Below are 56,686 nucleotides of genomic sequence, written 5' to 3' on the forward strand. Positions count from 1 at the left end.
AGGCCACCTGGCCGCGCTGCAGGGTGCTCGAGGCGAAGCCGATGCCAGGCCGGTCGAACGCCGGGGCGTCATCGGCGCAGGCCACGCCGGCGCTGCCGGCGGTGGCGGCCAGCAGCAGGGCTCCGCGCAACAGCACATCGCCGCGGCGGCGCAACGGCGGCCGGCGGCCATGGCGGGCGGCGACGGACGCCGACACCGCCAGCGACGGCGGCGCGAGAAAACGTGGAACAGGCATGCGCGAACTCCTTGCGATGCGGGGGCGAAGGGGCTGCGCCTCAAGGCGCCGGCGGCGAGTGTGCCTGGATCGCCGCGATGTGCGACGTGAAGTCCGGCAACAGCACGCGGTTGCCGTAGCCGCTGAGGTGATCGGCGTCGAAGAACAGCGGGCGCCCGTCGCGGCTGCCGGTGCATTGCCGCGCGTCGCACAGCAGCGGCAAGGGATCCCACACCGAGGCATGCGGCAGCTGCGCGGCAATGCGCTGCAGGCTCTGCAACACCGGCGCGCGGTAACGCTCCATGGTCGCGCGCGGGATCGGGATGCCGTGCGCGCAGATCGGATTGCCGCGGTTGAACCAGTCCGAACAGCGATACGGCGGCGCGCGCAGCACCGGCTTGGGCGCCTCGAAGACGATGCGCACGCCGCGCTGCGCCAGGGGCTGCAGCAGCGCCAGCGCGGCCGCTTCGCCAGCGCCGCGCGCGGCCTGCGCTTCGGCACCCTCCTGCTCGGCCATCACCGCCGTCTCGTCGAAGAGGCGGTCCTGGTCGGCCAGGCGCAGCACCCGCAACGCGGGCAGGAACAGCACATCGCCATCGCGCGCGTGCGCGGCGACATCGGCCAGGGTGCTGCGTTCGTAGGCCTGGCAGCCCGGATTGCTGGCCTGCCAGGCCTGCAGGCCGACGATCGGGCAACCGCCGACGCCGTACAGCCGCACTGGCATCCCGCTCTGCAGGGCGAAACGCCGCAGCAGTTCGTTGTAGGCCAGCGCATGCGAGTCGCCGGCGACGAACAACTGGCCGCCCGCGTGGTTGTGCAGCGTGCAGGCGCCGCGTTCGAACAGCTTGGCGCTACCCACCTGTACCGGTACCTGGCGGGTCTGCAGCGTGCAGTGCGGGAACTCGCGGCGCAGGCCCTTGGCATAGGCGTACCAGTCCAGCGGATGTCGGCTGACCGTGCTCAGCCCGTAGTAGCGCTGGGTGTCCTGCAGCAGCGCATGGGTGCCGGCGGCGAGCAGGATCAGCCCCAGCCCGGCGGCGATGGTCCGCGCCGGGGTGCGCGCGCGGCCAATGCGGCCATGCCGCCACGGCAACTCCACCCAGCGGTACGAGGCCAGCGCCAGCACCGCCACCAGCAGCAGCGCCACGGCCCTGGCCGGCGCCGATTCCAGGCCGACGGTCCAACGGAACAGCACGAACACCGGCCAGTGCCACAGGTACAGCGAATACGACACGCGGCCGATCGCCACCGGTACGCGGTGGGCCAGCGCGCGACGGGTCCAGCCGGCTGGGGCGCCATGCAGCAGCGCCAGCAGGCCGAGCGTACCCAGCGCCGGCCACAGCCCGTCCGGCCACGGCGAGTGGCCCGGGCGCGCACGCCACAGGCCGACCGCGACCACCCCCAGCACCGCCGCCAACAGCGGCGAACGCCAGCTCCACGCGCCCGGTGGCGGCGCCTGCGTGCCGGCGTCGTACCGTCCGCGCAATGCCAGCACCTGGTACAGCAGCACGCCGCTGCCGAGTTGCCAGAAGCGTGCGGTGGTCAGATAGAACGCGGCCGCGGCATCGCCGGCGTCGCGGCTATGCCGCCAGGCGAACGCCAGCGAGGCGGCCGAGGCCAGCGCCACCAGCAGCGTCGACCACAGCCGGCCGCGGCCACCGCGGTTCCAGGCCAGGAACAACAGCGGGAACAGCAGGTAGAACTGCTCCTCCACGCCCAGCGACCAGGTGTGGGTGTAGGGATTGAATTCGGCCTTGGGCGAGAAGTAATCGTTGCCGGTCGCGGCCAGCACCCAGTTGCTGAGGCCGACGAAGGCCATGCGCCCGGTCTTGGCGCTGGTCTCGCTGAGCCAGGACTCGGGAATGAACAGGCCGCTGGCTAGCCCCGTGACCAGCAGACACACCACCAGGGCCGGCGCGATGCGGCGCATGCGCCGCGCGTAGAACTGCGCGAACACGCCCAGCTGTCCGGCCGCCGGCAAGCGCTGCAGCGAGGCGCTGACCACGAAGCCGGAGATCACGAAGAACATGTCCACGCCGGTGAACCCGCCCGGCAGCCACGCCGGATCGAGGTGGTAGGCGATCACCGCCAGCACCGCGATCGCGCGCAGCCCGTCCACGTACGGCAGATAGCCGCCACCGGGCTGCGCGTGCGGCAACGTGTGGCCGCGCCCTGCGTCCAGCGTGCCCGTCCCTGGGAGCGTCACGCCTACCAGACCAGATCGTCGGGGATCTGGTACTTGGGATCGGCGTAGGGATCTTCCTCGGCCGGCGCGTTCGGATCCACCCGCAGCGCCACCGCCGCCGGGAAGATCGCTTCGGCCTGGTCCAGCAGCGCCGCGGTCACCAGCAGGTAGCGGCCGTTCTGCTGCAGCACGCCCAGCTCGCCGGCGTTGAGCGCCTTGAGCTGGTCGGCGGTGACGTAGATGCGCTTGATCTTGCCGCCATAGGGAAAGTGGCGGGCGATGTCGGCCTCGGCCTGGTTCAGCGCCTGGCCCTTGAGCAGTTCGTCGAGCTTGGCCCGCGCCTCGCGGCGCAGGCGCGCTTCTTCCTGCTTCTGCCGCTCCGCCTCGATCCGCTCGTCCTTCTCGCGCTGCGCGCGGATCGCATAGGCCTTGGCCAGGTCGATGTCCTCACGGCTGCGCGGCGGCCGTGCCGGCGGGCCGCCCGCGCCCTGCGGCTTGCCCTGCCCCTGGCCGTGCGGACGGCCGCGCCCACCACCGGGCTTGCCGGTGTTGGGCGCGCCGCCGGGAGCGCGCTCGCCGCGCGCCCCGGCCGGTGCCGGGCGCTGGCCCGGCCGTCCCTGCGGCCGCGGCGCGGCGGGCGGGGCTTTGCGTTCGGGTTTCGGCGCGGGCTTGAAGCCCAGGCCCAGCAACTGCTCGCGGAGGGTATCGCTCATCGGGACGGAATCGATCGGTTCGGGGGATCAGTAATGCGGCGGCGGCGGTTCGTCGGCCGGGTCGGCGTAGAGCGTGCTGCGCACCTTGCCCAGATCCTCGAGCAGGTGACGCAGCAACTCGGCGTTGCGCTGGCTTTCGATCCGCGCTTCGGCCAGGGCATCGCTCATTTCCGCCAGCGCCTGCTCCTGGAAGGAGAGGCGCGTTTCCAGCTCGATCAGGCGGTTCTCCAGCAACCGATCCTGGGTGGAAAAATCATGCTGCATGGATCGAACGTCCGCGGCCGATGCCGTAGTACGCCAGGCCGAAGCTCTCGATTTCCTGCGGATCGTAGAGATTGCGGCCGTCGAACACCACCGCATCGCCGATCAGCTCCTTCATGCGGGTGAAGTCCGGGCTGCGGAACTGCTTCCACTCCGTGACCACCACCAGCGCGTCGGCGCCTTCCAGCGCATCGAAGGCATCGCTGCAGAAGTGCAGGTCGGCGCGCTCGCCGAAGATGCGCTTGGCCTCGTCGGTCGCTTCAGGATCGTAGGCACGGACCGTGGCGCCCGCTTCCCACAGTTGCGCCAACAGGCGGCGGCTGGAGGCGGCGCGCATGTCGTCGGTGTTGGGCTTGAACGCCAGGCCCCACACCGCGAAGGTCTTGCCCTTCAGCGGCTGCGCCGCGCCGTAGTGGCGCTGGATCAGCTCGTACAGGTGGCCCTTCTGCGCCTCGTTGACCGCTTCCACCGCATCCAGCAGCCGGGGCGCATGGCCGTACTGCTGCGCGGTGCGCGCCAGCGCCTGCACGTCCTTGGGGAAGCACGAGCCGCCGTAGCCGGCACCCGGGTAGATGAAGTGCCAGCCGATGCGCGGATCCGAGCCGATGCCCTGGCGCACCTTCTCCACGTCGGCGCCGACGCGCTCGGCGATGTTGGCGATCTCGTTCATGAAACTGATCTTGGTCGCCAGCATCGCGTTGGCCGCGTACTTGGTCAGTTCGGCCGACCGCACGTCCATCTCCACGATGCGGTCGTGGTTGCGGTTGAACGGCGCATACAGGCGGCGCAGGCGCGCGGCCGAGCCGGGCTTGCTGCTGCCGATGACGATGCGGTCCGGCCGCATGCAGTCGGCGACCGCATCGCCTTCCTTCAGGAACTCCGGGTTGGAGACCACATCGAAGTCGATCGCTTCGCCGCGCGCTTCCAGCTCGGCGGCGATCGCCGCGCGCACCTTGTCGGCGGTGCCCACCGGGACCGTCGACTTGTTGACCACGATGGTCGGCCCCTGGATGTGCTGGCCGATGGTGCGGGCCACCGCCAGGACGTACTGCAGATCTGCGCTACCGTCCTCGTCCGGCGGCGTGCCGACGGCGATGAACACGATATCCCCATGCGCGATGGCGCTGGCCGCATCGGTGGTAAAGAACAGCCTCCGTGCGGCGTGATTGGCCTTGACCATCGGCGAGAGGCCAGGCTCGTAGATCGGGACCACGCCCTTGTTGAGCCCATCCACCTTGGCCTGGTCGATGTCTACGCACACCACATGGTGGCCGACTTCGGCCAGACAGGTTCCGGTGACGAGCCCGACATAGCCGGTGCCGAATATCGCTACGCGCATGTAATCTCCTTTCGGTTATTGAAGGATGTTCAAAAGTTCCACGTCGAAGGTCAGCATCGCATCCGGGCCGATCGGGCCGCCCGGCGTTCCCTGCGGGCCGTAGCCCAAATTGGACGGAATCCAGAAGCGGTACTTGGACCCGACCGGCATCAGCGCCACGCCCTCGCTCCAGCCCGGCACGACCTGGTTCAGCGAGAACTCGGCCGGCTGACCGTTCTTGTAGGAGCTGTCGAAGACGGTGCCGTCGAGCAGCTTGCCTTCGTAGTTCACCCGCACCTTGCTGGTGGGCGTTGGCCGCGGGCCGCTGCCTTCGCGCAGCACCATGTACTGCAGGCCCGACGGCGTGGTGATCACGCCCTTCTGGTTCTTGTTCTGGGCCAGGAAGGCGTTGCCCTCCTGCTTGTTCTTGGTCGCCACGGCGGCCTGCTTGGAGGCGCCGAACGCCTGCAGCGTGGCCATCGCCTGCTCCTGGGTCATCGCGGTCTGGCCCTTGGCAAACACGGTGCGCACCGCGCCCAGCAGCGTCGGCAGGTCGATGTCGTTCTGGATGCGCGCCAGCGACGGGCCGACCGCACGGTCGCCCAGCATCAGGCCGACATTCTCCTTGGACACCGGCGGCGGCTGCGCGCCCGGCGCCATGCCCGGCACCGGCTGGCCGTTACGCGCGGCCAACTGCGTGCGCAGCGCGGTATCGGTGGCCTGGGTCTGCTCGTCGGACAGCAGCGGCTTGCCGCCCTTGAAGGCGTTCTCGATCGCGCGCTGCAGCGCATTGACGTCGATGTCCTGGGCGATGGGCTCGAACGAACGCGCCACATCCATGCCGATCGCGTAGCTGACCTTCTGCTTCTCGCTGCTCAGCGTCGTCGCCGCGCTGTCGGCAGCCGGCGCCTGCGCGGACGCTTGGCCGGCGGCCAGCATCATCCCCACCACCAGCGACGCCACGGCGCCGCGCATTCCCATCTTCATTCGCTACTTTCCCTGGAAGTGAACCGTGAACTGGACGCGCCGCGATGGCGCAGACAGAGGCAGGCATTGTCGCATGCGCGGCCGAGATGTTGACCCGCTTTCAGTGCGACGCCGGCCGCGCTTTCAGTTCGCGTTCGATGGCACTGCGCAAGGCCGGATCGTCCGGCGTGACCTTGCTCGGGAATTGCGCGACCACGCGACCGTCCCGCGCGATCAGATACTTGTGGAAATTCCAGCCCGGCGCCACGCCGGTGGCCTGGGTCAGTTGCTTGTACAGCGGCGTCGCATCGTCGCCGATCACGTGCACCTTCTCGAACATCGGGAACTTCACCCCGTAGGTGAGCGTGCAGAATTCCTGGATCTGCTTCTCCGATCCCGGCTCCTGGCCCTTGAAGTCGTTGGACGGGAAGCCGAGCACGCTGAAGCCCTGCGCCGCGTACTGCTGCTGCAGCTTCTCCAGGCCGTCGTACTGCGGGGTGTAGCCGCACTTGCTGGCGGTGTTGACCACCAGCAGCACCTTGCCGCCGTAGGTCTTGTTCAGGTTCACCTTGTCCTTGCCGGCCAGCGGACGGTAGTCCTGGTCCAGCAAGGAGCCCGCCCAGGCACTGCCGACGGTGCCGGCAGCGGCCAGGATCGCGAGAAAAAACAGACGCTTGGGAGATTTCATGGGGCACCGTCGGAGAGAAAGGGAAGTTGCGCACGACCAGGTCGGAAGTTGGGTCTGCAGCGTGTTGACATGCCGTGTAACGGTGTTATAGTTAAATACAACACCACTCACCCAGAGCAGGTCCCACGATGAATCTCAAACGCCTCCAGCGCAGTCTTCCGGCCCTGGTCATCGTCGGCACCCTGCTCTGCGCGAGCTGGATCGGCGCCCAACGCCACCAGGGACGGCCGCTGGATTATGGCGCCAGCACGCCGCACGACGACAGCGCCACCGGCGCCGCACCCGCCACCGTCCCGGCGGTACGGCGTCTGCGGGCCTCGCTGTCCGTGCCTTATTTCTCCTTCGCGCGCACCCTGCGCCCACGGAGCTGACCATGAGCGATATCCAATGGAGCGATGGCGCTCCGATCTACCGCCAGCTGAAGGAGCGTGTCATCGCGATGATGCTCGACGGCATCCTCAAGCCCGGCGACGCCCTGCCCTCGGTGCGCCAGGTGGCCGCCGAATACCAGCTCAACCCGATCACCGTTTCGCGCGCCTACCAGGAACTGGCCGACGAGGCCCTGGTCGAGAAGCGCCGCGGGCTGGGCATGTTCATGACCGAGGAAGCGGCGCAGAAGCTGCGCGGCAGCGAGCGCGAGCGCTTCCTTAACGAAGAGTGGCCCCTGGTGCTGGAACGCATCCAGCGCCTGGGCCTGACACTGCAAGACTTGTTGCCACCGGGGAAAACGCCATGACTGCCGCTGTCGCATCCGAATCCGTCGTCTACGCGCAGGGGTTGCGCAAGACCTACAACCACAAGCCGGCACTGGCCGATGCGTCGTTCACGATCGCGCCCGGCCGCATCGTCGGCCTGATCGGCCCCAACGGCGCCGGCAAGACCACCGCATTGAAGGCGGTGCTGGGCCTGACCGCGGTGGAAGGCGAGCTGCGCGTGCTGGGCATGGATCCGCGCAAGCAGCGCGACGCGCTGATGAACGAGGTGTGCTTCATCGCCGACGTGGCGGTGCTGCCGCGCTGGATGCGGGTGCGCGAGGCGATCGACTTCGTCGCCGGCGTGCATCCGCGCTTCGACCGCGCCAAGTGCGAGCGCTTCCTGGCCAACACCAAGCTCTCGCCCAAGCTGCGGGTGCGCGAGATGTCCAAGGGCATGATCGTGCAGCTGCACCTGGCGCTGGTGATGGCGATCGACGCGCGCCTGCTGGTGCTGGACGAGCCGACCCTGGGCCTGGACATCCTGTACCGCAAGGAGTTCTACCAGCGCCTGCTGGAAGACTATTTCGACGAGCAGAAGACCATCGTCATCACCACCCACCAGGTGGAGGAGATCGAGCACATCCTCACCGACGTGCTGTTCATCCGCGACGGCCGCATCGTGCTCAGCGCCGACATGGAGCACATGGCCACCCGCTACACCGAACTGCTGGTGCCGGCCGAGCGCATCGAGGCGGCGCGCGCGCTGCAGCCGATCGACGAACGCGGCCTGCCGTTCGGCAAGTCGGTGTTCCTGTACGACGGCGTGCCGCAGGCGCAGCTGGCCGCCCTCGGCGAAACCCGCACTCCCGGCCTGGCCGACCTGTTCGTCGCCATCATGAAGGGCACCTACGCATGAACGCTCCCGCCAAATCGATCTCTCCCGTGTCCACCTTCACCTGGCTACTCAAGCGCGAGTTCTGGGAACACCGCGGCGGTTTCCTGTGGGCGCCGGTCATCACCGGCGGCATCGTCGCCGCGCTGTACACGGTGCTGTCGATCATCGGCAGCATCGCCGGCCGCAACAATGGCGGCGGCTCGCGGCTGAACGACGTGCAGTGGGACGGCCACGCCCAGAACGCCCACCAGATCATCGGCGCGGTCGGCGACGGCACCATGTTCGCCGGCGTCCTGCTGGCCAGCATCGTGGTCGGCTTCGTGGTGTTCTTCTACGCGCTAGGCGCGCTGTACGACGACCGCCGCGACCGCAGCGTGCTGTTCTGGAAGTCGCTGCCGCTGTCGGATACCAGCACCGTGCTGTCCAAGGCCGCATGGGCACTGCTGCTGGCGCCGCTGCTGGCGATCGGCGTCGGCCTGCTGATCGGCCTGGCGCTGTGGGTGGTCACCGCCCTGACCCTGTCGGTCAACGGCATCCCGCAGAGCACCGCGGTCTTCACCGAATCGCACCCGCTGCGCATCATCGGCATGGTCCTGGCCGCACTGCCGGTGCAGGTGATGTGGTCGCTGCCGGCGATCGGCTGGCTGATGCTGTGCTCGGCCTGGGCGCGCAGCAAGCCGTTCCTGTGGGCGGTGCTGATCCCGATCCTGGGCTGCGTGACCGCCAGCATGATGGGCATCCTGCCGATGCTCAATGTCAACCACAACCTGATCTGGTACACCGTGGTCTACCGTGGCCTGCTCAGCGTGCTGCCCGGCAGCTGGGGTCCGGTGCTGAACGAGCAGGTGGCCGAGACCCACATCAGCGGTCCGCAGGACCTGGTCAATGCGATCCACCTGGGCGACAGCTGGGTGCTGTTCCGCGACCCCGACATGTGGATCGGCGCCGCCGTCGGCGTGGCCTTCATCGTCGCCGCGATCTACGTGCGCCGCTGGCGCGACGAAGCCTGATCGCACCGTAGTCCCCTTTCCCTTTCCTGCAAGGAGTATCCCGATGCGCAAGACCCTCGCCCTGTGTGCGCTGCTGTCGCTGCCGGCCATCGCCATGGCCGACGACTGCAAGTATTCCGAACCGCGCGAACTCAAGCTGGACCTGGCCGGCGTCAAGTCGGTGCTGTTTGACGTGCAGCAGAACGACCTCAAGCTCAGCGGCGCCAGCGGCGGCGACTCCACCCTGCGCGGCCGCGCCTGCGCCTCCGACGAGGACATGCTCAAGGAACTGACCCTGCGCCAGCGCCACGACGGCGACACCCTGGTGGTGACGCTCAAGCACGAGGGCAAGATCCACGGCATCAGCGTCGGCAACCGCTACGCCTACCTCAACGTGGCCGGCAGCATTCCCGCCAACCTGCCGGTGCAACTGCAACTGGGCTCGGGCGATGCCGAGATCAGCGGCGTGGCCTCGCTCGACGCCAAGATCGGCTCCGGCGATCTGCACGCGCAGAACATCCGCGGCGCGGTCAGCGCCACGGTCGGCTCCGGCGATATCGAACTGCGCAATGTCGGCAGCGTTGCCCTGCCGACGCTGGGCTCGGGCGACGTCAAGGCCGACCAGGTCGGCGGCGACGTCAAGGTCGGCACCGTCGGCTCCGGCGACCTGACCGTGCACGGCGTGCGCGGCGGCGTGCAGGTCGACAGCGTCGGCTCGGGCGATGTGCAACTGCGCGACGTCAGCGGCAGCGTCGCGGTGCAGACCGTCGGCTCCGGCGACCTGGACGTGGGCAACGTCGGCGGCAACCTGAGCGTGCAGAAGGTCGGCAGCGGCGATGTCACCCACCGTGGCGTGCGCGGCAGCGTCAACCTGCCCAAGCCGCGCTGATCCCGCGCTTCGCCTTCTCCCTTCCGCACGAGGACATGCCCATGCAGTACCGTTCCCTGCCCCTGGCCGGCCTCGCCCTGGCCGCCCTGCTCGCGCTCAGCGCCTGCCAGCGCTCGTCAAACGACCGCGTCGTGGTCGATCACGGCGGCGCGCAAAGCCTGACCTTCCTCAACGGCGACCTCACCCTGAAGGCGGACGGACAGCCACCGGCCACCATCACCCGCGACGGCAAGCTGCTGATCGACGGCAAGCCAGTCGCGCTGGACGCCGAGCAGCAGCGCCTGCTGCTGGCCTACCGCAGCCAGATCGAGGCGGTGGGCAAGCAGGGCGTGGAGGTCGGCAAGGCCGGCGCGGCGCTCGGCGTGAAGGCGGCCGGCGACGCCATCAGCGGCGTGCTCAGCGGCGACACCGAGCACATCGGCGCGCAGGTCGAGGCCCAGGCCGACAAGATCAAGCAGGCGGCGCTGAAGATCTGCGACCAAGTCGCCGCGCTGCGTGCCGCGCAGGATGCGCTGATGCAGAAGGTGCCGGCGTTCCGTCCCTACTCCACCCTCGACGACAGCGACGTGCGCGACTGCAAGCATTCGGCGGCGTAACCGGCGGCAGCCGCACTGCCGCAACGCTCGTCCACAACCGCCCGCTGTCCGCGCTCCACCCGGCAATCGTGCACGTCTGCCGGGCGGGTCGTGGTCTCAGCGGGCGTATTGTTTCGCTCCGGCCACGCAGACCACCGCGACCAGGGTCACCGCCAGCATCGTCCAGCTCACCGTTTCGTGCAGCAACAGCGCGGCCAGACCCAAGCCGATGAAGGGCTGGAACAACTGCAGTTGCCCGACCGCCGCGATCCCGCCTTGCGCCAGGCCGCGGTACCAGAACACGAAGCCGATTAACATGCTGAACAGCGAGACATAGCCCAGGCCGAGCCATGCCGGCATCCGCACAGCGCCGAATGACGCGGGCTGCGTCAGCAAGGCCAGGGACACCATCAGCGGCAGCGACAGCACCAGCGCCCAACAGATGACCTGCCATCCGCCCAGCGTGCGCGACAGGCGCGCGCCCTCCGCATAGCCCAGCCCGCACAGCACCACCGCGGCCAGCATCAGCAGATCGCCCTGCAGCGAGGCGTCGATACCGCCGATCGCCGCGTAGCCGACGACGCTGCAGGCACCGGCCAGCGAGAACACCCAGAACGTCGGACGCGGGCGTTCGCCGGCGCGCAACACGGCAAAGACGGCGGTACACAACGGCAGCAGGCCCACGAACACGATGGAATGCGCCGAGGTGACGTGCTGCAGCGCCAGCGCGGTCAGTAGCGGAAACCCGGCCACGACCCCCAGCGCCGTCATCGCCAAGGCGGGTAGCTCGGCGGGGCGCGGACGCGGCTGCCGAAACGCGAGCAGGAGCGCCAGCCCCAGTGCGGCGGCAATGCTGGCGCGGGCGCAGGTCAGGAACACGGGAGAGAAATCGGCAACAGCGACGCGGGTCGCCGGCAACGACCCCGCAAAAATCATCATGCCGATACATCCATTGATCCAGCCACTGCTGGTCTTTTCCATGCGCGTCTCCGGTTGCGTCGTCGCTGCAGTAGACGCCGCGCAAAGCCGCTGCGGCCAGATACGGTCCAATACGGTTTCGCAGTACTGTTATGCCTCAAGATCCAGTACAGCTGACGACAGTGGACAGACCTGAAGCACCCGGCACGCGCATCGATGCGGTGATGACCGATATCCGCGCCCGCATCGCCAACCGCACCAGCCTGCCCGGAGCGCGCCTGCCTTCGGTACGCACGCAGGCGCGCGCGCTGCACGTGTCGGTGTCCACGGTGGTGGAAGCCTACGAGCGGCTGGCGGCCGAAGGCGCGATCGTGGCGCGGCCGGGGTCGGGCTTCTATGTGGCCGGGTCCGTGGCCCCGCTGGCGCTGGCGCACCTCGGCCCGAAGCTCGACAGGCAGATCGATCCGCTGTGGGTGTCGCGGCAGTCGCTGGAAGCGGATGAGCGCGTGCTCAAGCCAGGCTGCGGCTGGCTGCCCCCGGAGTGGCTGTACGGCGCGGGCATGCGCCGCGCACTGCGCACGCTGGCGCGCGCCGACACGCTGGAACTGACCGAGTACGCTACGCCCCTGGGCCATCCTGGCTTGCGCCAGTTCCTTTCGCGACGGTTGGCGGGCAATGGCGTGCAGGCGCCGCCCGAACAGATCCTGCTCGCCGAATCGGGAACGCATGCGATCGACCTGATCGGCCGTTTCCTGCTCTCGCCCGGCGACACGGTGCTGGTCGACGACCCGTGCTACTTCAATTTCCATGCCTTGCTCAAGGCGCATCGCGTGCAGGTTGTGGGCGTGCCCTATACGCCGAGTGGACCGGATGTGGCGCACTTCGAAGCGGCGCTGCAGGCGCACGCACCGCGGCTGTACATTACCAATTCGGGGATCCACAACCCCACCGGCGCGACCCTGTCCGCGACGACGGCGCACCGGCTGCTGCTCTTGGCCGAGGGCTCGGACCTGGTGATCGTCGAGGATGACATCTTCGCGGATTTCGAGACCAGCCCCGCCCCGCGGTTGGCGGCCTTCGACGGCCTGGCGCGGGTCATCCAGGTCGGCAGCTTCTCCAAGACGGTGTCGGCATCGCTGCGTTGCGGCTACATCGCCGCGCGTGGCGACTGGATCGATAACCTCGCCGACCTGAAGATCGCCACCAGCTTCGGCGGCGGCCGGCTGGCGGCCGAGGCCGTGCTGATCGCCCTGACCGACAGCGGCTACCGCCGGCACATGGAGACCTTGCGGCGACGGCTGGCAGAGCAGATGACCAGGACCGTGACGCGGCTCCAGGGCCTCGGCATCCGGCCCTGGCTGATCCCGCAGGCCGGCCTGTTCCTTTGGTGCAGGCTGCCCGTGGGCATGGAGGCCGCCGCAATCGCGCGCGCCTGCCTGCAGGAGGGCGTGGTGCTGGCGCCGGGCAATGCCTTCAGCCAGTCGCTGAGCGCGGGCGATTTCCTGCGTTTCAACGTCGCGCAATCCACCGACGAGCGGATGTTCAGCGTGCTCGCGCGCGCCATGCAGTCCACCCCGAACCCGCGCCGCTAGCGCGCGGCCAGCGCGCCTCGCCACGACCGCAGCCGCCGCACGTTCTAGAATGCCCTTACTCCCCCACTGCACCGCCCCCATGAAGAAGACGCTGTTCGCCTGGTTCTCGCTGCTGTCGTTGTGCCTGCTGCTCGCCGCCTGCGGCGGACGCGGTGGCGAGACCGCCTCCTCGCGCGCCGAGCGCAGCAAGCCGCGGGTGGCGGTGGACAGCATGAACGTGATGCTGCGCCGCGCCCCGGCCGCCAATGCCACCATCGGCCCTGACGGCAGCCTGCGCATCGACGACATCGAGTTGCCACTGCCGCCCGCGCAGCGCACCGAACTGCAGCAGTTGTTCATGCACCTGCAGATGCAGCGCCAGCGCACTCTGGAGACCGCGGCGCCGGATCCGAACATGCGCTCGGTCGGCTTCGCGCCGACTCCGGAAATCACCGCCGCGCAGGAAGCGGTCTTGCGCGACATTCCGTCGCTGCAACCGTACCGCGACAGCTTCGGCAATCTGCAGGCCGAGCGCCGCTGAGACCTGCTGGCGCTCGCAGGCGGCGGCCCAAGAGCGCCTCCGGTCGGGATTGGAAGCATTTCGGTAGGAGCGGCTTCAGCCGCGAAGGGCTTTCCCGGGAAGCCCGGTCGCGGCTGAAGCCGCTCCTACAGGGGCTTGCGCTGCGGTATCTAAGCGCGATGTGGGAGCGCCGCTTCCATAAGAGCTCGCGCCAAGGCGTCCGGGGCAATGTGGGAGGGACTTCAGTCCCGACTGCTGCCAGTGTCCGATCGCCGACCTGCCCCGCCCGTCGCGGCTGAAGCCGCTCCTACGAGGGTTGTGGCGACGTACCGCGCTGCGCCGGGAACAGAAACGCGCTGCTCGAGATGCCCGCACTGCGATGCGCCTGGCACGACCACACCGCCGTGCCAGGCCTCTGCAGCACCGGTCAGGCTCAGCCGCCGCCGCCCGCGCCGGCGTGGATGCCGCCTTCGGTCAGCGCGGCGGGGTCCAGCAGCCGGCGCAGTTCGTCCTCGCCGAGGCCGCTGTCCTCCTTGGCCACCTCCAGCACCGGCCGGTTCTCCTTGTAGGCGCGCTTGGCGATCGCCGCGGCCTTTTCGTAGCCGATGATCGGATTCAGCGCGGTGACCAGGATCGGGTTGCGGTCCAGCGCCTCGCGTACCCGCTCCTCGCGCACCTTGAGCCCGGCGATCGCCGAGTCGGCCAGCAACACCGACACGTTGCCCAGCAACTGGATCGACTCCAGCAGGTTGGCCGCGATCAGCGGCAGGGTCACGTTCAACTGGAAGTTGCCGGTCTGCCCGGCCACGGTGATCGCGGTGTGGTGGCCGATCACCTGCGCGCAGGCCATCACCGTGGCCTCGGGAATCACCGGGTTGACCTTGCCCGGCATGATCGAACTGCCCGGCTGCAGCGCCGGCAACTCGATCTCGCCGAGGCCGGCCAGCGGCCCGGCGTTCATCCAGCGCAGGTCGTTGGCGATCTTGATCAGCGCCACCGCCAGCGCGTTGAGCTGCCCGGACAGTTCCACCGCATCGTCCTGCGCGGCGAGGCCCTCGAACTTGTTCTCGGCGCTCTCGAAGGTGCAGTCGGTCAGCGTCGACAGCGCCTTGGCGACCTTGCCGCCGAAACGCGGATCGGCGTTGATGCCGGTGCCGATGGCGGTGCCGCCCAGCGGCAGCCGGCGCAGGCGCTTGAGGCTGTCGTCGATGCGCGCCTGCGCCGATACCAGTTGCGCCGACCAGGCGCCGAACTCCTGGCCGAAGGTCAGCGGCATCGCATCCATCAGGTGGGTGCGCCCGGTCTTGACCACGCCCTGCAGTTGCTTGGCGCGCTTGTCGATCACCTTGCGCAAGTGCTTGAGCGAGGGCAACAGATGCTCGCGCGTTGCCAGCAACGCCGCGACCCGGATCGCCGTCGGCACCACGTCGTTGGAGCTCTGGCCGAGGTTGACGTGGTCGTTGGGATGCACCGTCGGCAGCGTCTTGCTGCCGTTCTTGCCCTCGCCCTTGGCGGTGCGGTTGGCCAGCGTGGCGATGACCTCGTTGGCGTTCATGTTCGACGAGGTGCCCGACCCGGTCTGGTAGATGTCGATCGGGAAGTGCGCGTCGTGGCGGCCGTCGGCCACCTCCAGCGCCGCGGCCTGGATCGCCTTGGCGACGGCCTTGGGCAACAGCTCCAGGTCGGCATTGACGCCCGCCGCGGCGGCCTTGATCAGGCCCAGCGCGCGGATGAAGCCGCGCGGCATCGGCTGCCCGGACACCGGGAAGTTCTGTACCGCACGCTGGGTCTGCGCTCCCCACAAGGCATCGGCGGGCACCTGCAGTTCGCCCATGCTGTCGTGTTCGACCCTGAATTTGTCACTCATTGCGCAATCTCCGCATCTGCAAAAAGGAATCCATCGGCGCCGTCGTCGGACGTCCGGGGAGGCAGGCTGGCGGGATTGCGGCTGGCGCGCGCATTATCCGCGGCGCAGCGCCCGGCGTCAGCAGTGTGCGCCCGCGGATGTTAGGAATGTCTGGAGGCTGCCGCGATCGGCAGGCGCATCCGAGCGAGGATCGGATCCGCGGAGCCAGGCAGCGGGCACGGCGCATGCTGGCCGGCACCGCGCGCGCGCCAGCAGCGCGGTGCGAACGGCGTGGGCCATGCGCCGTTGTCGGCAAACGACGGGACGACGGCACGGGTGGGGGCCAGCGGCATGCGCCGCCGGCCCCGACGCTCATTGCTGCCGGTTGCTCTGGAACACCAGGTCGTTGTAGCTCTTGAGCAGGCGTGCCGGCGAGCCTTCCGGTGCGACGATCGGATTGTCCAGCGAGCGCTGCTCGAATGCGCTGTACGGAATCTTGTCCGCCACGCGCTTGATCCGCGCCTTGGATTCCTTGCGGAAAGTCTCTGCCGCGCTTTCGAAGCCGGCCCAGTCGGACTTGCCCGGCTCCTGGTTGGCGACCTTGGCGTGCGCCTCGTCGGACAGGCTGTTGAAGCCGGCCACCAGCTCCGTGGCCTTGGCGGTGTCGAAGTCGTCGTCCTGCATCAGGCCGGCGATCTCCTTGGCCTCGAGCATCATCGACAGCCGATAGAACTCGCGGGTGCGGCCTTCGGCCTTCTCCATTGCCTTCAACTGCTCGCGCTGCGCGGCATCGTTCTGCGCCTCCAGCTCGTGGCTGAAGGCCTCGCTGGCCGCGTGGAATTCGGACAGCGCGGCCATCAGCGGCGCATGCAGTTGCTTGCCCTTGGCGAACTGGTCGTCCTGGTAGTCCTCGCGGTCGTAGTAGTCGCGCGCCTGGTTGGCCAGCGGTTGCAGCGTCTTCAACGCGGCCAGATAGCGCTTTGCCGCCGCATCCAGCGCCGGCAGCGCCGGCTTGGCCGCGATCGCCTGGGTCATCGGCGCATCGCACAGCTTCATCGCGTACTCGTCGATCGGGGCCGGCCCGTACACGCTGGTTTCCTTGCCGGTCGGGCCGGCGTTGGGATCGGCCATCCAGCGGATGTACTGCTGCGCGCCTTCGTGGATGCGCCCATCGACCTTGTTGAAGCATTCGATGTAGGCGTTGAGCTTGCTGGTCAGGGCCTGATCCGCTTCGCTGGCGGCAGTATCGGCGGAGGCATGGCGGGCATCGGCACTGGCATCGGAGTCGGTCGGCGTGGCCGAGGGCTTGCCACCGCAGGCGGTCAGGAAAACGGACACAGCGACGGTCAGCGCCGCCAGACGCAAAGAAGATTTCATTGGGGGAACGTAGATGTTGAAAACGGTTACAGAAAGTCTAGCAAACGAAAAGATTGTCGCGGCGTGATGGCTGGAGGGCCGGAATTGGGAGTCGGGATTGGGGAGTCGCAACAGCGGTGGCGCGCTTGTGCGGTATTCGCTGGCGACGCTTTGCCTGTGACCGAATGCGCGAGACGGTGCCCGCGGCCGCCGCCGCCATGGCGCATCGGCTAGACTGCGGCGACGTATCACCGATGGAACTTCCACGCCGCCATGGGCGACGATTCAGACTGTAGATGCCGGCGCACGCTGCGCCGGACCACGCACTCCGCCGTTTCCACCTCTCCCGCCCGGCGCGATGACGCGCCAGCGGCGCGTGCCGGGGACCGCAGATGATCGGCAACCTCCTGCTGTTGGCACTGGCGATGCTGCTGGTGCTGCTCAACGGCTTCTTCGTCGCCGCCGAGTTCGCCCTGGTCAAGCTGCGCCACACCCAGGCCGTGGGCCTGGCCGAGCATCACGGCTGGCGCGGCCGCCTGCTGCTCAACGTGCATGGCCACCTCGACGCCTATCTGTCGGCCTGTCAGCTCGGCATCACCCTGTCCTCGCTGGGCCTGGGCTGGGTCGGCGAACCGGCCTTCGCGCACCTGCTGCAGCCGGTGTTCGACCTGCTGGGGCTGAGCGAGGAAGCGGCGCGCCTGAGCGCCTTCGTCATCGCGTTCAGCGTCATCTCGTTCCTGCACATCGTGCTCGGCGAACTCGCCCCCAAGTCGATGGCGATCCGCCGCCCGGAGCGCATGTCGCTGTGGACCGCGGCGCCGCTGTACCTGTTCTACTGGGCGATGTATCCGGCCATCTGGCTGCTCAACACCAGCGCCAACGGCTTGCTGAAGGCCGTGGGCTGGGGCGAGATCGAGCATGCCTCGCACCGCTACTCGCGCGAGGAACTGAAGCTGATCGTGGGCCGCCAGCACCCCGCCGGCGGCGCGCCCGACCACGAACTGACCCTGATGAGCCATGCGCTGGAGCTGCCGGAACTGGTCGCCGGCGACCTGATGCGCGCGCGCGACCATCTGCGCGCGTTCCGCGAGGGCATGGCGCTGGAGGCGGTGATGGCCGAGTTCGCCGAGAGCCGCTACAGCCGCTACCCGTGGTTCGACCGCGACGGCGAGCAGGTGCTCGGCATCCTGCACATGAAGGACCTGCTGGTGGAGATCGCCCGCGGCCGCCGCAGCGACGACCTGCGCGCGCTGCTGCGCCCGGCCAACCTGATCGCGCTGGAGACGCCGGTGCCGCTGGTGCTGGAGCGCTTCCGCACCGGCGCCACGCACATGGCGCTGTGCGTGGACGAGCACGGCCGCATCCTCGGCTACTTCACCCTGGAAGACCTGCTGGAAGTGGTGGTCGGCGACATCGAGGACGAGCACCCGCACGTGGTCAAGGATGCGCCGACCCGCGGCGCCGACGGCAGCGTGCTGGTGGCCGGCTCGACCTCGATCTTCCGCCTCGAACGCCTGCTCGGCCGCGACCTGCGCGCCCCGGAGCACCTCAACTCGGTCGGTGGGTTGATCGTGCACCAGTTGCAGCGCCTGCCCGAGGAAGGCGAGCAGTTGCAGATCGACGGCCACCTGTTCACGGTCAAGCGCATGGCCGGCCACCGCATCCAGGCAGTGACCGTGCGGCTAGGGTCCGTCATCCCGTCCTGAGGGTGCCGCGCGGCGCCGCCAGCGGGCCTGCCAGGACCAACCGAAGGGCGGTGGCGCGGCAGGCTCAGGGAGAGATGGCACACCCTGGCAGGCCGGCCGAGGCCGCGCCGACGTAGAATGGCGCCCCCGCCGACACCACCCCACGCCCCGCCATGTCCGATTCCGCCCTGCTCGCCCTGTCCCCGCTCGATGGCCGCTATGCCGGCAAGGTCGACGCCCTGCGGCCGATCTTCTCCGAATACGGCTTGATCAAGGCGCGGGTGAAGGTGGAGATCGAATGGCTGCTGGCGCTGGGCGCCGAGCCGGGCATCGGCGAGCTGGCCGCGTTCTCGCCGGCGGCGGCGCAGCGCCTGCGCGGGCTGGCCGACGGCTTCGGCGTGGAGCACGCGGCGCGGGTCAAGCAGATCGAGCGCACCACCAACCACGACGTCAAGGCGGTGGAGTACTTCATCAAGGAGCAGCTCAAGGACGACGCCGAACTCGGCCCGGCCCTGGAGTTCGTGCATTTCGCCTGCACCAGCGAGGACATCAACAACCTCAGCTACGGGCTGATGCTGGAGCAGGCCCGGCGCGAGGTGCTGCTGCCGACCCTGGACGCGGTGATCGCCACGCTGCGCGCCCTGGCCCACGCACAGGCCGCGCAGCCGATGCTCTCGCGCACCCACGGCCAGACCGCCTCGCCGACCACCTTGGGCAAGGAGGTGGCCAATGTGGTCGCGCGCCTGCAGCGGCAACGCCAGCAGATCGCCGCGGTCGAGCTGACCGGCAAGATCAACGGCGCGGTCGGCAACTACAACGCCCACGTCGCCAGCTACCCCGACGTCGACTGGCCGGGCTTCGCGCAGCGCTTCGTGGAAAGCCTGGGCCTGGTGTTCAACCCGTACACCACCCAGATCGAGCCGCACGACAACGTCGCCGAACTGGGCGACGCCACCCGCCGCGCCAACACCGTGCTGATCGACCTGGCCCGCGACATCTGGGGCTACATCTCGCTGGGCTATTTCAAGCAGAAGCTCAAGGAAGGCGAAGTCGGCTCCTCGACCATGCCGCACAAGGTCAATCCGATCGATTTCGAGAACGCCGAAGGCAACTTCGGCATCGCCAACGCCCTGTTCGAGCACTTCTCGGCCAAGCTGCCGATCAGCCGCTGGCAGCGCGACCTCACCGACTCCACGGTGCTGCGCGCGCTCGGCACCGCCTTCGGCCACACCCAGGTGGCGCTGGACTCGCTGGCCAAGGGCCTGGGCAAGCTGACCGTGAACCCCGAGCGCCTGGATGCCGACCTGGATGCCGCCTGGGAAGTGCTGGCCGAAGCCGTGCAGACGGTGATGCGCCGCCACGGCCTGCCCAACCCCTACGAGCAGCTCAAGTCGCTGACCCGCGGCCAGGGCATCACCGCCGATTCGATGCGCGCCTTCGTCGAGACCCTGGAGCTGCCCGAGGACGCCAAGCAGCGCCTGCGTGACCTGACCCCGGGCGGCTACGTCGGCCTGGCCGAGCGACTGGCGCGCGGCGTCTGAGCCACGGTCCGTCCATCCTGGGTTAATCGGCCAGGGGCATGCTGGTGGCTCACAGCAGAGCCCCGCAATGAACCGCACCCCGTTGCTTGTGCTGCCGCTGCTGGTCCTGACCGGCTGCGCGCAGGCCCCCCGCCCACCGGCCGGCGACGGCGCGCATGCCGCCGCCCGGACCGTGGTCATGCAGCCAGCGCCGCCGATCGCGGCGGCGCCCTCGGCCGGCGACCTACAGGACGACGAACGCGACGCCGAGACGCCGATCCGCATGGCCGCCTCGCCCAGCGGCGACATCGACTGCGACGGCCGCGACCTGAACATCGTCGGCCGCGACGCCACCCTGGTGCTGCACGGGCACTGCACCACCGTCAGCCTGTTCGGCCGCAACGGCAACCTGCAGATCGAGCGGGCCGACACCCTGCGCGTGCTCGGCGACTACGCCCAGGTGACGATGCGCGGCGACGCGGGCAAGGTCGCGCTGTTCGGGCGCCATGGCCGCTTGCAGATGGCGCGCATCGACAGGCTGGACGTGTCCGGCGACCAGAACCAGCTGCAGGCCAGCGAGATCGCCACCATCGCCCTGCAAGGCAACGACAACGCTATCGTCCAGCGCAGCGGCACGGCCCAGGTCGACGACGGCGGCCGCGACAACCGGATCCTCGTCCAGTAGCGCAGCAGCGCAGGGCCGACCTGCGCCGCTGGTCGGCGCTCCCGCCTCCCGCGCGCCGGCCGGCCGCGCGCCTGACCCACGCCACCCAGGCGCACCTGCGCCGACGCCATGCCGCCGGGATCGCCGCAACCGCGGCGGACGGCCGTGTCGGCCGCACCCCGCGATGGCCCCGCGCGGCAAACCGGCGGACAATGGCCGGGTCCGGCCGGTGCCGCTGCGCGCCCGCCCTCCCCCTTCCGCGTTGCAAGGACCCCACTGCACATGGCTGCCCGCAAGACCGCCGCTCCCGCCTTCGAACTCCACGCCCGTCCCGGGCAACCGCTGGGCATGCCCGCCGCGACCTTCCTGCGCGACTACTGGCACAAGCGCCCGCTGCTGATCCGCAACGCCTTCCCCGGCTTCGTCTCGCCGATCGAGCCGGGCGACCTGGCCGGGCTGGCCTGCGAGGAGGCGGCGCTGTCGCGGCTGATCGAGCACGACCGCGCCAACGACCGCTGGCGCGTGCGCAGCGGCCCGTTCCAGGAGCACGAGTTCCCCGGCATGCCCGACCACGACTGGACCCTGCTGGTGCAGGACGTGGACAAGTGGGACCCGGACATCCGCGCCCTGCTCGAGCAGTTCCGCTTCCTGCCGCGCTGGCGGGTGGACGACGTGATGGTCAGCTTCGCCGCGCGCGGCGGCTCGGTCGGCGCGCACGTGGACCATTACGACGTGTTTCTGCTGCAGGCCCACGGCCACCGCCGCTGGCAGATCGACGCCAGCGTCGCGCTGGGCCGCCCGGCGCCGCCGACCGACTTCCGCGACGACGTGGAGCTGAAGCTGCTGCGCCAGTTCGATCCGACCCACGACTGGGTGCTGGGACCGGGCGACATGCTGTACCTGCCGCCGCTGGTGCCGCACCACGGCGTGGCCGAGGACGCCTGCCTGACCTTCTCGGTGGGCATGCGTGCGCCGTCCTCGGCCGAGCTGATCGCCGATTACCTGGACACCCTGATCGACGGCGCCGACGAGGCGCTGCGCTACCACGACGAAGACCTGCAGGCCCCGGCCGATCCGTACGAGATCGATGCGGCGGCGATGGGCCGCGTGGTCGAGGCGCTGAATGCGCTGCGCATGAACGACCCGGACAAGCTCGGCGCCTGGTTCGGCCGCTTCATCACCACCTACCGTGCCGCCGGCGAGATCCTGCCGCCGGCCGGGCTGCCGCCGGCGGCGGAGATCGCCGCGGCGCTGGAACAGGGCCTGGTCCTGCAGCGGCATCCCTGGGCGCGGCCGGCGTGGCGGCGCGCCAGCCGCGGCGCCATGCTGTTCTGCAGTGGCCTGCAGTTCGCGCTGCCGGTGAAGGACGCCAAGCGCCTGGCCGCGGCCGAGCACCTCGACGGCACGGACTATGCGGCGCTGTCGGCGGCCGGCAGGCAGACCCTGCTGGAACTGATCGAAGGCGGCTTCTACCAGCCGCTGGACGCGCAGGATGCCGGGGACGAGGACACCGAGGCGAGCTGATCCGACCATGCCCGGCCCCGGTTTCCGCATCGCTGCGCTCGACCCCGTCCGCGACGGCGCCGAACTGCGCGCGCTGCGTGCCGCGACCGGTGCCGCGGCGGAGCCGGCCGACACCGCGGCGGCGGCGCTGGACGCGCTGGGCGAGCACATGGTCGCGCGCAGCGAGGACGGCCAGGCGGTGGGCGCGGTGCGGCTCGGCGCGGACCGGCGGATCGCCGCACTGACCGTGCTGCCCGGCTGGCGCGGGCGCGGTGTCGGCAGCGCGCTGCTGCGTGGCCTGGTCGAGGCGGCGCAACGCCGGCGCTGGCCGCACCTGGAGCTGCAGGCACCGGCCGCCACGCTGGCGTTCTATGCCCGCCACGGCTTTCTGCCGCCCGCGGGCGGCATGGCCGCCGCCGCGGAGGCCGTGCCGCTGCGGCGCCGCTTCGACGGCGCCGTGGCGGTGGAGGACGCGGCGATGGCGATCGCCGCCAGTATCGCGGTACTGGCGCAGGCCCGCCGCCAGGTGCTGATCCACAGCCGCGCACTGGATCCGGGCCTGCTCGACGATGCCCGCGTGCTGGAGCAACTGCGCCGCTTCGCGGTCGCCGCGCATGCCAAGCAGGTGTGGATCCTGCTGCACGACGCGGCCGCGCCGCAGCGCGCCGGCGCGCCCTTGCTGGCCCTGGCGCAGCGCTTGCCCAGCGTGTTCCAGTTCCGCGAAGTCAGCGATCCGGTGGACCGCAGCGACGCCACCGCCTACCTGGTCAACGAGGGCGGCGGCTACTACTTCCGTGGTCTCGGTCACCGTTACGACGGCGAGACCGACCTGCTCGGCAGTGCCCGCGCGCGGCAATTGCGCAGCTCCTTCGCCCGGGTCTGGGAGCGTGCGCGCCCCTGCAGCGAACTGCGCGCACTGGGTTGGTGAGGCGGCGGGGCCGCGCCGCCACGTGCGCCGCGGATGAACCGGGATCGGCCTTGACCACGCCGAATGCACACCCCGGCTGGTTCATGGGGGTATAATTTTTGCGCTTGATTACGCCCGCGCGGCCCACGCGTCCGCCGGTTCCTACCGCAAGCCACCCCAACAAAGCGACCCGACCCCACCATCGTGGACAATCTACTCAAGCAGTTTGCGCAGTCATCGCAACTCGCCGGCGGCAATGCCGCCTATATCGAAGACCTGTACGAACAGTACCTGGTCTCTCCCGACAGCATCGATCCCAAGTGGAAAACCTACTTCGACGGCTTCCAGGGCCGCGATGCCGGTGACGTCCCCCACTCCGCGGTCATCGCCCACATCGCCAGCGCCGCGCGCCAGGCCGCCAACAGCGGCACCGGCCCGAGCGGCGACGAGCGCGAGCGCCATGTCGGCCGCCTGATCACCGCCTACCGTTCGCGCGGCCACCTCGGCGCGCGCCTGGATCCGCTGGGCCTGACCCCGCCGGTGAACCCGCCGGACCTGGGCCTGCCGTTCCACAGCCTGTCGGAAAGCGATCTGGGCAGCGAGTTCAGCACCGGCGGCCTGGGCGGCCAGCCGCGGATGAAACTGCGCGATCTGCTGGCGCGGCTGAAGGCGACCTACACCGGGTCGATCGGCAGCGAGTTCATGCACATCTCCGAGTTCGAACAGCGCCAGTGGATCTACCAGCGCCTGGAGAACGCGGGCGGCAACATCGCCGGCGACGCCGCCAGCCGCCGCCGTACCCTGGAGCGGATCACCGCCGCCGAGGGCCTGGAGCGCTACCTGCACACCAAGTACGTCGGCCAGAAGCGCTTCTCGCTGGAAGGCGGCGACTCGCTGATCCCGATGATGGACGTGCTGGTGCAGCGCGCCGGCAACGACGCGGTCAAGGACATCGTGGTCGGCATGGCCCACCGCGGCCGCCTCAACGTGCTGGTCAACACCCTGGGCAAGAACCCGCGCAAGCTGTTCGACGAGTTCGAAGGCAAGTTCGAGCACGCCCACGACGACCGCGCCCACACCGGCGACGTGAAGTACCACATGGGCTTCTCCGCCGACGTGGCGGTAGCCGACGGCAAGTCGGTGCACCTGGCGCTCGCGTTCAACCCCTCGCACCTGGAAATCGTCGACCCCGTAGTGGTCGGCAGCGTGCGTTCGCGCCAGGAGCGCTACGGCGACGCCGCGCGCAAGTCGGTGCTGCCGGTGATCATCCACGGCGACGCCGCGTTCGCCGGCCAGGGCGTGGTCATGGAGCTGTTCCAGATGTCGCAGGCGCGCGGCTTCGCGGTCGGCGGCACCGTGCACATCGTGGTCAACAACCAGATCGGCTTCACCACCAGCGCCCGCGACGACGCCCGTTCCACGCTGTACTGCACCGACGTCGCCAAGATGATCGGCGCGCCGGTGTTCCATGTGAACGGCGACGATCCGGACGCGGTGGCGTTCGTGGCCAACCTGGCCTACGACTTCCGCCAGCAGTTCAACAAGGACGTGGTCATCGACCTGGTCTGCTACCGCCGCTGGGGCCACAACGAGGCCGACGAGCCGGCGGCCACCCAGCCGGTGATGTACCAGACCATCCGCAAGCACAAGACCACCCGCGAGCTGTACGCCGCCCAGCTGGAAAGCGAAGGCGTGCTGCAGGCCGGCGAGGCGCAGGCGCTGGTCGACGGCTACCGCAACAAGCTCGATTCGGGCGAGTACACCACCGAACTGGCGACCCGCAAGCCCGACGAATTCGCCATCGACTGGTCCAAGTACCTGTCGGGCAAGCTCTCGGACAAGGTCGACACCACGGTCAAGCGCAAGACCCTGGACCAGTTGGCCAAGATCATCACCACCATCCCGGGCGGCGTCGAGCTGCACCCGCGCGTGGCCAAGATCTACGAGGACCGGGTGAAGATGGCCGCCGGCGAACTGCCGGGCGACTGGGGCTTCGCCGAAAACCTGGCCTATGCCACCCTGCTGGGCGAAGGCCACAAGCTGCGCCTGGTCGGCCAGGACGCGGGCCGCGGCACGTTCTTCCACCGCCATGCGATCCTGCACGACCAGAAGACCGACAGCTACTACCTGCCGCTGCGGCAGTTGGTGGAGAACCCGGAAGACGCAACCGTGATCGACTCGCTGCTCAGCGAGGAGGCGGTGATGGGCTTCGAGTACGGCTATTCCACCACCGATCCCAATGCGCTGTGCATCTGGGAAGCGCAGTTCGGCGACTTCGCCAACGGCGCGCAGGTGGTGATCGACCAGTTCATCGCCGCCGGCGAGGCCAAGTGGGGCCGCATCTCCGGCCTGGCGCTGTTCCTGCCGCACGGCTACGAAGGCCAGGGTCCGGAGCACAGCTCCGCGCGCCTGGAGCGCTTCCTGCAGCTGTGCGCGCTGGAAAACATGCTGGTCTGCGTGCCGACCACCCCGGCGCAGGCGTTCCACATGATCCGTCGGCAGATGCGCATGTCCACGCGCAAGCCGCTGGTGGTGATGACGCCCAAGTCGCTGCTGCGCCACAAGCTGGCGGTGTCGACGCTGGAAGAACTGGCCGATGGCGAGTTCCAGCACCTGATCCCGGACGCCAAGGCCGACCCGAAGAAGGTCAAGCGCGTGGTCGCCTGCTCCGGCAAGGTCTACTACGACCTGCTCGAAGACCAGACCAAGCGCGGCCAGGACGACGTCGCCATCCTGCGCGTGGAGCAGCTGTATCCGTTCCCGCGCGAGTTGCTGGCCGCCGAGCTGAAGCGCTACGGCAATGCCACCGACCTGGTCTGGTGCCAGGAAGAGCCGCAGAACCAGGGCGCCTGGTACCAGATCAAGCATCACCTGCAGGCCTGCCTGGCCGACGGACAGAGCCTGCACTACGCCGGCCGCGCCCGTTCGCCGTCTCCCGCCGCCGGCCATTTCGCCGAGCACGTGGAAGAGCAGCTGAAGCTGGTCGCCGACGCGCTGTTGAATCCGTTCAACGACCAAGTCGCTGAATAAACCACATCACCCTTTCGAAAAAAGACACCACTAGGACGCCCCCTGCAATGGCCACCGAAGTCAAAGTTCCGGTACTGCCCGAATCCGTATCCGATGCCACCATCGCCAGCTGGCACAAGAAGGCCGGCGAGGCGGTCAAGCGCGACGAGAACCTGGTGGACCTGGAGACCGACAAGGTCGTGCTGGAAGTGCCCTCGCCCGTCGACGGCGTGCTGAAGGAGATCAAGTTCGAGACCGGTGCCACCGTGACCAGCTCGCAGATCCTGGCGATCATCGAGGAAGGCGCGGCCGCCGCTGCAGCGCCGGCCGAGGCCAAGGTCGCCGAGGCACCGAAGGCCGAAGCGCCCAAGGCCGCCGCCGCGGAAGCGCCGAAGGCCGCCAAGGCCGAGGCGCCGAAGGCCGCCGGCGACGTCTCCAGCCTGCCGCCGGGCGCGCGCTTCAGCGCCATCACCGAGGGCGTGGATCCGTCGCAGGTCGAAGGCACCGGCCGTCGCGGCGCGGTGACCAAGGAAGACATCCTCAACTACGCCAAGAACGGCGGCGCCGGCAAGGCCAGCGGTGCGCGTCCGGAAGAGCGCGTGCCGATGACCCGCGTGCGCAAGCGCATCGCCGAGCGCCTGATGCAGTCGAAGAACTCGACCGCGATGCTGACCACCTTCAACGAGGTCAACCTGGCCAAGGTCTCGGCCGCGCGCAAGGAACTGCAGGACGAGTTCCAGAAGGCCCACGGCATCAAGCTCGGCTTCATGAGCTTCTTCGTCAAGGCCGCGGCCAACGCGCTGCAGCGCTTCCCGCTGGTCAACGCCTCGATCGACGGCGACGACATCATCTATCACGGCTACAGCGACATCTCCATCGCCGTGTCCACCGACAAGGGCCTGGTCACGCCGGTGCTGCGCAACGTCGAGCGGCAGTCCTTCGCCGACATCGAGCAGGGCATCGCCGACTACGCCAAGAAGGCGCGCGACGGCAAGCTGAGCCTGGAAGAACTGCAGGGCGGCACCTTTACCGTGACCAACGGCGGCACCTTCGGCTCGCTGCTGTCGACCCCGATCATCAACCCGCCGCAGAGCGCGATCCTGGGCATGCACGCGATCAAGGAGCGTCCGATCGCCGAGAACGGCCAGGTCGTGATCGCCCCGATGATGTACCTGGCGCTGTCCTACGACCACCGCATCATCGACGGCAAGGACTCGGTGCAGTTCCTGGTCGACATCAAGAACCAGCTGGAAAACCCGGGCCGGATGCTGTTCGGTCTGTAAGAGCCGGGAATCGGGAATGGAGAAACGGGAATGGGACCAGCGCCCATCCGCCGCTCCATTCCCGCCTGGACCTGGATGGGACACGGCAGGCGCATGCGCTTTTGCCATTCCCCATTCCCCATTCCCTATTCCCGTGTGAGCAAATGAAATGAGCGAACAGTTCGACGTCGTCGTCATCGGTGCCGGTCCTGCCGGCTATCACGCGGCCATCCGCGCCGCCCAGCTGGGCCTGAAGACCGCGTGCATCGACGCGGCGCTGGGCAAGGACGGCAAGCCGGCGCTCGGCGGCACTTGCCTGCGCGTGGGCTGCATCCCGTCCAAGGCGCTGCTGGATTCCTCGCGCCAGTTCTGGAACATGGGCCACCTGTTCGGCGAGCACGGCATCAGCTTCAAGGATGCCAAGATCGACGTCGCCGCGATGGTCGGGCGCAAGGACAAGATCGTCAAGCAGTTCACCGGCGGCATCGCGATGCTGTTCAAGGCGAACAAGATCACCCCGTACTATGGCTTCGGCGAACTGCAGCCGGGCAACGTGGTCAAGGTCAAGCAGCACGACGGCAGCGAAGTCGAGCTGAAGGGCACCAACGTGATCCTGGCCGCCGGCTCGGATTCGATCGAACTGCCGTTCGCCAAGTTCGACGGCGAGACCATCGTCGACAACGTCGGCGCGCTGGACTTCACCGAAGTGCCGAAGCGTCTTGCGGTGATCGGCGCCGGCGTGATCGGCCTGGAACTGGGCAGCGTGTGGAAGCGCCTGGGCGCCGAGGTCACCATCCTCGAAGCGCTGCCGGACTTCCTGGCCCTGGCCGATGCCGAAGTGGCCAAGACCGCCCTGAAGGAATTCAAGAAGCAGGGCCTGGACATCAAGCTCGGCGCCAAGGTCTCCAAGACCGAGGTCACCGGCAAGGGCAAGAAGCAGGAAGTCGTCGTCACCTATAGCGATGGCGAAGGCGAGAAGACCCTCAACGTGGACAAGCTGCTGGTGGCCGTCGGCCGCCGCGCCGCCACCAAGGGCCTGCTGGCCGAAGGCACAGGGGTCAAGGTCAACGAACGCGGCCAGATCGAGGTCGATGCGCACTGCCACACCGGCGTGGACGGCGTGTGGGCGATCGGCGACTGCGTGCGCGGGCCGATGCTGGCGCACAAGGGCTTCGAGGAAGGCATCGCGGTCGCCGAACTGATCGCCGGCCTGCCCGGCCACGTCAACTTCGACACCATCCCGTGGGTCATCTACACCGAGCCGGAAATCGCCTGGGTCGGCAAGACCGAGCAGCAGCTCAAGGCCGAGGGCGTGCCGTACAAGGCCGGCAGCTTCCCGTTCGCGGCGATCGGCCGTGCGGTGGCGATGGGCGAGCCGGCGGGCTTCGTCAAGGTCATCGCCCACGCCGAGACCGACCGCGTGCTGGGCATGCACCTGGTCGGCGTCGGCGTCTCCGAACTGGTCCACGAAGGCGTGCTGACCATGGAGTTCAACGGCTCCGCCGACGACCTGGCGCGCATCTGCCACGCCCACCCCACCCTGTCCGAAGCGATCCACGACGCGGCCATGGCGGTGAGCAAGCGGGCGATCCACAAGGCTAACTGAGGCCGGGAAACGGGAATGGAGAATCGGGAATAGCAAGCGCACTCCCTGCACTTCACTCCCACGCATAACGCCGGACTCAGGTCCGGCGTTATGCGTTTCGGCTTTTGATTTTCCCATTCCCTAATCTCGACTTCCCATTCCCGATGAAAAGCATCTGCGTCTACTGCGGCTCCAACGCCGGCAACAAGCCCGCCTACGTCGAGCGCGCCACCGCGCTGGGCACGCGCATCGCCGAGCAGGGGCTGCGCCTGGTCTATGGCGGCGGCAATGTCGGCCTGATGGGCACCGTGGCCAATGCGGTGCTCGCCGCCGGCGGCGAGGTCACCGGCGTGATTCCCAAGCAACTGGCCGACTGGGAAGTGGCGCACCGCGGCCTCACCGAACTGGAGATCGTCGGCTCGATGCATGAGCGCAAGTCGCGCATGTTCGACCTCTCCGACGCCTTCGTCGCCCTGCCCGGCGGCTTCGGCACCATGGAAGAGATCTTCGAGATGCTGACCTGGCGCCAGCTCGGCATCGGCAACAAGCCCTGCGCCTTCCTCGACGTGGAGGGCTTCTACGCGCCGCTGATCGGCATGATCGATCGCATGGTCGAGGAGCGCTTCCTGCACCCGGACCAGCGCGCCGACCTGTGGTACGGCAGCGACATCGAGACGATGCTGGGCTGGATGCGGGACTATACGCCGGCGCAGGCGTCGAAGTGGATTGATGAAAAGCGGCGCAATGCATTGCGTTGAGACGGCAAACGCGCGGTGAGTTCATGGCGCGTGGCGACGCGTTACAGCATCCGGCGCCTCACTGCCACTGCGGCGCGGATTGATGAAAAGCGGCGCAATGCATTGCGTTGAGACGGCAAACGCGCGGTGAGTTCATGGCGCGTGGCGACCGCTTCGGTCACCGCACACCACGACAGGAAGTGTCTTGTAGGAGCGGCTTCAGCCGCGACGGGCGTTCCCGGTAACGCCCTGTCGCAGCTGAAGCCGCTCCTACGGGACAAGCGCATCTGGATTGCGTATGGCGGGAGCAGGTGCCCTCCAGTCGCTCCAGCATGTGGGAATGACTGAGGTACCGACCGACCGGGATCGCCGCAACGCGCCGCGCCGAGACGAAACTCATTGCCTCGGCAGCAAGCGCCACCCGCACGGCGACGCGCTCCGCATGCGATCGCCTCAGAGCTGTTGCGGCGCGGCGGCCGGGCGCCCCAGCAGATAGCCCTGCCCGTAATCGCAGCCCAGTTCGCGCAGGGTCGCCAGTTGCTGCTCGGTCTCGATGCCTTCGCCCACCGTCTCGATGCCCAACGTACTGGCCAGGGCGAGGATGCCGCGCACCAGCGCGTGGCTGCCGGTGCCACCCTCGTCCTGCAGGCCGGCGACGAAGCTCTGGTCGATCTTCAGCACCGAGATCGGGAAGCGATGCAGGTAGGACAGCGCCGAGAACCCGGTGCCGAAGTCGTCCAGTTGCGCCAGCACGCCGCGCTCGCGCAGCGCCTGCAGGATGGCCAGGGTGCGCGGCGCGTCGTCGAGCAGCGCCACTTCGGTGATCTCCACCCGCAGGCGGCGCGGATCGGCGCCGGCAGTGTCGATCAGCCCGAACAGCCGCTCGGTGAAATCCGGCGAGCGGAAGTGCCGCGGCGAGACGTTGACCGAGACGTAGCCGCCCTCGTTCCGCGCCAGGCGCCGGATCACCTGCGCGTACAGCAGCCAGTCCACCTGCTCGATCAGGCCGCTCTCTTCGCCCAGGTCGATGAACTGGCTCGGCACCAGCAGCCCGCGGCTCTCGTGGCGCCAGCGCAACAGCGCCTCGTGGCCGATCACCTCGCCGTCGCGCAGCCGCACGATCGGCTGGTAGAACGGCTCGAAGTCGCGGTTGTTGATCGCACGGCGCAGGTCCGCCTCCAGATCCAGGCTGCGCAACGCCGCCTCGCGCATGGCCTCGTCGAACACCACGCAGCGGTCCTGGGTCTGCGCCTTGGCCCGGTACATGGCCGCATCGGCGTCGCGCAGCATCTCCTCGCCGTTGTGGTAGCGCGGATGCCAGGCGGCGATGCCCAGGCTGCCGGACGGGAACAGTTCGCGGCCGGCCACCCACATTGGCTGGCCGAGCACGTGCAGCAGGCGCCGTGCCAGCTCGCGCGCGCCGTCCAGGCCATGCTCGGATGGCGTCAGCACCGCGAACTCGTCGCCCCCCAGGCGCGCCACCACGTCCTGGCCGCGGATCGTGGAGACGATGCGCTTGGCCACCTGCACCAGCATCTCGTCGCCGGCGGCGTGGCCGATGCTGTCGTTGACCAGCTTGAACCGGTCCAGGTCCAGGAACAGCACGGCGAAGGTCCTGCCGCCGCCGCGCGCGCGCGAGATCGCCTCGCTGAGCCGGTCCAGCAGATGCGAGCGGTTCGGCAACCCGGTCAGTGCATCGTGCAGCGCCTGATGGGTCAGGCGCTGCTCGGCGCGCCAGCGTTCGGCGATCTGCGCCAGCAGCTGCTCGTTGACCTCGGCCAGCTCGCGGGTGCGCTCGTCCACGCGCTGCTCCAGCTCCGCGTGCGCCAGCCGCAGCCGTTCCTGCGCGCGCTGCCGCGCCAGGCCGCTGCCGACGTTGTGCGCGACGAAGGTGAGCAGGCGCTGGTCGTGCTCGGTGAAACGCACCTTGGCGACGTAGCTCTGCACCACGATCGCGCCGATCACCTCACCCTCGTCGAACAGCGGCGCGCCCAGCCAGCTGTAGGGGCGCTGGCCGTACTCCTGCACCTCGCCCTGCGCCAGCAAGGCGTCGATGTCGGACAGTTCGAGCAGCTGCGGGCGCCGCACCCGCATCACATATTCGGTCAGTCCGCGGCCACGGCGCCGTTGCGGCCGGTAAGGGGTGAACTCGTCCACCGAATACACGAATTCCAGCATCGTGTCGTCATCGGACAGCAGGGCGATGTACAGATTGCGTGCGTCGATCAGCCCGCCGACGATGGCATGCACCTCGGTGTAGAACTGTTGCAGGCTCTCCGAGCGGATCGCCAGCTCGGCGATGCGGAACAGCGCCAGTTGCAGCATCTCGGCGCGCTTGCGCTCCTGGATCTCGTCCTGCAGGTCGCAGTTGGCGCGCTGCAGCTCCTGGGTGCGCAGGTCCACCCGCCGCTCCAGCTGCACCTGCGCATGACGCCGGTCCATCGCGGTCTGCACGTGCTGCGCCACGTAGGCCAGCAGCGCGCGGTCGGCATCGGTGTAGCGCAGCGCGTAGTCGTAGTTCTGCACCACGATGGCGCCGCACACGCGGCCCTCGCGCAGCATCGGCACGCCCAGCCAGTCGCGGCTTTCCGGGCCGTGGCCGACGTTGTCGCCCACCTTCAGGCGCTCGCGCACCTGCTCCGACGGCCCGCGCACCGCACGGCCGTGGCGCAGCAAGGCGAAGGTGAGGCTATGCGGCATGTCGTGCAGGAAGTAGGTCCGCTCCGGATCGGCGACGAAGTCGTCGTGGCGATCGGAGAAGTACAGGAAGCGCATGCTCTGCTGGTCTTCGTCGTACTCGACGATGTAGCAGTTCTCCGCGTACATCAGCGATTCCAGCACGGCGTGCACGCGCTGCAGCATCTGGCTCATTTCCAGATCGGCGCCGGCCAGGTCGGCGATCTCGTACAGCGCCTGCTGCAGCTGCTTGGATTTTTCCAGGCCCTCGATGCGTGCGCGCATGCGCTCGGTGTCGAGCAGGTTCAGGCCGAAGGCGACCGCGGCGTCGCACCAGGCCACGCGTTGCGCGGCGTCCAGGGGCTGCGCCACTTCCGCGCCGATCGCCACGCAGGCGCCTTCGGCGGTGCGGTGCACGTGCAGCAGCGCCGGCACCGTCGACGGCAACGGCGCGGTACCGGCCAGCGCCTCGGCGACCAGCGCCTGCAGCCACGCCGGCGCCTGTGCGCTGGCGCCCTGCAGGCGCCCGACCACGCCGTCGCCGCAGCCGATCGCCACGGCGCTGCCGGGCGGCAGCAGGCCGCACAGGGCCTGCGCCGCGCGCGCGGGGGCATGGCCGCCGGATGGGTCTTCGCGGACCGTGGTGGACGTATTGAACAGCATCGACGACAACTCCTGCAGGGCCCCCCGGAACTGCTCCACGCTCGCCCTTCACATCAGCATACCCGTTGCATGCGTCGATCGACGCCCGCTCGACCCCGAAGTGGCGAGATACGCGTTTGTCTACACATGTTGTCCGAACTTCCGCCATCGCCGCCCGCGTCCCGCCCCCCGCCTCCCGACTATGCGCAGGCCCGGGGAACGCTTAGGCTTGCCGCCGTGGACGCCCCGGTCGAAGCGAGCGACGAAGCCCTGATGCTGGCCTACGCGGCCGGCGACGCGCGCGCGTTCGAGACCTTGTACCTGCGCCACCGCGGCCGCCTGTACCAGTACCTGCTGCGACAGCTGCGCGACCGGGCACTGGCCGAAGAACTGTTCCAGGACGTGTGGCAGCGGGTCATCGCCGCGCGCCTGGACTGGCAGCCGCAGGCCGCATTCACCACCTGGCTGCTGCGCATTACCCACAATCGGCTCGGCGACCATTGGCGCGCGGCCAAGCATCGTCCGCCGGCACCGGCCGACGCCGACCTGCGCACCGCCCGCGTGCAGGACCCCGACACCCCGGAGCGGCAGTTGTCCGCCTTCGAACAACGGCGCCAGCTGCAACTGGCCCTGGATGCGCTTCCCGAGGAGCAACGCGACGTGCTGCTGCTGCGCCTGGAGCAGGAATTGAGCCTGGACGAGATCGGGCAGATCACCGGCGTCGGCCGCGAAACGGTCAAGTCGCGGCTGCGCTATGCGATGGACAAACTGCGCGCGAGGCTGGGCGGATGAGCGCCGACGAACCGCTGACCCCGGAAGAGCGCGCGCTCGCCGAACGCCTGCGCCAGGGCCGGCAGGCGCTGCCGCCGCCGGCGCTGGATGCGGCGATCCTAGCCGCCGCGCGCGCAGCGGTCGCGCCGGGTGCCACCGAGATCGCGGACTACCCCAGCAGCGCCGCGGAGCGGGCGCGGGCGCAAGCCGCCACGTCGCTGCCGGTGCCGCCACCCGCGCCTGCCGGAAAGGCGACGGCCCACGCCCCCGCAGCGCGCCCCGCTCCAGCCGCGTCGCGACCGCGCTGGCCGACCTGGCTCGGCCTGGCTGCCTCGCTGGTGCTGGTGGCCGGCATCGCCTGGCGCGCACGCCCACCGGTGCCCTCCGCACCGGCATCCGCACCGGCGGTGGTGCCTGCCCCGGCAGTCGCTCCTGCTCCCGACGCATCGCCGGCCCCTTCTTCCGCGGAGCCGGCGCAGGCGGCCGCCGCACCGGCAACCTCCGAGACCGCAACGCCCGCGCCTGCGGCTTCGGCGCGCATGGCAGCGCAGGCGCCTGCCGCGCCGCTGGCGGAGCGTACGCCGGAGGCACAGGCGCACAAGCCGGCGCCCGCAAAGCGCCTGCCCCCTCCCGCGTCACCGACGCTGATGGCGCCCGCCGCGCCGCCGGCCCCGCCACCGCCACCGCCGCCCATGGTGGCCGACAGCAACGCGCCCGCCGCCGAGCAGCAGGCCGCACCGGCCGCGATGGCCTTGCGCGCGCCAGCGCGCGCGGCGACGACGCAGGACGCCTTGCCGCGCAGCGCCCCCACCGACCACGCCCGCCAGGCCACGTTGGCGGCCTCCACCCACGCGCAGGCCGCCGCGACCGAGTCGTCGGAGGCGCTCTCGCTACGTCCTTCGACGTCGACCGCCGATCCGGCCACCGCGTCGCCGCAGGCCGGCGCCTTGGCTGCCGCGGCGGAGGCCGACGCGCAATTGCCCCCGCGGCGCTGGCTGCAGCGGATCCGCGAGCGCCGCGACAGCGGCGACCTGGACGCCGCCCGCGCCAGCCTGCTGCGCTTCCAGCGCACACACCCGCACCGCGCGGTGCCCGCAGACCTGCGCACGCTGCTGCACGACTGAGCCGCGCGATGCCGGCGCCTGCGCAGCGGGCCGGGGGCGCGCCTCGTCTACAATGCCGCCGATGCCCGATACGCTCCCGCACCCCGTCAGCCACAGCGTGGAGATCAAGCACAGCCGCTTCGTGGCCCACGCTGCGCCGATCGCCGACGCCGGCGCGGCACTGGCGTTCCTGCAGCAGGTCGCGGTGGCCGACGCCACCCATAATTGCTGGGCGTATCGCCATGGCGACGAATACCGGTCCAGCGACGACGGCGAACCTGCCGGCACCGCCGGCCGCCCGATCCTGGCGGCGATCGACGGCCAGGGCTTCGACCGCGTGGTGGTGGTGGTCACGCGCTGGTACGGCGGCATCAAGCTCGGCGCCGGCGGCCTGGTCCGCGCCTACGGCGGCAGCGCCGCCGAATGCCTGCGCCTGGCGCCACGGCAACCGCTGCTGGCCTTGAGCCTGCTGACCCTGCACTGTGGCTTCGACGACCTGGGCGCGGTGCATGCCGCGCTGAGCGCCTGTGCCGCGGAGAAACTCGATGAACGCTTCGATGCCGGCGGCGCCGAACTGCAACTGCGCCTGCCCCGCGATCGCGTCGACGCCTTGAAAACCTGCCTGCGCGACGCCACTCGCAATCGGGTCCGCTGTTCGGAACCCGCCCCCGCATGAACACCCCGCCGGCCGACCAGGCCAAGTCGCTGCGCAGACTCGGCAGCCTGCGCACCCTGTGGCCGTTCGTGCGTCGCCGTCGCGGCCTGCTGATCGCCTGGCTGGTGGCGCTGGCGATCTCCTCCAGCGCCACGTTGAGCCTGCCGGTGGCGGTGCGGCAGATGATCGACCACGGTTTCAGCGACAGCAGCCGCATCAACCAGTCCTTCGCCCTGCTGTTCGCGGTCGCGCTGGTGCTGGCGGTGGCCACCGCCACGCGCTTCTACTTCGTGTCCCTGCTCGGCGAGAAAGTCGTCGCCGACCTGCGCGAACGCCTGTACACGCACCTGATCGGCCTGCATGCCGGCTTCCACGACCGCAACCGCAGCGGCGAACTGGTCTCGCGCCTGTCCGCCGACAGCGAACTGCTGCGCGGGGTCATCGGCAGCACCATGTCGGTGGCGCTGCGCAGCACGGTCACCGCGATCGGCAGCGTGGTGATGCTGTGCGTGACCAGCCCGCACCTGGCCGCCTACACCCTGCTCGGCATCCCGCTGGCGGTGCTGCCGATCGTGCTCGGCGCGCGCCGCCTGCAGAAGATCTCGCGCGCCAGCCAGGACCGCGTCGCCGACGCCAATACCCTGGCCGCCGAGACCCTGGGCGCGGTGCGCACGGTGCAGGCATATGCGCGCGAAGGCTACGAACGCGGCCGCTTCGGCGAGGCGCTGGCGCAGACCGTGGCGGTGGCGCGGCGCCGGGTCGGCGCGCAGGCGCTGATTACCGCCGCGGCCATCGTGCTGATCTTCGGGGCCATCGTGCTGGTGCTGTGGTTCGGCGCGCACGAGGTCGCCGCGGGCGAACTCAGCGCCGGCGCGCTCGGCCAGTTCGTGCTGTACGCGATGTTCGGCGGCGGCTCGGTCGCCTCGCTGGCCGAGGTCTGGAACGATCTGCAGCGCGCGGCCGGCGGCATGGGCCGCATCGCCGAACTGTTCCAGGAACGTCCCGAGGTGGTCGCGCCGGCGCAGCCGCGTGCGTTGCCGCAGCCGCTGCGCGGCGAGGTGCGTTTCGACAACGTCAGCTTCCGCTACCCGCAGCGCCCCGATCACCCGGCGCTGGACGGCTTCGACCTGCACGTGCGGCCTGGCGAGAGCGTGGCCCTGGTCGGTCCCTCCGGCGCCGGCAAGAGCACGGTGCTGGCGCTGCTGATGCGCTTCCACGATCCGCACTCCGGCAGCGTGCAGGTGGACGGCCTGGACCTGCGCACGCTCGACCCGTCGCAGCTGCGCTCAGCGATCGGACTGGTGCCGCAGCACCCCACCCTGTTCGCCGCCAGCGCCGCCGACAACATCCGCTACGGCCGGCTCGAGGCCAGCGAGGCCGAGGTCGAGGCCGCGGCGCGCGCGGCCGAAGCCGACGCGTTCCTGCGGCAGTTGCCCGACGGCTACGCCAGCGAACTGGGCGAGCGCGGCGCGCGCCTGTCCGGCGGCCAGCAGCAGCGCATCGCCATCGCCCGCGCCGTGCTCAAGGACGCGCCGATCCTGCTGCTGGACGAGGCCACCAGCGCCCTGGACGCGCAGAGCGAAAACGCCGTGCAGCAGGCGCTGGAGCGGCTGATGGCCGGGCGCACCACCCTGGTGATCGCGCACCGCCTGGCCACCGTACTCAAGGCCGACCGCATCGTGGTGATGGACCACGGTCGCATCGTCGCCCAGGGCACCCACGCCGAGCTGCTGGCGCAGGGCGGGCTGTACGCCGAACTCGCTCGCCTGCAGTTCATCGACTGAGCACGCCGCGCTAACGACCGCGGGACTACGGTCGATCCGCGTCTGCCGCGGTCCGCGCATGTCGCGGCCGCCGTGCCGGCGTCCCGCATTCGATGCAGCGTTCGACAGGAGGCTCCCGATGTCCTTTCGCCAATTGCCTGCCCTCGGTCCCGACGGCGAGGCCTATCTGATCACCGAGTTCCAGGACGATGCGCCGCGCCAGCAGCAGGCGCAGCACGATCCGCACGCGGACAGCGGATTGCGCTACGAACTGGCCGACGGCCGCAAGCTGATCCGCCGCGGCCAGCAGTTCGTCACCACCGGCGGCGAGTTGACCTTGACCGCGGTCTAGCGCCACGGCGATGGATCGTCGCTGTGCCCTGTCATCGCCACTGGCGTTCGGGGCACTGGCGGCGCACTGGTGAATTTTTCACCACACCTCTTAACAGGCTTGCCACGCAAGGCGCGCCAACGGTTATCCACATGTTTGTGCAGCGGCCATCCACATGCGCTGTGGATGAATTGCGGTGGTTGTCCGTCGGGTGATCCCGTGGGTTTAAGGCTGTGCGGTCGCGGCTGAAGCCGCTCCTACACGGGTCTCTATGCCTTGGTAGGAGCGGCTTCAGCCGCGACCACGAACCCGAGAAACCGCGCAATCGGTAAGCGCCGCGCCACTCAACCCGCAAGCACCCGCCCGATCCCGCTGGCATCGATGTCCGCCGCCGCTGCACGCACCGCTGCAACATCGCTGGCCGGATCGAAGCCGAGCCGGAAATGCAGCTCGCCCGCCTGCGTGCGCGAGGAATGGATCGAGGCCAGGTTGACGCCGTGGCGCTCGAACACGTGTAGCAGCGCGCGCAGCGAGCCGGCGCGGTCTTCCGGCAGATACACGCTGAGCGTGGACTGCTCGGTCAGATCGGCCAGCAGGTAACCCACCCGCTCGTAGCTGTAGTTGCCCTGCGCGATCGCCGCCTCGCCCAGCGCCTGCCGGTTGGCGTCGAGGAACTCGGCGCGGAACTGCGCGCGCGCCGCATCGTCGCCACGGCCGACCTGCGCACGCAGCCGCGACAATTGCACGATCAGTCCTTCCAGCACGTCGCCGACATGCGGATTGCCGAACTGGATGTCTTCGTAGATGGCCGGATTCAAGGCCAGGATGCGCGCGATGATCGCGGTGTCCAGCTCGAACGAGGCCGAGCGGTACGGCAGCAGGGCCTGCAGCGGCCCCAGCGCCGGCGCATGCTCGCGCAGCACCCCGGCCTGGGCCAGATGGGTGGCGTGGACCATCGCCTGCACCAGGGCCATCACCCGGTCGTGGTGCTCGGGCGTGGTGCGCACGCACTCGCCTTCCAGCGCCGCGTACAGCTGTTGCAGCCAGGGCTGCCACTGCGCCACCCGCGCTTCGCACACCACCAGCACGCGGCCTTTGAGCGTCGGCGACTTCGGCGGCGCGGTCATCGGGTGCAGGCCGGCCACCTCCGCCTGCGAGGCCAGCATCGCCGCCACCGGCTCGGCCTTGACCGAGGTGACGTCCAGCCACAACTGGCCGCGCTCGCGCCCGCCGGCATTCTGCACGTATTCGCCGATCAACGCCGGCGTGTGCCGGATCGGGGCGGAGAAGATCAGCACCTGCGCCTGTTGCAGCAGCGCCTCCGGCGCCAGCGACTGCGGGTCGGCCGGATCGTGGCCGATCACCTGCAGTTGCATGCGCTCGCGGAAGAAGCGGCTCAGCCAGCGGCCATAGGCGCCGGCGCTGCCGACGATGCCGACGACCGGGCGCAGGCTCACGCCAGGCGCTCGGCGACGAAGCGCAGCGGCGTGGCCAGCGCGGCCGGCGCCGCCGCCAGCACGTCCAGTTCTTCCACGTCCGCGGCCAGGGTCGCCTCCAGCGCCGCATGCACGCCAGCGATGGCGCGGCCGATCGCCGCCTCGAAGCTGTCGCCGCGCAGCAGGAAGGCCACCAGCAGCGCCATCAGTACATCGCCGGTGCCGGCCACGTCCACCGGCAGCAATGGCGAGCACCAGCGGTAGACCGCCTCGCGGCTCACCGCCAGCGTCACCAGTTGCCCGGCATCACCACTGACACTATGCGCGAGCACCCACTCCGGGCCGCGCGCCAGCAACATGCGCGCGGCGGCGATCGCCTCGTCCTGGGCCAGCGCCGGCATGCCGGTCAGGCGGCCGAGTTCGAAGGCGTTCGGCGTCACCAGCCACGCGTGCGGCAACAGGCGCTCGGCGAAGATCGTTTCCAGGCCCGGTTCCACGTAAGGGCCGGTGTGCGTATCGCCGATCACCGGGTCCAGGCAGTAGCGCAGCGTGGGGCACTGCGGCAGCGTGGCGTCGAGCCAGTCGGCGAAGGCGGCGCCGTTGCCGACGCTGCCGAAGTAGCCGGACACCAGCATGCGCGCACGTTGCGGCAGGCCGCGTTCGCTGGCGCCGAGCAGCAGGTCGGCGAACCAGTCCGAGGGCAGCACCTTGCCGCGCAGCGTGGCGTAGAACGGCGCATTGCTCAGCAGCGTGGTCGGGATCTCGGCCACGCGCAGGCCCAACGCGCGCATCGGCGGTACCGCCGCACTGTTGCCGGCGTGGCCGTAGACGAGCTGCGACTGCACGGAGATGACGTCGACCGGCACCGGCCCGTCGGGCCGTTGGCGACGGCCATGGATCAGATGACTGGCGGCGGCGGAACTCTTTGCGGAAGCGTCGTTCATCGCCGTAGTGTAGCGCCGGCACACGGGCGCTCGGGATGCGCGCATGCCGGCGTGTTGCAAGGCTTTAAGCAACAACGGCCTCAGCTGCGGCGCTCCGACGCGTTCGACGATAACGCGTCGCGGCTGAAGCCCCTCCCACAAAAAGCCTGGCAGCGACCAGGAACGCTTGGAAAATCCCGAACCCGGCTTTCAACAGCCGCAGGCTGGTCATCCCGAATCCCGAATCCCGAATTCCCAATCCCGGCTTTCAGCAGCCGCAGGCTGGTCACCCCGAATCCCGAATTTCAATCCCGGCTTCCAACAGCCGCAGACCGGTCATCCCGAATCCTCAATCCCGGCCTTACGACGTCATCCGGTCCCAGAACCCCTTCACTCCATCGATGAAGGTCGCCGACTTCGGCGAATGCTTGCGCGCGTCCTCGCCGGTGAAGGTGGACTCGAACTGCTCCAGCAGCTTGCGCTGGTCGGCGGTGAGGTTGATCGGCGTCTCCACCACCACCCGGCAGTACAGATCGCCTTCGCTGCGGCTGCGCACCGAGCGCACGCCCTTGCCGCGCAGGCGGAACAGCTTGCCGGTCTGGGTTTCGGCCGGGATGCGGATCTCCGCCTCGCCGCCCAGGGTGGCCACGCGGACGGTGTCGCCCAGCGCCGCCTGCGAGATGCGGATCGGTACCTCGCAGTGCAGGTCGTCGCCGTCGCGCTGGAAGATCGCATGCTCGCGCACCCGCACTTCCACGTACAGATCGCCCGGCGGCGTACCGGCCGGACCGGCCTCGCCCTCGCCCGACAGGCGGATGCGGTCGCCGTTGTCGACGCCGGCGGGAATCTTCACCGACAGCACCTTGGTCTCTTCCACACGCCCGGCGCCGTGGCAGACGCCGCACGGGTTCTGCACGATCTGGCCGCGGCCGGCGCAATGCGGACAGGTCTGCTGCATGGCGAAGATGCCGCGCTGGATACGCACCTGGCCGCGCCCGTGGCAGGTGACGCAGGTCTCGACCTTGCCGTCCTCCGAGCCGCTGCCGTGGCAATGCTCGCATTCGCTCAGGGTCGGGATCTCGATGCGGCGCTCGATGCCGGCCACCGCTTCTTCCAGGTCCAGCTCCAGCACGTAGCCGATGTCGGCACCACGCCGCGGCGCACGCCCGCCACCGCCGGCACCACCGAAGATGTTGCCGAAGATGTCGCCGAAGATGTCGCCCATGTCCGGGCCGCCAGGGCCGCCGCCCATGCCGCCCATGCCGTGCTCGAACGCGGCGTGGCCGTGCGCGTCGTACATGCGCCGGCGGTTGCCGTCGGACAGCACCTCATAGGCTTCCTTGCATTCCTTGAACGCGGCCTCGGCGGCTTGGTCGCCGGGATTGCGGTCCGGGTGGTACTTCATCGCGCAACGGCGATAGGCCTTCTTCAGCTCGTCGTCGCTGGCGGTGCGGGCCACACCCAGCACTTCGTAATAGTCGCGTTTGCTCATAGCTGGGAATAGGCGGTGGAGAATGGGGAATGGTTCAAAACGGGCATCCTTTGGCGATACGTCATAGCGGCGTTGAAACCGGGAACCTTAAACGGCGAAGGAGCGGAGCCTGAGCACCGCTCCTTCGAAAACCGATTCCCTACAGCTGGGTCACGCCTTCTTGTCGTCCTTGACCTCGGTGAACTCGGCGTCCACCACGTCGTCGGACGGGGCCGAGGACGCATGCGCGCCGCCGGCGTTGCCGCCTGGCTGCTGCTCGCCCGCCGCCGCGGCCGCGTACAGCGACTGACCGGCCTCTTCCAGCGCCTTGGTCTTGGCCTCGATCTGGCCCTTGTCGTCGCCCTTCATCGCGGTTTCCAGATCCGCCAGCGCCGACTCGACCTTGCCGATCACGTCGCCGCCGACCTTGCTGCCGTGCTCGGTGATCGCGCTGCGGGTGGCGTGGATCAGGCCGTCGGCCTGGTTGCGCGCCTGCACCAGCTCGTGGAACTTCTTGTCTTCCTCGCGGTTGGCTTCCGCATCGGCGACCATCCGCTGGATCTCATCGTCCGACAGACCCGAACCGGCCTTGATCTCGACCTTCTGTTCCTTGTTGGTCTTCTTGTCCTTGGCCGACACGTGCAGGATGCCGTTGGCGTCGATGTCGAAGGACACCTCCACCTGCGGCAGGCCGCGCGGCGCCGGCTCGATGCCGGACAGGTCGAACTTGGCCAGCGACTTGTTGTAGCGGGCCTGTTCGCGCTCGCCCTGCAGCACGTGCACGGTCACCGCCGACTGGTTGTCCTCTGCGGTGGAGAACACCTGCGAGGCCTTGGTCGGGATGGTGGTGTTCTTCTCGATGATCTTGGTGAACACGCCACCCAGGGTCTCGATGCCCAGGCTCAGCGGGGTCACGTCGAGCAGCAGCACGTCCTTGACGTCGCCGGCCAGCACGCCGCCCTGGATCGCAGCGCCCAGCGCCACGGCCTCGTCGGGGTTGACGTCCTTGCGCGGCTCCTTGCCGAAGAACTCGGCCACGGCCTGCTGCACCTTCGGCATGCGGGTCTGGCCACCGACCAGGATCACCTCGGTGATGTCGCTGGCGCGCAGGCCGGCGTCGTTCAGCGCGGTGCGGCACGGATCGATGGTGCGCTTGACCAGTTCCTCCACCAGCGCCTCGAGCTTGGCCCGGGTCAGCTTGATGTTGAGGTGCTTCGGGCCCGACGCGTCGGCGGTGACGTACGGCAGGTTGACTTCGGTCTGCTGCGAGGACGACAGCTCGATCTTGGCACGCTCGGCGGCGTCCTTCAGGCGCTGCAGCGCCAGCGGATCCTTGCGCAGGTCGATGCCCTGGTCCTTGTTGAATTCTTCGACGAGGTAGTCGATGACGCGCTTGTCGAAGTCTTCGCCGCCCAGGAAGGTGTCGCCGTTGGTGGCCAGCACTTCGAACTGCTTCTCGCCGTCGACGTTGGCGATCTCGATGATCGACACGTCGAAGGTGCCGCCGCCCAGGTCGTACACCGCGATCTTGCGATCGCCGCCCTGGCCCTTGTCCAGGCCGTAGGCCAGCGCCGCGGCGGTCGGCTCGTTGATGATGCGCTTGACGTCCAGGCCGGCGATACGGCCAGCGTCCTTGGTCGCCTGGCGCTGGCTGTCGTTGAAGTACGCCGGCACGGTGATGACCGCCTCGGTGACGGTCTCGCCCAGGAATGCCTCGGCGGTCTTCTTCATCTTCTCCAGCACCTGGGCGGAGATTTCCTGCGGGGCCAGCTTGCGGCCGTCGGCGGTCGCCACCCAGGCGTCGCCGTTGTCGTGCTGGACGATGCCGTACGGGACCAGGCCGATGTCCTTCTGGACTTCGGCGTCGGTGAACTTGCGGCCGATCAGGCGCTTGACCGCGTAGAAGGTGTTCTTGGGGTTGGTGACGGCCTGGCGCTTGGCCGAGGCGCCCACCAGCACTTCGCCGTCCTTGGTGTAGGCGACGATCGAAGGCGTGGTGCGGTCACCCTCGGAATTCTCGATGACGCGGGCCTTGCCGCCGTCCATGATCGCCACGCACGAGTTGGTCGTGCCCAGGTCGATGCCGATGATCTTGCCCATTGCAATGACTCCTGAAAGGTCGTGTAGCCGGCCAGTGCCGGGATTCTGATTCGGATATAGGGATGGCTGCAGGTCATTCAAGCCATCGCCGCAAATTAGCGTTCCACTGCCGCCGCGCCGGGTTCAGGCGCGGGCGGCCGGCCCGCTCAATCGTGCTTGGCCACCACCACCAGCGCCGGCCGCAGCAGGCGCTCGTTGAGCAGGTAGCCCTTCTGGAACACCTGGATCACGTGGCCCGGGGCGACGCCCTCGGCCTCGGCCTGGCTGATCGCCTGGTGATGCTCCGGGTTGAAGGGCTCGCCGGTCGGGTCGAGCAGGGTCAGGCCGTTGTCGGCGGCGACCTTGAGCAACTGCTTGTAGGTCAGCTCCAGGCCGTCGCGCAGCGGGCTGGGCTCGCTGCCGGCGGCGGTCAGCCCCGCGTCCAGACTGTCGAACACCGGCAACAGGTCGCCGAGCAGGCGCTCGTTGGCGAACTTGCGCGCCTGCTCCACGTCGCGGGCGATGCGCTTGCGCTGGTTCTCCAGGTCGGCCCGCTCGCGCAGGGCGTCGGCCTTGACCAGGGCCAGCTCGCTGCGCAGCGTCTCCACTTCCGCCTGCAGCGGATCGGTCGAGGGCTGCTGCGCCTCGGTCAGGTGTTCGGAATCGAATTCAGGGTGCTCTTGCGTCATGTCCGTGTCCCTGGCGGGGTGCGTCCCGCCTTACCGGACCACCTATGTGGGCGGTGCGGGCGGATTCAAGTGAATCCGGGGATGGGCGTCGGGATTGGGGATTGGCGTGGCGCGGCGGGACCGCCGGCTGACGAATGGCGCGGCGGCGCCCCGTGCGCGTGGCTCAGCGGTCGCCGGGCGGGGACGGGTCCAGGCGGGCGCCGAGGACGTCGGCGGCGGTCTGCACCAGGGGAATGACCCGGTCGTAGTCCATGCGCTTGGGACCGATCACGCCCAGCACGCCCAGCACCTGGCCGCCGGCCATGTACGGGGCGGTGACCAGCGACACGCTCTCCAGCGGCACCATGCCGGTCTCCTCGCCGATGAAGATGCGCACGCCGGGCGCGCGGATGGTGCGCTCGAGCAGTTGCAGGATCTCGCGCTTGCTGGCGAAGACCTCGAACAGTTCGCGCAGCCGCTCCAGGTCCGACAGGTCCTGCACGCCCATCAGCTTGGTCTGCCCGGCCAGCACCATGTCGTCGCCGGCCGGGGCCAACGCCTGCTCGGCCAGTTCGACGCTGTGCGCCAGCAGCTGCTCCATCTCGTCGCGCGCATGGCGCAGGTCGCGCAGCAGGCTGGCGCGGATGTCGGCCAGCGCGCGCCCGGCGAAATGCCGGTTCAGGTAGTTGGCCACCCGCTCCAGCTCGGCCGGCTCGTAGGCCTTGCGCGGCTCGATCACCCGGTTCTGCACCTCGTTGTCGGCGAACACCAGGATCGCCAGCACCCGCCGCGCGTCCAGCGGCACGAAGTCGATGTGCCGGAACGCGAACTGCTCGCGCTTGGGCGCGCTGACCACGCCGACGAAGTGGGTCATGGCCGACAGCAGTTCCGAGGCGCTGCCGAGCAGCGCCTGGGTGCCGGCGGCATTGGCCATCTCCGCGCGCAACCGCGCCACCTCGCCCTCGGCCGGCGGACGCATCTGCACCAGGCTGTCGACGAACACCCGGTAGCCGGTGGCGGTGGGCACGCGCCCGGCCGAGGTGTGCGGCGAGCTGAGCAGCCCGGCGTCCTCCAGGTCGGCCAGGATGTTGCGGATCGTCGCCGGGCTCACGTCCAGCCCGGCGTGCCGGGCCAGGGTCTGCGAGCCGACCGGCTCGCCGTCGCGGATGTAGCGCGAGATCAGCGTGCGCAGCAGCTGCCGGGCACGCGGATCGAGGCTGGAATGGACCGGGGAAGCGCGCATGGAATCAACCCGTGAGACTGGTCCTTAGATAATGTCTGCACGCCGGCTTGGCAAGTCATTGGCCCACCTACCCGCGCGTGCTAGCGTTGCGCGGCTCCGGATGCAGACCCCATGCTCAGACATCTCTCGATCAAGGATTTCGCCGTTGTACGCGGCACCGAACTGGAATTCGGCCCCGGCATGACCGTGGTGTCCGGCGAAACCGGCGCCGGCAAGTCGCTGATGGTGGACGCGCTCGGCTTCCTGTCCGGGCTGCGCGCCGACAGCGGCGTGGTCCGCCACGGCGCCGACCGCGCCGAACTGTCGGCCGAGTTCGTCGCCCCCGCCCAGGCCCGCGCCTGGCTGCGCGAGAACGAACTCGACGACGAGGAACAGTGCCAGCTGCGCCGGGTGATCCGTGCCGACGGCGGCTCCCGCGCCTGGATCAACGGGCGCCCGGTGACCCTGTCGCAACTGGCCGAACTGGCCGGCCACCTGGTCGAGATCCACGGCCAGCACGAACACCAGGCCCTGCTCTCGCGCGGCAGCCAGCTCGGCCTGCTCGACGCCTACGCCCGCAACGAGGCCGAACGCGCCGCGGTGCGCGCCGCCGCAGCCCGCTGGCAGGGCCTGCTCAGCGAGCGCGAGACCCTGCTGGCGCAGGGCGACGTCAGCGACCGCATCGGTTTCCTGCAGCACCAGTTGGCCGAACTGCAGCGCGAGGACCTGGACCCGGCGGCGATCGCTGCCCTGGATGCCAACCACCGCCGCCAGGCCCACGCCGCCGCGCTGATCGGCGCCTGCGAGGGCGCGGCGCAGCGGCTCAACGGCGACGAGGCGCCGGCGGTGCTGGACCTGTTGCAGCAGACCCGCCACGAACTTGGCAAGGTCGGCGAGTACGACCCGCGCCTGGCCGAGGTGCAGGCGCTGATCGACAGCGCCGGCATCCAGCTGGAAGAAGCCCTGGCGCTGATCGACCGGGTCCGCGACGACCTGGACGCCGACCCGGCGCAGTTCGAGGAGATGGAACGCAAGCTCGGCCGCCTGCACGACCTGGCCCGCAAGCACCGGATCGGGGTGGACGCGCTGGCCGGGCACCGCGACGCCCTGTTGGCCGAGGTGGAGAGCCTGCGCGGTGCCGGCGAGCGGCTGGACGTGCTCGACGCCGAGATCGCCCAGGCCACCCGGGCCTGGCGCGACGCCGCGGCCGCCCTGACCGCCACCCGCGACCGCGGCGCGCAGGCGCTGTCGCGCGATACCACCGCCCTGATCGGCGAACTGGGCATGGGCGGCGGCCGCTTCCTGATCCAGCTCGAGCCGCACGACACCGAACGGCCGGACCCGGCTGGCGCCGAGCGGGTCGAGTTCCTGGTCGCCGCCAACGCCGGGCAGCCGCCGCGCGCCCTGCGCAAGGTCGCCTCCGGCGGCGAACTGTCGCGCATCTCGCTGGCGATCGAGGTCGCCGCGCTGGGCCTGGACGCGGTGCCGACCATGGTCTTCGACGAAGTGGACTCGGGCATCGGCGGCGCCGTCGCCGACATCGTCGGCAAGAAGCTGCGCGCCCTCGGCGAGCAGCGCCAGGTGCTGTGCGTGACCCACCTGCCGCAGGTCGCCGCCCAGGGCCACGCCCATTACCGGGTCAGCAAGGCACCGGTCGAGGGCATGACCCAGAGTTCGGTGGAACTGCTGGCCCCGCGCCAGCGCGAGGAAGAACTGGCCCGGATGCTGGGCGGCGTCGAGGTCAGCAAGGAAGCCCGCGCCGCGGCCAAGCGGCTGCTGCTCAACGCGGGCTGAGCCGCGGCCATCGCACGCGGCACCGCTGGGCCAAACTGCCCCGACCCACATGGGCAATCTGGATCGGATCACAAAGCGGCACAGCCCCAGCCGCCAATGCAGCTAAACCGCGAGCATCAACAAGCCCCTCTCCCGCCGGGAGAGGGGTTGGGGTGAGGGTTCGGCGCGAAGCGACCCGCCGACGTGATCCACGCGGCCGCCACCCGGCCCCTCATCCGCCCCTGCGGGGCACCTTCTCCCGATGGGAGAAGGGGAAAGCTTTAGCCCCTCTCCCAACGGGAGAGGGGTTGGAGTGAGGGTACGGCGCGGAGCGACCCGCTGACGTGATCCACGCGGCGCCACCCGCACCCTCATCCGCCACTGCGGGGCACCTTCTCCCGATGGGAGAAGGGAGAAGCAGTAGCCCCTCTCCCGCCGGGAGAGGGGTTGGGGTGAGGGTCCGTGGCGAAGCCCTCGCGCATCTGGCGCACAAGGAGGGGCCACACGCGGACCGGGTTCACCCGGCGGCGGAACTCAACCCTTCTTGCCGCTGGGCCGCTTGCTGCGCACGTACAGCACCAGCGAGTGTTCTTCCAGCTCGTAGCCGTGATCGGCAGCGATCTTGCGCTGCAATTCCTCGATTTCCGCGCTTTCGAACTCGATGATCTTGCCGGTATCCACGTCCACCATGTGATCGTGGTGGCCGCCGCGGTCCAGTTCGTACACCGCCTGGCCGCCCTCGAAGTTGTGCTTGAGCACCAGCCCGGCCGCCTCGAACTGGGTCAGCACCCGGTACACCGTGGCCAGGCCGATCTCGTCGCCGTGGTCCAGCAACTGCCGATAGATCTCCTCGGCGGTCATGTGGTGCCGCGCCGATTTCTGCTCCAGCAGCTCGAGGATGCGCATCCGGGGGTGCGTGACCTTCAGGCCGACTTTGCGCAGATCGTGGGATTCCATGGCGTCTCCGTTCATAGCTGGTTTATCGCCAGCTGCCTGGGAATGGGTCGCGGCGGTCGCCGGGAGTGTATCATCGACGCGATTTCATTCAGCCATGTCCCCGATGCGCAATCTCCTGCTGGTCGCCGCTGTTGCCCTGTCCACCGCTGGCTGCGGCATCATTTACAAGCAGCCCATCTACCAGGGCAATCTGATCAAGCCGTCGGCCGTGGAGCAGCTCAAGGTCGGACAGAGCAAGCAGCAGGTCAGCGCGCTGCTCGGCAGTCCCTCGATTCCGGATCCGTTCCACGCGCAGCGCTGGGACTACACCTCCACCGAGCGTGTCGATCGTCTGGGCCATACCGAGATCAAGAACTTCGTGGTGTTCTTCGACAACGACATGGTCACCCGCTGGGAAGGCGACTATTTCCCGGATCAGGACGAAGAGCTGGCCAAGAACAGCGTGCGCCAGTTCGGCCGCAACCTGGCCAAGGACAAGAAGAAGCAGCGCCGCGGCGAATGAGCCAGCGGCCGCGTCACGCCCGGCCGCTCAGCGCGGCTTGGCGCGGCGGCGTCTGGCGTCCTTGGGATCGATCAGCAGCGGCCTGAGCAGTTCCACCCGGTCCCCGTCCTGCAGCAGCCGCGTCGGTGCGGCGACCTCGCCATAGACCGCGCACGGCATGCCGGGCGTCGCCTCGGGCAACGCAGCAGCGGCCAGCGCATCGGCCACCGTCGCGCCCTCCGGCAGGTCCAGCCGCTGCGACACGAAACGCTCCGGCCAGGCCAGCACCACCTCGATCCGCACGGCGGCTAGGCCTGTTCCCGGTCGGCCACGCGCACGAAGTCGTTGACCATGCGGTCGGCCAGGCTCTGGAAGCCCAGCGCCAGTGCCGGCCCCAGCAGGCGCGAGGCCGGTTCGAAGTCGAGCATCAGGCTGACCTTGCTGGCGTGCTCGTTGAAGCCCTGGAAGGTCCACTGCCCCTGCAGGCGCTTGAACGGGCCGTCGCGCAGCTGCATATCGATGCGGTCCGGGCGCTGCAGGCTGTTCTCGGTGGTGAACCAGGTGCGGAACGAGCCCAGCCCCAGGTCCAGCCGTGCCACCAGGACGCGGTCGTTCTGCTCGAGGATATGGGCCGCATCGCACCAGGCGAACCGGCGCGGATAGGCGGCGACGTCGTTGACCAGATCGAACATGCGCGTTGCGGCGTGTTCGACCAGAGCGCTGCGGCGGATGATAGGCATTCGGACGGGAAGTGGGACCAAGACGTTCGGGAGGCCCCGAATCGGAGACAATAGCAAGATGAGCAAGAAACCCGTCAAGGATAAAGCAAACGGCGCGACGGCCAACAAGACCATCGCCCTGAACAAGCGCGCGCGCCACGAATACCACCTGGAGGACCGCTACGAGGCCGGCCTGGCCCTGCAGGGCTGGGAGGTGAAGTCGATCCGCGCCGGCCGCGCCAACATCGGCGAGAGCTACGCCTTCGTGCGCCAGGGCGAACTGTTCCTGTTCGGCGCGCAGATCACTCCATTGATCCAGGCCTCCACCCATGTGGTCGCCGACGACCGGCGCACGCGCAAGCTGCTGCTGCACCGGAACGAGATCGACAAGCTGATCGGCCGCGTCGAACGCGACGGCTACACCCTCGTGCCCACCGCGATGTACTGGAGCAAGAACAAGATCAAGCTCGAGATCGCGCTGGCCAAGGGCAAGCAGGACCACGACAAGCGCAACGCGGCCAAGGACCGCGACTGGGCCCGCGACAAGCAACGGATCATGCGCCGGCACAACAAGAATGCCTGAGGGCTGAGATGATCAGCCATCCGGCTGCTGAAAAGCCGGGGATTCGGGATTGGGGATTCGCAGGGGCGGCTTCCCCGCGCGCCTCCCGCGTTCCTACCGCCTCGCCTCTCCCGTAGCAACGGCTTCAGCCGCGAGGCGCTGAGGCCGGGATTGGGGATTGGGGATTGGGGAGTCGCGAAGGCAACTCCCTGGCACACCAACTCAGCCGCACGCGCAGCGCAGCACGCGGAAATTTCGGCAGCCGCAAGAGCCCCCGTAGCGCATCAACCCCTTGTAGGAGCGGCTTCAGCCGCGACGCGGTGACGCCGGAATCTCGACATGATTCCAAAGCGCCCGCCGTACAGGGCACCCAGCCGTCTCAAGCACCGCTCCTGAAGCTTTGGCTTTCAATCATCGCGGCGCAAGCAGATTCTCGAATGAAAGACGATGCGGCCTAGGAACGGTTGTTGCGAATCCCCGATCCCAATCCCCCATCCCCAATCCCGGCTTCACCGCCTCGCGGCTGAAGCCACCCCTACAGAAAAAGCGAGGCAGCAGGGATCCGCCGTTGCGAATCCCCAATCCCGAATCACAACTTTTCAGCAGCCGAATGGCTGATCATCCCGGCCCCGCTCACGTCCCCCCAAGCATCCGCATCAAGCTCGGCAGTCCACTGCCCTGCATGTAGCGATCGCGCTGCAGGTCCAGGCACTGCGCCAGCACCAGCTGCTTGACCCGGTCCGGTGCGCCGATGAACTCGCGGCGCACCGACAGGAAGGCGGCGATCAGCCCGGACACATGCGCCGCGGCCATGCTGGTGCCGCTCATCTCCACCATCCAGGTGCCCGGATCCGCGACCGCATAGCCGTGGTGGGCCGACAGGATCTTTTCGCCCGGCGCGACCAGGTCGGGCTTGTAGCGGCCGTCGGCCGTCGGGCCGCGCGAGGAGAAATACGAAATGCCGTAGCTGTGCGGGCTGCTCTTGTGCACCGAGCCCACCGCCAGCGATTCCTCCAGGTTGGCCGGGTCGCCGATGCTCAGGTCCAGGTTCAGCGGATAGGCCTCGCCATCGCCCTGCATCAGCCAGGCCAGGCCGTCGTTGCCGGCCGCGATCACCACCACCACGCCCTGCCGCCACAGCCGACGCAGTTCGTTGCACAGCGGGGTGAAGCCGCAGCCGTAGCTCTCCGCATCGAAGTAGCCGCCCAGGCTCAGGTTGACCCCGTGCACCACTAGTTCGCCGGCACGCTCGTTGAGTTCGGCCACCTGCTGCACGCCCTTGATGATCCACGAGTCGCGGCCGTTGCCGTCGTCGTCCAGCACCTTCAAGCCGTAGAGCCGCGCCAACGGTGCCATGCCGGCGAACTGCAACGGTGCGGTGGCCGGCGCGCCCGGCAGCGGCGCCTCGCATTGCCCGGCGATGATGCCGGCCACGTGGGTGCCGTGGCCGTTGCCGTCGAGCGCGTCGAAACCGGCCTCGCCCGGGCGCAGCGCGCGTGGGCGCCTGCGCTGGGTGCAGTCCCATTGGGCAAGCACGGTCGGTGGCTGCCCGGCGACGTGGAAATGCGGATGCGCCGCGGCGATGCCGCTGTCCAGCACCGCCCAGCCGATGCCGGCGCCGAGCGCGCGATAGGCCACCTGCGCCGCATCCACCTGGATCGTGCTGCGCGACTGGTAGATCAGCGCGCGCTTGCCCGCATCGCGCCACAAGCGCTTGAGGTTGAGGTCGCGATAGCGCTCGCGCAGGCTTTCGATCTCGAACCGGGTCAGCCGCGCCGACACGTAGCGCTGCAGGGTGTCCTCCAGTTCGATCTGCGCATCCAGCGCCTTGCCCTGCAGCCCGGTGGAGGCCTGGGTCAGCGCGCGCAGCGCCGCGATCAGCGCAAGCTTGCGCTGCGCCGCATCGCCGGCATCGGACAATCGTTCGAGCTCGATCAGCACCTCGTGCCGATAGTCCGGCGCGCGCGCCTCCAACTGGTCGGACAGGTCCTTGATCAGCACCGGATGCGCGATCGGCTGGTCGAAGCCCACTCCCACCGCGCGCCGCACCTCGGCCCGTACGTCGGGGATGGACAGGTAGCCGGCGGCCGAATGCGGGTTGTGCTGCCAATCCGGGTTGATCTTCGACCCGGCGATGTTGTGGAAGCGCCCGTCGGCATCGGCGATGTCGTCGCTGAGATCGTCGTCCAGGGCCACCGGGTCGCGCCGCTCGGCGACGTTGACCCAGCGCGCCACACAAGGCGGAAACGGCAGCTTCGGCGTGCCGGTCCACTCCTTGAACATGCTGCGCACCACCGGCAGCCCCAGCGGCGATCCGAGCGTGAGCAGCAGCGAGACCTCGCACTCCTGCGGCTGCAGCTCGCGCAGCACATCGTAGGCGATCAGCGAGCCCTGGCTGTGCGCGATCACCACGAACGGGCCGCCACCGGCGCGGATGCGCTGCAGCAGGCTCTCGCGCATCTGCGTGCGGCGCGCCGGCACGAAGAAGAAGTCGTGCACGTCCTGCAACAGCGCCGCGGAGATCAGCTTGAGCAGCGCGCGGTTGAGCACGTCGACCACGCCTTGCGCATGCACGTCGGCGGTTGCCGTCGCTGGCGCCGCTGCCTCCACCTCGTCCAGCAGTTGCTGCAGCCGTGCGCGCTCGACCTCGCTGGCGGCCAAGGTGTCGGCGAGCTGGCGTAGATCGGCCAGCTGCGGGGCCACGCCGAGCGCGCTGAGGACACGCTGCTCGGCCTGGTTCAACACCGGGCCGCGATCCTGATCCTGGCAATCGCCCGGCTCCGGCGACGGATAGCGTTCGCGATTGACCCAGTAGGCCATGCGCGTGCGCTCGCCCATCGCGCGCCCGAACAGGGCGCGGTCCCACTGGCAGCGCAGTACCTCGGCCGGCGGCTTGTTGCCGATGCCATGGATGTAGACGACCGTGCGTGCCTGCCCCTGCGCCAGCGAGCCTTCGCCGGTGGCCTTGGGCCGCAGCGCGCTGCCGGCCGGCGGCGTGGCGGCGGGCATCGCCGAGGCAGGCCTGCTGGCGCTGGAAGCCGCGACGTTGGATCGGGACGGTGCAGCGGCCCGTGCCGATGCGGGTGCCCTCGTCGCTGTCGGTGCCGGCGTCGCCGTCTTCGGCGCCTTGGGAGCACGCGCGCCACCCGCTGTCGTCTTGCGCGCTGCCGCTCTCGGCTTGGCGGCGGATGTCGCCTGCGCCTTGACCGGCGCCTTGCCGGTTGAGGACTTAGAGGAGGTGACGGGTGCCTTCGGCGCGGACCCGTTGCTGCGGCCACGCGACTGTCTGCTTGCCATTGCGCTGCTCCATGCCTGGGGAATGCCTGGGGGACGGCGGCGTGACGGGGCCGGCGTCGCAGTGAAGCCAGCTTAAGCGTGGTCTGTCTCAAGACTTGTGACTGCCCTCCCCGATCCCTACACTGTGCAGGTCAGCGTTTGACGTTGTCCCCGGGGGTGCACTGGTTTCGACGGGGGTTGCAAAATCGCTTGGCGCATGCCGAGGGGGCAGCTTTCCTCGTAAATCCAGCCGCAAACTTATAGTTGCCAACGACGACAACTACGCTCTGGCCGCTTAAGGCCTAGCCCCGAAATCGCTTGTGTCCGTGCTCGCGACGTAGGGTCATTATCACGGAATCGCCGGTGGTGGCTGCCTGTCAGCCATTGGCTAAATCAAGCAGGCTGGTCCCGGGATGCGCTTCGCACATCGTGCTGTTCCGGGATGAGATCCAACGATGAGCTAAGCATGTAGTGCCGGGGATGGAGTGCCTTCGGACGGCGGTTCGATTCCGCCCACCTCCACCATCCAAACGTCCATGGACGTGCAAACAAGGCTGGAATCCCGATCGCATCGAGGTTTCCGGCTTTTTTTGTGCCTGCTGCCGGCCGGTAGCACGCGGGACGGCATCACCACGGTAGCGCCACGCTCGCCACTGGGATCAACCATCGTGCGGTCGCATGCCATAGTGAGGCTACCAATGACCCCGCGTCATCACAGGTAGGCCCCGCGATCACTCGCTGAGGAAGGACCATGAAACGCATTCTTTTCGTGCCCATGCTATGGATGGCGCTGGCCGGCACCGCGCAGGCCGTTGAGCCAGAGTTTGCGCAGGTGTCACCCGGCGTGTGGATGGTGACGGTCAAGAATCACGCCGGCATCTTCGCCAGCGCTGCAACGACCAAGCGCAAAGCGCTTCTCGCTGCCAACGCGTTCGCCGCCGCCAAGAACATGCAGGCGGTACCGGTGGCAATGGAAGCGGTGGACGCAGGTGGACCGGGCCAGTGGCCATACGTCGAGTATCAGTTCCGTCTAGTTCCGCAAGGTTCCGATGAGACCGTCGGGTTGCAGCCACGAGCAGACATGCAAATCGAGGTGAACGCGAGCGCGGCATCGCCGGCCGCAACCGGCGATGCGCCGCGCGCACTCGGCGCGCAGCCCGATCTGTGCGCCGAACTGCTGAAGCTCGACGACCTACGGAAGAAAGGCCTGCTCACCGATGCCGAGTTCCAGGCGCAGAAGGTCAAACTGCTGTCGCGCTAGCCACGTCGAAAGCGCTCACGCAGTGTTCTACTCCACGTTCCGGACGAACACCACGTTGCCAGAGAACGAAACGCGCCCCGCCCCATCACGCTCGCTGGCGTCAAAATGACAGCCAACGGAACAGCAGCCGAAAACTCCAGCTTCCACCATCGGCTCCTGCGAAACACGCAGGAGCATCTCCTTTGTCCCGAGACCCGTTCCGACTCACCCCGCGATGGTCTGCACCGACCCGGAATCGACCCGGATGCCGGCGCCATTGATGAAGCTGGCGCGCTCGGAGCACAGAAACGCGACCGCCGCCGCCACTTCTTCCGGCCGGCCACGCCGCTTGAGGACCATGCCGGGACGTTCCTCGTCCAGGAACGACGACACCGCTTCATCGAAGGTCATGCCCTTTTCCTTCGCGCGCTTGTGCATCATTGCGTCGGTCATCGGGGTATGGATGAACGCGGGCGACACCGTGTTGACCAACACGTTGTCGCCACCGTAGGCCTTGGACAGGCCCTTGGCCAGACTCAGGATTCCGGCCTTCGACGCGCAGTAGGCCAGTTCGTCCACATAGGGCTGCACGGCGTCCTCGGACGCGAACAGGACGATCCGCCCCCAGCCGTTTCGGCGCATCGCGGGAATCGCTTCGCGGCACATCCGCACCGCGCCCATCAGGTTGATGTCCAGCGTTTCGAGCCACCCCGCATCGCTCACGTCGAGGAAGTCGCCGGTCGCCCCGGTGACGCCGGCCGCATTGACGTAGATATCCGGATCGCCCAGCTGTGCCCGGACCTGCGCCCAGATGTCCGCGACATCGTTCGCACGCGTCACATCGCCCGCCACGGCGATCACCTCGCCCAGGCCCGACAGCTCGGACAGCGCCTGATCGAGCGTGCCGTCCGCACGGTCGGTGATCGCCACACGCACGCCGGCCTGCAGCAGTTGGCGGGCGGTTTCCTTGCCCATGCCCGAGTCGGCGCCACTGATCAGGGCAGTCCGATGGTTGATTCCAAGGTCCATGTCGTTTTCCTCGTTGGGTGAAGGGGAAGCAATCGCCTAGTGCGCGAGAAACCGCTCGGCGGTGCGCAAGCCGAGTGCCATCTGTGTCAGGGCCGGATTGGCCGCCAATGCGCTGGGGAAGACCGAGTTGTCGCAGACGTAGAGATTGCCGATGTCGAACGAACGGCCATCCGGATCGACCACGGCCTGCGCGGGATCGCGGCCCATGCGACAGGTGCCGAGCGTGTGTGCCGAGCGCGCGGCGGCGAAGATGTCCTGGGCGCCGGCCGCCTCCCAGATCGCCTGCAGCGTGCGTCTGGCGTGGGCATCGATCGCCTGTTCGTTGGGTCCGTAGCTGAAGTCGACCCGCGCCTTGCGCAGGCCGAAGGCATCGCACTCGTCGGCGAGCGTCAGGCGATTGGTGTCCTGCGGCAGGCATTCGCCATTGATGCCGATGCCGGCCAGGCGGTTGTAGCGCGTCATGGTCCGCACCAGCGCCGCGCCCCAGCGGCCGGCACCGCGCGCCAGCGTGTTGGCGAGCGTCACCGGCTGCACGCCCAGGCTCTGGATCAGATAGCCGCCGGCAAACTCGGCCTGCGCGGGGCGCAGCATGTCCTCGCTCATCAGCGAGGAGGGGTAGCCGCGGTTCATGCGCATGTCCATGTCGAACGTGCCCCAGACCTGGGTCGCGACATGTGCCATGAAATTGCGCCCGACCTGTCCACTGGAGTTGGCCAGTCCCAGGTTCAGCAGCAAGCGCGGCGTTTCCACGCCGCCGGCGCATAGAAACAAGGCCGTGCAACGCTGGCGCAGTTCGCGCTCGCCCTGCCGGTAGACGACGCCGGTGACCGCGCCCAGGCTGTTGCGCTCGATGCCGACGACCCGGCAATCGGTGCGCAGGTCCGCACCGTGCGCCCGTGCCAGCGGCAGCCAGGTCGTGTCCACGCTGACCTTGGCGCCATTGCTGCAGCCCTGATGACACGCACCGCAGTTGTTGCAGGCCACGCGCGTGCCCCAGTGCGGCTGTTCGTGCGGCCGGGTGACTAGCGCCGCCGGTGCATCGGCGGCCGTGATGCCGAGCGCACGGCAGCCGCGCTCCATCGCCTCGGCGGGTGCGTTGCGCTGGGCAGGCGGGAAGGCATAGCAGCGCTCTCCGTCCCATGGGTAGACCGCCGGCCCGGACACGCCGATGAAGCGTTCGACGCGCTGGAGGTAGGACAGCAGTTCTTGGTGCGCGATCGGCCAGTCTTCGCCCTGGCTGGTCTGCGTGCGTAGTTGCAGATCGCGCGGGTCCGGGCGCGGGCAGAACGCGCCCCAGTGCAGCGTCGATCCGCCGAGCCCCGCACCGGAATTGTTCGGGCCGAACGCCGTCGGCGTCCGCCCTCCGCTGAGGCGCTCTTCCATCCAGTAGATGTCCGTCGCCAGTTCGTCCGCGCGGTGCGCATCCGGGCCGAACGCG

Annotated in this window: 49 protein-coding genes and 1 other RNA gene (2 of these 50 running past the window's edge); 27 read left to right on the top strand and 23 right to left on the bottom strand. The window is 69.1% G+C overall.

Annotated elements, in window-relative coordinates; all coding sequences use genetic code 11:
- The 7 genes from M3U25_RS07075 to M3U25_RS07105 form a co-directional block, all read right to left on the bottom strand.
- Positions 1-235: the beginning of a transporter gene (locus M3U25_RS07075; RefSeq protein WP_355496927.1), read on the bottom strand. The gene continues 620 nt to the left of window position 1, outside the view; the window shows 235 of its 855 coding nt (coding positions 1-235); its start codon is at positions 233-235; the stop codon falls past the left edge of the window.
- A 40-nt stretch (positions 236-275) separates the two neighbouring features.
- A complete protein-coding gene (locus M3U25_RS07080) occupies positions 276-2,420 on the bottom strand; it encodes an acyltransferase family protein (protein ID WP_355496925.1) in 2,145 nt (714 codons plus the stop codon).
- 2 nt (positions 2,421-2,422) lie between these two features.
- Entirely contained in the window at positions 2,423-3,112 is a 690-nt protein-coding gene (locus tag M3U25_RS07085) for a DUF2058 family protein (protein WP_355496922.1), read from the bottom strand.
- 27 nt (positions 3,113-3,139) lie between these two features.
- On the bottom strand, positions 3,140-3,376 hold the full coding sequence (locus M3U25_RS07090) for a SlyX family protein (protein ID WP_010344225.1): 237 nt from the start codon (positions 3,374-3,376) through the stop codon (positions 3,140-3,142).
- Positions 3,366-4,712, bottom strand: a complete 1,347-nt coding sequence (locus M3U25_RS07095; RefSeq protein WP_242160421.1) for a UDP-glucose/GDP-mannose dehydrogenase family protein — start codon at positions 4,710-4,712, stop codon at positions 3,366-3,368. The genes M3U25_RS07090 and M3U25_RS07095 overlap by 11 nt, the downstream gene beginning before the upstream one ends.
- Before the next feature lie 15 nt (positions 4,713-4,727).
- Complete coding sequence (locus M3U25_RS07100) at positions 4,728-5,678, bottom strand: FKBP-type peptidyl-prolyl cis-trans isomerase (protein ID WP_355496917.1); 951 nt, start codon at positions 5,676-5,678, stop codon at positions 4,728-4,730.
- Between the two features lie 100 nt (positions 5,679-5,778).
- Positions 5,779-6,345 (bottom strand): glutathione peroxidase, encoded by a 567-nt coding sequence (locus M3U25_RS07105; protein ID WP_355496914.1) that lies wholly within the window; start codon positions 6,343-6,345, stop codon positions 5,779-5,781.
- Positions 6,346-6,473: 128 nt separating this feature from the next.
- Here M3U25_RS07105 and M3U25_RS07110 point away from each other — a divergent pair, with 128 nt between their 5' ends.
- The 6 genes from M3U25_RS07110 to M3U25_RS07135 are packed head-to-tail and all read left to right on the top strand — an operon-like array spanning position 6,474 to position 10,409.
- Positions 6,474-6,716 carry a hypothetical protein gene (locus tag M3U25_RS07110; RefSeq protein WP_242160424.1) on the top strand — a complete coding sequence of 81 codons (243 nt, stop codon included), beginning with the start codon at positions 6,474-6,476 and terminating at the stop codon, positions 6,714-6,716.
- A 2-nt stretch (positions 6,717-6,718) separates the two neighbouring features.
- Entirely contained in the window at positions 6,719-7,081 is a 363-nt protein-coding gene (locus M3U25_RS07115) for a GntR family transcriptional regulator (protein WP_017908106.1), read from the top strand.
- Positions 7,078-7,956: an ABC transporter ATP-binding protein gene (locus M3U25_RS07120; protein WP_242160425.1), complete on the top strand. Its 879-nt coding sequence runs from the start codon at positions 7,078-7,080 to the stop codon at positions 7,954-7,956. The genes M3U25_RS07115 and M3U25_RS07120 overlap by 4 nt, the downstream gene beginning before the upstream one ends.
- Entirely contained in the window at positions 7,953-8,945 is a 993-nt protein-coding gene (locus tag M3U25_RS07125) for an ABC transporter permease (protein ID WP_355496909.1), read from the top strand. Before M3U25_RS07120 ends, M3U25_RS07125 begins: the two co-directional genes overlap by 4 nt.
- Positions 8,946-8,988: 43 nt before the next feature.
- Positions 8,989-9,813: a hypothetical protein gene (locus M3U25_RS07130; RefSeq protein WP_355496906.1), complete on the top strand. Its 825-nt coding sequence runs from the start codon at positions 8,989-8,991 to the stop codon at positions 9,811-9,813.
- A 41-nt stretch (positions 9,814-9,854) separates the two neighbouring features.
- Positions 9,855-10,409, top strand: coding sequence for a DUF2884 family protein (locus M3U25_RS07135; RefSeq protein ID WP_355496903.1), 555 nt, complete (start codon positions 9,855-9,857; stop codon positions 10,407-10,409).
- A gap of 96 nt (positions 10,410-10,505) precedes the next feature.
- Here the strand turns inward: M3U25_RS07135 and M3U25_RS07140 are convergent, their stop codons facing one another.
- A complete protein-coding gene (locus M3U25_RS07140; RefSeq protein WP_355496900.1) occupies positions 10,506-11,369 on the bottom strand; it encodes a DMT family transporter in 864 nt (287 codons plus the stop codon).
- A 161-nt stretch (positions 11,370-11,530) separates the two neighbouring features.
- On the opposite strand from M3U25_RS07140, the gene M3U25_RS07145 reads away from it, so the two are divergent.
- Together M3U25_RS07145 and M3U25_RS07150 are read left to right on the top strand one after the other, a co-directional pair.
- Positions 11,531-12,898 carry a PLP-dependent aminotransferase family protein gene (locus tag M3U25_RS07145; protein WP_355497726.1) on the top strand — a complete coding sequence of 456 codons (1,368 nt, stop codon included), beginning with the start codon at positions 11,531-11,533 and terminating at the stop codon, positions 12,896-12,898.
- 79 nt (positions 12,899-12,977) lie between these two features.
- The gene (locus tag M3U25_RS07150; RefSeq protein ID WP_355496897.1) at positions 12,978-13,418 is read left to right on the top strand and encodes a hypothetical protein; all 441 of its coding nucleotides are present in this window, start codon (positions 12,978-12,980) and stop codon (positions 13,416-13,418) included.
- 412 nt (positions 13,419-13,830) lie between these two features.
- Here M3U25_RS07150 and M3U25_RS07155 read toward each other — a convergent pair whose 3' ends face one another.
- Positions 13,831-15,264 (bottom strand): class II fumarate hydratase, encoded by a 1,434-nt coding sequence (locus M3U25_RS07155; protein ID WP_355496894.1) that lies wholly within the window; start codon positions 15,262-15,264, stop codon positions 13,831-13,833.
- A gap of 351 nt (positions 15,265-15,615) precedes the next feature.
- Entirely contained in the window at positions 15,616-16,620 is a 1,005-nt protein-coding gene (locus M3U25_RS07160) for a YiiG family protein (protein WP_355496891.1), read from the bottom strand.
- Between the two features lie 371 nt (positions 16,621-16,991).
- On the opposite strand from M3U25_RS07160, the gene M3U25_RS07165 reads away from it, so the two are divergent.
- From M3U25_RS07165 to M3U25_RS07205, 9 genes are all read left to right on the top strand, one after another.
- Complete coding sequence (locus tag M3U25_RS07165) at positions 16,992-18,305, top strand: hemolysin family protein (protein ID WP_355496888.1); 1,314 nt, start codon at positions 16,992-16,994, stop codon at positions 18,303-18,305.
- 152 nt (positions 18,306-18,457) lie between these two features.
- Positions 18,458-19,825: an adenylosuccinate lyase gene (gene purB, locus M3U25_RS07170; RefSeq protein ID WP_355496885.1), complete on the top strand. Its 1,368-nt coding sequence runs from the start codon at positions 18,458-18,460 to the stop codon at positions 19,823-19,825.
- A 67-nt stretch (positions 19,826-19,892) separates the two neighbouring features.
- A complete protein-coding gene (locus M3U25_RS07175; protein ID WP_355496883.1) occupies positions 19,893-20,489 on the top strand; it encodes a DUF3060 domain-containing protein in 597 nt (198 codons plus the stop codon).
- 261 nt (positions 20,490-20,750) lie between these two features.
- Positions 20,751-21,992, top strand: coding sequence for a cupin domain-containing protein (locus tag M3U25_RS07180; RefSeq protein ID WP_355496881.1), 1,242 nt, complete (start codon positions 20,751-20,753; stop codon positions 21,990-21,992).
- Positions 21,993-21,999: 7 nt separating this feature from the next.
- Complete coding sequence (locus tag M3U25_RS07185; protein WP_355496878.1) at positions 22,000-22,899, top strand: GNAT family N-acetyltransferase; 900 nt, start codon at positions 22,000-22,002, stop codon at positions 22,897-22,899.
- A gap of 183 nt (positions 22,900-23,082) precedes the next feature.
- Positions 23,083-25,908, top strand: coding sequence for a 2-oxoglutarate dehydrogenase E1 component (locus tag M3U25_RS07190; protein ID WP_242160437.1), 2,826 nt, complete (start codon positions 23,083-23,085; stop codon positions 25,906-25,908).
- A gap of 47 nt (positions 25,909-25,955) precedes the next feature.
- On the top strand, positions 25,956-27,170 hold the full coding sequence (sucB, locus tag M3U25_RS07195) for a dihydrolipoyllysine-residue succinyltransferase (protein ID WP_355496874.1): 1,215 nt from the start codon (positions 25,956-25,958) through the stop codon (positions 27,168-27,170).
- 148 nt (positions 27,171-27,318) lie between these two features.
- Complete coding sequence (gene lpdA, locus M3U25_RS07200; RefSeq protein ID WP_242160439.1) at positions 27,319-28,755, top strand: dihydrolipoyl dehydrogenase; 1,437 nt, start codon at positions 27,319-27,321, stop codon at positions 28,753-28,755.
- A gap of 143 nt (positions 28,756-28,898) precedes the next feature.
- On the top strand, positions 28,899-29,492 hold the full coding sequence (locus M3U25_RS07205) for a TIGR00730 family Rossman fold protein (RefSeq protein ID WP_160946040.1): 594 nt from the start codon (positions 28,899-28,901) through the stop codon (positions 29,490-29,492).
- A gap of 432 nt (positions 29,493-29,924) precedes the next feature.
- Here M3U25_RS07205 and M3U25_RS07210 read toward each other — a convergent pair whose 3' ends face one another.
- A complete protein-coding gene (locus M3U25_RS07210; RefSeq protein WP_355496869.1) occupies positions 29,925-32,810 on the bottom strand; it encodes an EAL domain-containing protein in 2,886 nt (961 codons plus the stop codon).
- Between the two features lie 216 nt (positions 32,811-33,026).
- On the opposite strand from M3U25_RS07210, the gene M3U25_RS07215 reads away from it, so the two are divergent.
- The 5 genes from M3U25_RS07215 (at position 33,027) to M3U25_RS07235 (ending at position 37,433) form a co-directional block, all read left to right on the top strand.
- On the top strand, positions 33,027-33,581 hold the full coding sequence (locus tag M3U25_RS07215; protein ID WP_355496867.1) for an RNA polymerase sigma factor: 555 nt from the start codon (positions 33,027-33,029) through the stop codon (positions 33,579-33,581).
- Complete coding sequence (locus M3U25_RS07220; protein WP_355496864.1) at positions 33,578-34,684, top strand: hypothetical protein; 1,107 nt, start codon at positions 33,578-33,580, stop codon at positions 34,682-34,684. The genes M3U25_RS07215 and M3U25_RS07220 overlap by 4 nt, the downstream gene beginning before the upstream one ends.
- A gap of 61 nt (positions 34,685-34,745) precedes the next feature.
- Positions 34,746-35,339 carry a YigZ family protein gene (locus M3U25_RS07225; RefSeq protein ID WP_355496862.1) on the top strand — a complete coding sequence of 198 codons (594 nt, stop codon included), beginning with the start codon at positions 34,746-34,748 and terminating at the stop codon, positions 35,337-35,339.
- A complete protein-coding gene (locus M3U25_RS07230) occupies positions 35,336-37,102 on the top strand; it encodes an ABC transporter transmembrane domain-containing protein (RefSeq protein ID WP_355496859.1) in 1,767 nt (588 codons plus the stop codon). Before M3U25_RS07225 ends, M3U25_RS07230 begins: the two co-directional genes overlap by 4 nt.
- A gap of 118 nt (positions 37,103-37,220) precedes the next feature.
- The gene (locus M3U25_RS07235) at positions 37,221-37,433 is read left to right on the top strand and encodes a hypothetical protein (RefSeq protein ID WP_010344257.1); all 213 of its coding nucleotides are present in this window, start codon (positions 37,221-37,223) and stop codon (positions 37,431-37,433) included.
- A gap of 323 nt (positions 37,434-37,756) precedes the next feature.
- Here M3U25_RS07235 and M3U25_RS07240 read toward each other — a convergent pair whose 3' ends face one another.
- The 6 genes from M3U25_RS07240 to hrcA form a co-directional block, all read right to left on the bottom strand.
- Positions 37,757-38,869, bottom strand: coding sequence for a prephenate dehydrogenase (locus tag M3U25_RS07240; protein WP_355496855.1), 1,113 nt, complete (start codon positions 38,867-38,869; stop codon positions 37,757-37,759).
- On the bottom strand, positions 38,866-39,792 hold the full coding sequence (pdxY, locus tag M3U25_RS07245) for a pyridoxal kinase (protein ID WP_355496852.1): 927 nt from the start codon (positions 39,790-39,792) through the stop codon (positions 38,866-38,868). Before pdxY ends, M3U25_RS07240 begins: the two co-directional genes overlap by 4 nt.
- 340 nt (positions 39,793-40,132) lie before the next feature.
- A complete protein-coding gene (dnaJ, locus tag M3U25_RS07250; RefSeq protein WP_355496850.1) occupies positions 40,133-41,263 on the bottom strand; it encodes a molecular chaperone DnaJ in 1,131 nt (376 codons plus the stop codon).
- Positions 41,264-41,413: 150 nt separating this feature from the next.
- Positions 41,414-43,342, bottom strand: coding sequence for a molecular chaperone DnaK (dnaK, locus tag M3U25_RS07255; RefSeq protein WP_355496848.1), 1,929 nt, complete (start codon positions 43,340-43,342; stop codon positions 41,414-41,416).
- 146 nt (positions 43,343-43,488) lie between these two features.
- On the bottom strand, positions 43,489-44,010 hold the full coding sequence (gene grpE, locus M3U25_RS07260) for a nucleotide exchange factor GrpE (RefSeq protein WP_242160448.1): 522 nt from the start codon (positions 44,008-44,010) through the stop codon (positions 43,489-43,491).
- Between the two features lie 163 nt (positions 44,011-44,173).
- On the bottom strand, positions 44,174-45,232 hold the full coding sequence (gene hrcA / locus M3U25_RS07265; protein ID WP_160946031.1) for a heat-inducible transcriptional repressor HrcA: 1,059 nt from the start codon (positions 45,230-45,232) through the stop codon (positions 44,174-44,176).
- A gap of 111 nt (positions 45,233-45,343) precedes the next feature.
- Here hrcA and recN point away from each other — a divergent pair, with 111 nt between their 5' ends.
- Positions 45,344-47,005 carry a DNA repair protein RecN gene (recN, locus tag M3U25_RS07270; protein ID WP_355496844.1) on the top strand — a complete coding sequence of 554 codons (1,662 nt, stop codon included), beginning with the start codon at positions 45,344-45,346 and terminating at the stop codon, positions 47,003-47,005.
- Between the two features lie 513 nt (positions 47,006-47,518).
- On the opposite strand, the gene fur is transcribed toward recN, so the two are convergent.
- Positions 47,519-47,941 carry a ferric iron uptake transcriptional regulator gene (gene fur / locus M3U25_RS07275; protein ID WP_026143876.1) on the bottom strand — a complete coding sequence of 141 codons (423 nt, stop codon included), beginning with the start codon at positions 47,939-47,941 and terminating at the stop codon, positions 47,519-47,521.
- Between the two features lie 103 nt (positions 47,942-48,044).
- Here fur and bamE point away from each other — a divergent pair, with 103 nt between their 5' ends.
- Positions 48,045-48,443, top strand: a complete 399-nt coding sequence (gene bamE, locus M3U25_RS07280) for an outer membrane protein assembly factor BamE (protein ID WP_019796584.1) — start codon at positions 48,045-48,047, stop codon at positions 48,441-48,443.
- Positions 48,444-48,470: 27 nt separating this feature from the next.
- On the opposite strand, the gene M3U25_RS07285 is transcribed toward bamE, so the two are convergent.
- Both M3U25_RS07285 and M3U25_RS07290 read right to left on the bottom strand, forming a co-directional pair.
- Positions 48,471-48,725 carry an RnfH family protein gene (locus M3U25_RS07285; protein ID WP_355496839.1) on the bottom strand — a complete coding sequence of 85 codons (255 nt, stop codon included), beginning with the start codon at positions 48,723-48,725 and terminating at the stop codon, positions 48,471-48,473.
- A gap of 5 nt (positions 48,726-48,730) precedes the next feature.
- Positions 48,731-49,162, bottom strand: coding sequence for a ubiquinone-binding protein (locus M3U25_RS07290; RefSeq protein ID WP_026144297.1), 432 nt, complete (start codon positions 49,160-49,162; stop codon positions 48,731-48,733).
- A gap of 58 nt (positions 49,163-49,220) precedes the next feature.
- On the opposite strand from M3U25_RS07290, the gene smpB reads away from it, so the two are divergent.
- A complete protein-coding gene (gene smpB / locus M3U25_RS07295; protein WP_017908548.1) occupies positions 49,221-49,724 on the top strand; it encodes an SsrA-binding protein SmpB in 504 nt (167 codons plus the stop codon).
- A 612-nt stretch (positions 49,725-50,336) separates the two neighbouring features.
- On the opposite strand, the gene M3U25_RS07300 is transcribed toward smpB, so the two are convergent.
- Complete coding sequence (locus M3U25_RS07300; RefSeq protein ID WP_355496834.1) at positions 50,337-52,712, bottom strand: S8 family peptidase; 2,376 nt, start codon at positions 52,710-52,712, stop codon at positions 50,337-50,339.
- A gap of 440 nt (positions 52,713-53,152) precedes the next feature.
- On the opposite strand from M3U25_RS07300, the gene ssrA reads away from it, so the two are divergent.
- Positions 53,153-53,504: a transfer-messenger RNA gene (gene ssrA, locus M3U25_RS07305) on the top strand.
- A 226-nt stretch (positions 53,505-53,730) separates the two neighbouring features.
- Positions 53,731-54,240, top strand: coding sequence for an SHOCT domain-containing protein (locus tag M3U25_RS07310; RefSeq protein WP_355496831.1), 510 nt, complete (start codon positions 53,731-53,733; stop codon positions 54,238-54,240).
- A gap of 204 nt (positions 54,241-54,444) precedes the next feature.
- On the opposite strand, the gene M3U25_RS07315 is transcribed toward M3U25_RS07310, so the two are convergent.
- Positions 54,445-55,248 (bottom strand): SDR family oxidoreductase, encoded by an 804-nt coding sequence (locus M3U25_RS07315; protein ID WP_355496828.1) that lies wholly within the window; start codon positions 55,246-55,248, stop codon positions 54,445-54,447.
- A gap of 36 nt (positions 55,249-55,284) precedes the next feature.
- Positions 55,285-56,686: the 3' portion of a GMC family oxidoreductase gene (locus M3U25_RS07320; protein WP_242160453.1), read on the bottom strand. The gene runs 122 nt beyond the window's last position; 1,402 of the gene's 1,524 nt are visible here — the last part of the coding sequence; the start codon falls outside the window, past its right edge; the stop codon is at positions 55,285-55,287.

This window comes from Xanthomonas sp. PPL134 (assembly GCF_040595915.1).
Classification (GTDB): domain Bacteria; phylum Pseudomonadota; class Gammaproteobacteria; order Xanthomonadales; family Xanthomonadaceae; genus Xanthomonas_A; species Xanthomonas_A indica.

Bases quoted from the DNA above. Each gene is read 5' to 3' on its own strand.
- M3U25_RS07085 (WP_355496922.1), bottom strand. From the start codon at position 3,112: ATGAGCGATACCCTCCGCGAGCAGTTGCTGGGCCTGGGCTTCAAGCCC.
- M3U25_RS07090 (WP_010344225.1), bottom strand. From the start codon at position 3,376: ATGCAGCATGATTTTTCCACCCAGGATCGGTTGCTGGAGAACCGCCTG.
- M3U25_RS07095 (WP_242160421.1), bottom strand. From the start codon at position 4,712: ATGCGCGTAGCGATATTCGGCACCGGCTATGTCGGGCTCGTCACCGGA.
- M3U25_RS07100 (WP_355496917.1), bottom strand. From the start codon at position 5,678: ATGAAGATGGGAATGCGCGGCGCCGTGGCGTCGCTGGTGGTGGGGATG.
- M3U25_RS07105 (WP_355496914.1), bottom strand. From the start codon at position 6,345: ATGAAATCTCCCAAGCGTCTGTTTTTTCTCGCGATCCTGGCCGCTGCC.
- M3U25_RS07110 (WP_242160424.1), top strand. From the start codon at position 6,474: ATGAATCTCAAACGCCTCCAGCGCAGTCTTCCGGCCCTGGTCATCGTC.
- M3U25_RS07115 (WP_017908106.1), top strand. From the start codon at position 6,719: ATGAGCGATATCCAATGGAGCGATGGCGCTCCGATCTACCGCCAGCTG.
- M3U25_RS07120 (WP_242160425.1), top strand. From the start codon at position 7,078: ATGACTGCCGCTGTCGCATCCGAATCCGTCGTCTACGCGCAGGGGTTG.
- M3U25_RS07125 (WP_355496909.1), top strand. From the start codon at position 7,953: ATGAACGCTCCCGCCAAATCGATCTCTCCCGTGTCCACCTTCACCTGG.
- M3U25_RS07130 (WP_355496906.1), top strand. From the start codon at position 8,989: ATGCGCAAGACCCTCGCCCTGTGTGCGCTGCTGTCGCTGCCGGCCATC.
- M3U25_RS07135 (WP_355496903.1), top strand. From the start codon at position 9,855: ATGCAGTACCGTTCCCTGCCCCTGGCCGGCCTCGCCCTGGCCGCCCTG.
- M3U25_RS07140 (WP_355496900.1), bottom strand. From the start codon at position 11,369: ATGGAAAAGACCAGCAGTGGCTGGATCAATGGATGTATCGGCATGATG.
- M3U25_RS07145 (WP_355497726.1), top strand. From the start codon at position 11,531: ATGACCGATATCCGCGCCCGCATCGCCAACCGCACCAGCCTGCCCGGA.
- M3U25_RS07150 (WP_355496897.1), top strand. From the start codon at position 12,978: ATGAAGAAGACGCTGTTCGCCTGGTTCTCGCTGCTGTCGTTGTGCCTG.
- M3U25_RS07155 (WP_355496894.1), bottom strand. From the start codon at position 15,264: ATGAGTGACAAATTCAGGGTCGAACACGACAGCATGGGCGAACTGCAG.
- M3U25_RS07160 (WP_355496891.1), bottom strand. From the start codon at position 16,620: ATGAAATCTTCTTTGCGTCTGGCGGCGCTGACCGTCGCTGTGTCCGTT.
- M3U25_RS07165 (WP_355496888.1), top strand. From the start codon at position 16,992: ATGATCGGCAACCTCCTGCTGTTGGCACTGGCGATGCTGCTGGTGCTG.
- purB (WP_355496885.1), top strand. From the start codon at position 18,458: ATGTCCGATTCCGCCCTGCTCGCCCTGTCCCCGCTCGATGGCCGCTAT.
- M3U25_RS07175 (WP_355496883.1), top strand. From the start codon at position 19,893: ATGAACCGCACCCCGTTGCTTGTGCTGCCGCTGCTGGTCCTGACCGGC.
- M3U25_RS07180 (WP_355496881.1), top strand. From the start codon at position 20,751: ATGGCTGCCCGCAAGACCGCCGCTCCCGCCTTCGAACTCCACGCCCGT.
- M3U25_RS07185 (WP_355496878.1), top strand. From the start codon at position 22,000: ATGCCCGGCCCCGGTTTCCGCATCGCTGCGCTCGACCCCGTCCGCGAC.
- sucB (WP_355496874.1), top strand. From the start codon at position 25,956: ATGGCCACCGAAGTCAAAGTTCCGGTACTGCCCGAATCCGTATCCGAT.
- lpdA (WP_242160439.1), top strand. From the start codon at position 27,319: ATGAGCGAACAGTTCGACGTCGTCGTCATCGGTGCCGGTCCTGCCGGC.
- M3U25_RS07205 (WP_160946040.1), top strand. From the start codon at position 28,899: ATGAAAAGCATCTGCGTCTACTGCGGCTCCAACGCCGGCAACAAGCCC.
- M3U25_RS07210 (WP_355496869.1), bottom strand. From the start codon at position 32,810: ATGCTGTTCAATACGTCCACCACGGTCCGCGAAGACCCATCCGGCGGC.
- M3U25_RS07220 (WP_355496864.1), top strand. From the start codon at position 33,578: ATGAGCGCCGACGAACCGCTGACCCCGGAAGAGCGCGCGCTCGCCGAA.
- M3U25_RS07225 (WP_355496862.1), top strand. From the start codon at position 34,746: ATGCCCGATACGCTCCCGCACCCCGTCAGCCACAGCGTGGAGATCAAG.
- M3U25_RS07230 (WP_355496859.1), top strand. From the start codon at position 35,336: ATGAACACCCCGCCGGCCGACCAGGCCAAGTCGCTGCGCAGACTCGGC.
- M3U25_RS07235 (WP_010344257.1), top strand. From the start codon at position 37,221: ATGTCCTTTCGCCAATTGCCTGCCCTCGGTCCCGACGGCGAGGCCTAT.
- pdxY (WP_355496852.1), bottom strand. From the start codon at position 39,792: ATGAACGACGCTTCCGCAAAGAGTTCCGCCGCCGCCAGTCATCTGATC.
- dnaJ (WP_355496850.1), bottom strand. From the start codon at position 41,263: ATGAGCAAACGCGACTATTACGAAGTGCTGGGTGTGGCCCGCACCGCC.
- dnaK (WP_355496848.1), bottom strand. From the start codon at position 43,342: ATGGGCAAGATCATCGGCATCGACCTGGGCACGACCAACTCGTGCGTG.
- grpE (WP_242160448.1), bottom strand. From the start codon at position 44,010: ATGACGCAAGAGCACCCTGAATTCGATTCCGAACACCTGACCGAGGCG.
- hrcA (WP_160946031.1), bottom strand. From the start codon at position 45,232: ATGCGCGCTTCCCCGGTCCATTCCAGCCTCGATCCGCGTGCCCGGCAG.
- recN (WP_355496844.1), top strand. From the start codon at position 45,344: ATGCTCAGACATCTCTCGATCAAGGATTTCGCCGTTGTACGCGGCACC.
- fur (WP_026143876.1), bottom strand. From the start codon at position 47,941: ATGGAATCCCACGATCTGCGCAAAGTCGGCCTGAAGGTCACGCACCCC.
- bamE (WP_019796584.1), top strand. From the start codon at position 48,045: ATGCGCAATCTCCTGCTGGTCGCCGCTGTTGCCCTGTCCACCGCTGGC.
- M3U25_RS07290 (WP_026144297.1), bottom strand. From the start codon at position 49,162: ATGCCTATCATCCGCCGCAGCGCTCTGGTCGAACACGCCGCAACGCGC.
- smpB (WP_017908548.1), top strand. From the start codon at position 49,221: ATGAGCAAGAAACCCGTCAAGGATAAAGCAAACGGCGCGACGGCCAAC.
- M3U25_RS07300 (WP_355496834.1), bottom strand. From the start codon at position 52,712: ATGCCCGCCGCCACGCCGCCGGCCGGCAGCGCGCTGCGGCCCAAGGCC.
- M3U25_RS07310 (WP_355496831.1), top strand. From the start codon at position 53,731: ATGAAACGCATTCTTTTCGTGCCCATGCTATGGATGGCGCTGGCCGGC.
- M3U25_RS07315 (WP_355496828.1), bottom strand. From the start codon at position 55,248: ATGGACCTTGGAATCAACCATCGGACTGCCCTGATCAGTGGCGCCGAC.